The organism is Pseudomonas sp. HMSC08G10, from assembly GCF_001808425.1.
GTDB lineage: Bacteria > Pseudomonadota > Gammaproteobacteria > Pseudomonadales > Pseudomonadaceae > Aquipseudomonas > Aquipseudomonas guariconensis.
The window spans coordinates 155,635-213,305 of record NZ_KV793307.1; the positions used below are offsets into that span (position 1 = coordinate 155,635).

45 protein-coding genes (2 of these 45 only partly in view) are annotated in these 57,671 nt (G+C 64.6%); 8 read left to right on the forward strand and 37 right to left on the reverse strand.

From position 1 onward, the window contains the following. The 8 genes from HMPREF3173_RS13140 to HMPREF3173_RS25010 form a co-directional block, all read right to left on the reverse strand. Nucleotides 1-1,324: the 5' portion of a fimbria/pilus outer membrane usher protein gene (locus HMPREF3173_RS13140; protein WP_083300033.1), read on the reverse strand. The gene continues 1,208 nt to the left of window position 1, outside the view; the window shows 1,324 of its 2,532 coding nt (coding positions 1-1,324); it begins with the start codon at nucleotides 1,322-1,324; the stop codon falls past the left edge of the window. Between the two features lie 86 nt (nucleotides 1,325-1,410). Next, the gene (locus HMPREF3173_RS13145; protein ID WP_070573683.1) at nucleotides 1,411-2,163 is read right to left on the reverse strand and encodes a fimbrial biogenesis chaperone; all 753 of its coding nucleotides are present in this window, start codon (nucleotides 2,161-2,163) and stop codon (nucleotides 1,411-1,413) included. 73 nt (nucleotides 2,164-2,236) lie between these two features. Continuing rightward, nucleotides 2,237-2,839 (reverse strand): fimbrial protein, encoded by a 603-nt coding sequence (locus HMPREF3173_RS13150; RefSeq protein ID WP_070573686.1) that lies wholly within the window; start codon nucleotides 2,837-2,839, stop codon nucleotides 2,237-2,239. A 102-nt stretch (nucleotides 2,840-2,941) separates the two neighbouring features. Next, a complete protein-coding gene (locus tag HMPREF3173_RS13155) occupies nucleotides 2,942-3,589 on the reverse strand; it encodes a response regulator (protein WP_070573688.1) in 648 nt (215 codons plus the stop codon). 38 nt (nucleotides 3,590-3,627) lie between these two features. Then, nucleotides 3,628-6,837: a hybrid sensor histidine kinase/response regulator gene (locus HMPREF3173_RS13160; RefSeq protein ID WP_070573690.1), complete on the reverse strand. Its 3,210-nt coding sequence runs from the start codon at nucleotides 6,835-6,837 to the stop codon at nucleotides 3,628-3,630. An 81-nt stretch (nucleotides 6,838-6,918) separates the two neighbouring features. Continuing rightward, a complete protein-coding gene (locus HMPREF3173_RS13165; protein WP_070573692.1) occupies nucleotides 6,919-8,112 on the reverse strand; it encodes a response regulator cyclic di-GMP phosphodiesterase PvrR in 1,194 nt (397 codons plus the stop codon). Next, a complete protein-coding gene (locus HMPREF3173_RS13170; protein WP_070573694.1) occupies nucleotides 8,099-10,924 on the reverse strand; it encodes an ATP-binding protein in 2,826 nt (941 codons plus the stop codon). Before HMPREF3173_RS13170 ends, HMPREF3173_RS13165 begins: the two co-directional genes overlap by 14 nt. A gap of 64 nt (nucleotides 10,925-10,988) precedes the next feature. Beyond that, on the reverse strand, nucleotides 10,989-11,954 hold the full coding sequence (locus HMPREF3173_RS25010; protein ID WP_083300035.1) for a fimbrial protein: 966 nt from the start codon (nucleotides 11,952-11,954) through the stop codon (nucleotides 10,989-10,991). Between the two features lie 248 nt (nucleotides 11,955-12,202). On the opposite strand from HMPREF3173_RS25010, the gene HMPREF3173_RS13180 reads away from it, so the two are divergent. After that, nucleotides 12,203-13,318, forward strand: a complete 1,116-nt coding sequence (locus tag HMPREF3173_RS13180) for a polyamine ABC transporter substrate-binding protein (RefSeq protein WP_070573697.1) — start codon at nucleotides 12,203-12,205, stop codon at nucleotides 13,316-13,318. 84 nt (nucleotides 13,319-13,402) lie between these two features. On the opposite strand, the gene hemB is transcribed toward HMPREF3173_RS13180, so the two are convergent. From hemB to HMPREF3173_RS13210, 6 genes are all read right to left on the reverse strand, one after another. Further along, a complete protein-coding gene (gene hemB / locus HMPREF3173_RS13185; RefSeq protein ID WP_043213955.1) occupies nucleotides 13,403-14,374 on the reverse strand; it encodes a porphobilinogen synthase in 972 nt (323 codons plus the stop codon). A 158-nt stretch (nucleotides 14,375-14,532) separates the two neighbouring features. After that, complete coding sequence (locus HMPREF3173_RS13190; protein ID WP_043213957.1) at nucleotides 14,533-15,237, reverse strand: NAD(P)H-dependent oxidoreductase; 705 nt, start codon at nucleotides 15,235-15,237, stop codon at nucleotides 14,533-14,535. After that, on the reverse strand, nucleotides 15,234-16,880 hold the full coding sequence (locus tag HMPREF3173_RS13195; protein ID WP_070573699.1) for an ABC transporter ATP-binding protein: 1,647 nt from the start codon (nucleotides 16,878-16,880) through the stop codon (nucleotides 15,234-15,236). Before HMPREF3173_RS13195 ends, HMPREF3173_RS13190 begins: the two co-directional genes overlap by 4 nt. A 2-nt stretch (nucleotides 16,881-16,882) precedes the next feature. Then, nucleotides 16,883-17,710: an ABC transporter permease gene (locus HMPREF3173_RS24600; RefSeq protein WP_070573701.1), complete on the reverse strand. Its 828-nt coding sequence runs from the start codon at nucleotides 17,708-17,710 to the stop codon at nucleotides 16,883-16,885. 3 nt (nucleotides 17,711-17,713) lie between these two features. Next, nucleotides 17,714-18,676 (reverse strand): ABC transporter permease, encoded by a 963-nt coding sequence (locus HMPREF3173_RS24605; RefSeq protein WP_230387634.1) that lies wholly within the window; start codon nucleotides 18,674-18,676, stop codon nucleotides 17,714-17,716. Between the two features lie 27 nt (nucleotides 18,677-18,703). Then, complete coding sequence (locus tag HMPREF3173_RS13210) at nucleotides 18,704-20,305, reverse strand: ABC transporter substrate-binding protein (RefSeq protein WP_070573704.1); 1,602 nt, start codon at nucleotides 20,303-20,305, stop codon at nucleotides 18,704-18,706. A 162-nt stretch (nucleotides 20,306-20,467) separates the two neighbouring features. Between HMPREF3173_RS13210 and HMPREF3173_RS13215 the strand changes: the two genes are divergently transcribed. Beyond that, nucleotides 20,468-20,908 carry an RrF2 family transcriptional regulator gene (locus HMPREF3173_RS13215; protein ID WP_070573707.1) on the forward strand — a complete coding sequence of 147 codons (441 nt, stop codon included), beginning with the start codon at nucleotides 20,468-20,470 and terminating at the stop codon, nucleotides 20,906-20,908. A gap of 127 nt (nucleotides 20,909-21,035) precedes the next feature. Here the strand turns inward: HMPREF3173_RS13215 and HMPREF3173_RS13220 are convergent, their stop codons facing one another. The 12 genes from HMPREF3173_RS13220 to HMPREF3173_RS13275 form a co-directional block, all read right to left on the reverse strand. After that, entirely contained in the window at nucleotides 21,036-22,451 is a 1,416-nt protein-coding gene (locus tag HMPREF3173_RS13220) for an aldehyde dehydrogenase family protein (protein WP_070573709.1), read from the reverse strand. Further along, nucleotides 22,444-23,634, reverse strand: coding sequence for a pyridoxal phosphate-dependent aminotransferase (locus HMPREF3173_RS13225; protein WP_070573711.1), 1,191 nt, complete (start codon nucleotides 23,632-23,634; stop codon nucleotides 22,444-22,446). The genes HMPREF3173_RS13220 and HMPREF3173_RS13225 overlap by 8 nt, the downstream gene beginning before the upstream one ends. 20 nt (nucleotides 23,635-23,654) lie before the next feature. Continuing rightward, entirely contained in the window at nucleotides 23,655-24,881 is a 1,227-nt protein-coding gene (gene alr / locus HMPREF3173_RS13230; protein ID WP_070573877.1) for an alanine racemase, read from the reverse strand. A gap of 36 nt (nucleotides 24,882-24,917) precedes the next feature. Continuing rightward, on the reverse strand, nucleotides 24,918-26,525 hold the full coding sequence (locus tag HMPREF3173_RS13235; protein WP_070573713.1) for a 5-guanidino-2-oxopentanoate decarboxylase: 1,608 nt from the start codon (nucleotides 26,523-26,525) through the stop codon (nucleotides 24,918-24,920). Further along, on the reverse strand, nucleotides 26,518-28,635 hold the full coding sequence (locus HMPREF3173_RS13240; RefSeq protein WP_070573716.1) for an acetate--CoA ligase family protein: 2,118 nt from the start codon (nucleotides 28,633-28,635) through the stop codon (nucleotides 26,518-26,520). The genes HMPREF3173_RS13235 and HMPREF3173_RS13240 overlap by 8 nt, the downstream gene beginning before the upstream one ends. 18 nt (nucleotides 28,636-28,653) lie before the next feature. After that, nucleotides 28,654-29,814 (reverse strand): acyl-CoA dehydrogenase family protein, encoded by a 1,161-nt coding sequence (locus HMPREF3173_RS13245; protein WP_043210842.1) that lies wholly within the window; start codon nucleotides 29,812-29,814, stop codon nucleotides 28,654-28,656. A 33-nt stretch (nucleotides 29,815-29,847) separates the two neighbouring features. Then, nucleotides 29,848-30,639, reverse strand: coding sequence for an enoyl-CoA hydratase/isomerase family protein (locus tag HMPREF3173_RS13250; protein WP_070573719.1), 792 nt, complete (start codon nucleotides 30,637-30,639; stop codon nucleotides 29,848-29,850). Between the two features lie 309 nt (nucleotides 30,640-30,948). Next, a complete protein-coding gene (locus tag HMPREF3173_RS13255) occupies nucleotides 30,949-32,361 on the reverse strand; it encodes an amino acid permease (RefSeq protein ID WP_070573721.1) in 1,413 nt (470 codons plus the stop codon). A 199-nt stretch (nucleotides 32,362-32,560) separates the two neighbouring features. Further along, nucleotides 32,561-34,822, reverse strand: coding sequence for an ATP-binding protein (locus HMPREF3173_RS13260; RefSeq protein WP_070573723.1), 2,262 nt, complete (start codon nucleotides 34,820-34,822; stop codon nucleotides 32,561-32,563). Further along, nucleotides 34,819-35,592 (reverse strand): substrate-binding periplasmic protein, encoded by a 774-nt coding sequence (locus tag HMPREF3173_RS13265; protein ID WP_070573726.1) that lies wholly within the window; start codon nucleotides 35,590-35,592, stop codon nucleotides 34,819-34,821. The genes HMPREF3173_RS13260 and HMPREF3173_RS13265 overlap by 4 nt, the downstream gene beginning before the upstream one ends. A gap of 5 nt (nucleotides 35,593-35,597) precedes the next feature. Beyond that, complete coding sequence (locus tag HMPREF3173_RS13270) at nucleotides 35,598-36,314, reverse strand: response regulator (RefSeq protein WP_043210832.1); 717 nt, start codon at nucleotides 36,312-36,314, stop codon at nucleotides 35,598-35,600. A 74-nt stretch (nucleotides 36,315-36,388) separates the two neighbouring features. Further along, a complete protein-coding gene (locus HMPREF3173_RS13275) occupies nucleotides 36,389-37,033 on the reverse strand; it encodes a TetR family transcriptional regulator C-terminal domain-containing protein (protein ID WP_070573729.1) in 645 nt (214 codons plus the stop codon). 203 nt (nucleotides 37,034-37,236) lie between these two features. Here HMPREF3173_RS13275 and HMPREF3173_RS13280 point away from each other — a divergent pair, with 203 nt between their 5' ends. Further along, nucleotides 37,237-37,983 carry an enoyl-CoA hydratase gene (locus HMPREF3173_RS13280; RefSeq protein WP_070573731.1) on the forward strand — a complete coding sequence of 249 codons (747 nt, stop codon included), beginning with the start codon at nucleotides 37,237-37,239 and terminating at the stop codon, nucleotides 37,981-37,983. Between the two features lie 4 nt (nucleotides 37,984-37,987). Here the strand turns inward: HMPREF3173_RS13280 and HMPREF3173_RS13285 are convergent, their stop codons facing one another. Continuing rightward, entirely contained in the window at nucleotides 37,988-38,854 is an 867-nt protein-coding gene (locus HMPREF3173_RS13285) for a LysR family transcriptional regulator (RefSeq protein WP_070573733.1), read from the reverse strand. A 152-nt stretch (nucleotides 38,855-39,006) separates the two neighbouring features. Between HMPREF3173_RS13285 and HMPREF3173_RS13290 the strand changes: the two genes are divergently transcribed. Next, entirely contained in the window at nucleotides 39,007-39,993 is a 987-nt protein-coding gene (locus HMPREF3173_RS13290; RefSeq protein ID WP_070573879.1) for an NAD(P)H-quinone oxidoreductase, read from the forward strand. Between the two features lie 12 nt (nucleotides 39,994-40,005). Here HMPREF3173_RS13290 and hchA read toward each other — a convergent pair whose 3' ends face one another. Next, nucleotides 40,006-40,881 carry a glyoxalase III HchA gene (gene hchA / locus HMPREF3173_RS13295; protein WP_070573737.1) on the reverse strand — a complete coding sequence of 292 codons (876 nt, stop codon included), beginning with the start codon at nucleotides 40,879-40,881 and terminating at the stop codon, nucleotides 40,006-40,008. Nucleotides 40,882-41,057: 176 nt separating this feature from the next. Between hchA and HMPREF3173_RS13300 the strand changes: the two genes are divergently transcribed. Beyond that, nucleotides 41,058-43,388: a bifunctional diguanylate cyclase/phosphodiesterase gene (locus HMPREF3173_RS13300; RefSeq protein ID WP_070573739.1), complete on the forward strand. Its 2,331-nt coding sequence runs from the start codon at nucleotides 41,058-41,060 to the stop codon at nucleotides 43,386-43,388. A 43-nt stretch (nucleotides 43,389-43,431) separates the two neighbouring features. Here the strand turns inward: HMPREF3173_RS13300 and HMPREF3173_RS13305 are convergent, their stop codons facing one another. Both HMPREF3173_RS13305 and HMPREF3173_RS13310 read right to left on the reverse strand, forming a co-directional pair. Continuing rightward, nucleotides 43,432-44,568 carry a glycerate kinase gene (locus tag HMPREF3173_RS13305; protein ID WP_070573741.1) on the reverse strand — a complete coding sequence of 379 codons (1,137 nt, stop codon included), beginning with the start codon at nucleotides 44,566-44,568 and terminating at the stop codon, nucleotides 43,432-43,434. Nucleotides 44,569-44,686: 118 nt separating this feature from the next. Then, a complete protein-coding gene (locus HMPREF3173_RS13310; protein WP_070573744.1) occupies nucleotides 44,687-45,784 on the reverse strand; it encodes a sugar diacid recognition domain-containing protein in 1,098 nt (365 codons plus the stop codon). 162 nt (nucleotides 45,785-45,946) lie between these two features. Here HMPREF3173_RS13310 and HMPREF3173_RS13315 point away from each other — a divergent pair, with 162 nt between their 5' ends. From HMPREF3173_RS13315 to HMPREF3173_RS13325, 3 genes are all read left to right on the forward strand, one after another. Next, nucleotides 45,947-47,275: an MFS transporter gene (locus HMPREF3173_RS13315; RefSeq protein WP_070573746.1), complete on the forward strand. Its 1,329-nt coding sequence runs from the start codon at nucleotides 45,947-45,949 to the stop codon at nucleotides 47,273-47,275. Nucleotides 47,276-47,376: 101 nt separating this feature from the next. Then, entirely contained in the window at nucleotides 47,377-48,909 is a 1,533-nt protein-coding gene (locus HMPREF3173_RS13320; RefSeq protein WP_070573748.1) for an FAD-dependent oxidoreductase, read from the forward strand. Between the two features lie 91 nt (nucleotides 48,910-49,000). Continuing rightward, a complete protein-coding gene (locus HMPREF3173_RS13325; RefSeq protein WP_070573751.1) occupies nucleotides 49,001-50,011 on the forward strand; it encodes an aldo/keto reductase in 1,011 nt (336 codons plus the stop codon). Nucleotides 50,012-50,066: 55 nt separating this feature from the next. Here the strand turns inward: HMPREF3173_RS13325 and HMPREF3173_RS13330 are convergent, their stop codons facing one another. The 7 genes from HMPREF3173_RS13330 to HMPREF3173_RS13360 all read right to left on the reverse strand — a co-directional run. Next, the gene (locus tag HMPREF3173_RS13330) at nucleotides 50,067-51,149 is read right to left on the reverse strand and encodes a metal-dependent hydrolase (protein ID WP_070573753.1); all 1,083 of its coding nucleotides are present in this window, start codon (nucleotides 51,147-51,149) and stop codon (nucleotides 50,067-50,069) included. Nucleotides 51,150-51,272: 123 nt separating this feature from the next. Next, complete coding sequence (locus HMPREF3173_RS13335; RefSeq protein WP_070573755.1) at nucleotides 51,273-52,523, reverse strand: OprD family porin; 1,251 nt, start codon at nucleotides 52,521-52,523, stop codon at nucleotides 51,273-51,275. A 76-nt stretch (nucleotides 52,524-52,599) separates the two neighbouring features. Next, nucleotides 52,600-53,799, reverse strand: a complete 1,200-nt coding sequence (locus HMPREF3173_RS13340) for a benzoate/H(+) symporter BenE family transporter (RefSeq protein ID WP_070573757.1) — start codon at nucleotides 53,797-53,799, stop codon at nucleotides 52,600-52,602. Nucleotides 53,800-53,955: 156 nt separating this feature from the next. Further along, nucleotides 53,956-54,882, reverse strand: coding sequence for a catechol 1,2-dioxygenase (gene catA, locus HMPREF3173_RS13345; protein WP_070573759.1), 927 nt, complete (start codon nucleotides 54,880-54,882; stop codon nucleotides 53,956-53,958). A gap of 38 nt (nucleotides 54,883-54,920) precedes the next feature. Beyond that, nucleotides 54,921-55,211 carry a muconolactone Delta-isomerase gene (gene catC / locus HMPREF3173_RS13350; protein WP_070573761.1) on the reverse strand — a complete coding sequence of 97 codons (291 nt, stop codon included), beginning with the start codon at nucleotides 55,209-55,211 and terminating at the stop codon, nucleotides 54,921-54,923. Between the two features lie 128 nt (nucleotides 55,212-55,339). Continuing rightward, complete coding sequence (locus HMPREF3173_RS13355; RefSeq protein WP_070573763.1) at nucleotides 55,340-56,461, reverse strand: muconate cycloisomerase family protein; 1,122 nt, start codon at nucleotides 56,459-56,461, stop codon at nucleotides 55,340-55,342. A 29-nt stretch (nucleotides 56,462-56,490) separates the two neighbouring features. Beyond that, nucleotides 56,491-57,671, reverse strand: the 3' portion of a protein-coding gene (locus HMPREF3173_RS13360) for an MFS transporter (protein WP_070573764.1). 148 nt of this gene lie beyond the right edge of the window; only the last 1,181 of its 1,329 coding nucleotides appear in the window; its start codon lies off the right edge, out of view; its stop codon occupies nucleotides 56,491-56,493.

Here is a 57,671-nt window from a genome sequence, read left to right on the forward strand (position 1 = left end):
CCTGGCTGCTGGAATGAGTGACATCCAGCGACACCGCACCCAGCGAGGTATTGCGACCCACGCCGACGGCCAGCGCCTTGTACTGATCGGTGGCCTGCACCCCGACGATGCCGGTCAGGTTGCTGTCTATGCCATAGGCCAGGTTGGCGCTGAGCATCTGCGGTGTGGCCAGCCCTTCGCTGTTGCTGTTGTAGCGACCGGCCGAGACGCTGTATCGCACCTGCCCTTCACGGACCATGATCGGCAAGCTGGAAAACGCCTGCTGGGTCACCCGGCGGCTGCCGTCGGCCTCGATGACGGTGATCTGCAGGTCGCCGTTGGAGCCGCTGGGGTAGATGTCGCTGATCTCGAACGGGCCAGGCGGTACGTTCGTGGTGTACAGCAGGTAATTGTCCTGGCGGATTTCCACGGTCGCGTTGGTCTGCGCCACGCCTCGGATGATCGGCGCGTAGCCGCGCTCGCTGTCAGCGCGCATGCCGTCGTCGGACTCAAGTTTCAGGCCCCTGTAGCGCACGCTGTCGAACAACTGTGCATCGGAGAAGATGTCCCCGGCGCTGAATTGCCCCTTCAGGGCCGTGACATCGTGCTGCAGGTAGCTGCGGTTGCTCTTGAAGGTATCCGGGCGACCGGTGCCGCTGCTGAAGTTGGACTCGTTGCGCAGCCGCCAGCCACCCAGGTTGATGCCATTGCGCAGGCCCAGGTTGGTGTTGTAGCGGGTGTCGGCGTCGCCTGCGTTGCGGCTGGTGCTCATCTGGTAGTTGATGAAAGCCGCTGGCACGCCGTTGTCCCACAACTGCGGATCGACGTAGCCGCGCAGGCCGCGCTGCATGGCGACCTGCGGGACGCTGGTATCCAGGCGCAAGCGGCTGGCATCGAAGCTCACGGAGGCCTGGTCGATCAGCGCAGGCAGGTCCTGGCAGGTCTGGTTGTTGTCCAGGCTCAGCTTGCCCTGGGCCTGCAGCTTGTCCAGGTCGATCCCCAGTTGCCTGAGCAACGCGAGGGTCAGGCACGGCTCCACACGGCCACTGGCCGGGTGACGTTGAAAGTCGATATCCCGTCGCCCGACCAGGACCTGGTTGCTGTACAGATCGACCCGGTAGTTGCCAGGCAGCACACGGGTGCCGGCGAGCAGCAGTTGCAGGTCTACCGACGAAGCCGCGCCCTGCAGGAAAGTGGTATTGAAGGCGAGCAACTGCGGGTCGGCAACTTGCTCGGAAGCGGCATCGGCGTGCACGCAGGCGCTGTGGATGGCCAGAGACAAGGCGGCGAGCTTGAGCGGCGCGGGCGCACGGAAGCGTCCCCGGTTGTCGAACAGCAGAAACATGCGTGGAAACCTTTTTCATCCATGGCAAACACCGGGCACGGCGAAACCGCGCGTGCGTCGGCATGCGCCCAAGGTGCTTGAGGGTGTTACGAAGAAGCGGCGGGCTCGACGGCCTTGGCCTTGCTGGCTCCGCTCGGCATCAACGCCGCGCGATATTCGCTTTGCGCGCCGTAGTCATTGATGCTGCGAAAGGACAGACTCGCCGGTGCGCCGGCCGCAACCTTGGCCAAGGCAAAGGTTCGGGTCTGCCCAGGCGCGATCATCGCCGAATCAGCCGCTAGCGTTCGCTGACCGTTGACCGTGACCGTGATGTCGGCCATCGACACGTGGTACAGGCTTGGATTGCTCACCGACAGGGCCGTGGAGGCGCCCTCATGTGTCAATCGCCAGTCCAGTTCGGTCGGCGCCTGCAACGCATCGCCCGGCAGCCCGGCCGGTCGGAAGAACACCTTGATGCGCTGACGCACGGCCAGTTGCAGCGTGTTGGCCTGTTCGCTGGCTTGCGGAATTTCCTGGACATTGAGCCACACGACCGACTCGCGGTCCTGGGGCAGGCCTGTCCCTTCATACAGGATGCGCAGCAATTGCTGCTGCTTGGCCACGACCCTGGCCAAGGGTGGTGTCACCGCGAACGGGACCGTGCGGTTCAGGCCGTCGTCGCTATCGATCCACGACTGGATCAACACATCCTGGCCACCATTGCGCACGGTCACGTTGGCTTCCTTGTGGGCACCATCGAACACCACGCGCGTGGCGCTCAACGAGATACCGGCCACCGCCGGCGCCGCCAGGAACATGCCCAGCAGGCCCAGGCAGGCAGAGAGTCTGGGAGTCAACATCGCTATCACCCCTTTTGTCTAAGCGGACGGCGAGACCTCGAGGTCTCGCACGTACAGAACCCTGGGTGACGACTTATTCGTACTGCAGGATGAATGGCAGGGTGGCATCACCCCGGCCGGCGGTCGCAGTGCCGGCAGCACCCGTGGTCACGTAGGCGGCGGAGAAGCTCAGGGTGGCGTCGCCGCCAGCGGCGCCGGCGCCGTGCATGCCGCTCTGGATGGTGGCGGTGGTCTTGCTGCTGAGGTCGATCTTCGCCCCGGTGCTGTCGAGCAAGGCGATACCGACGTTCTTGGCTGCGCCACTGCCTGGGGTCAGTGCCAGCACGCCCTTGCCGGTGACGATGCCGGAACCGCCGAGGATGGTCGGGTCGAAGACCATGGACACCTTGGTGCCTTGGTTGCAGTTGACGTTGAGGTTGAACTCCTTGCCGGTAACGCGACCCGAGGCCGGGGCCTCAGCGGTGCCCATGTCCTTGATCGAAATGTTGCCCATGTCCACGGAAATCACGCGATCGGCATTGGCGCCGTCGACCGAGCAGGCGTCGTTGTTGATGACGCCGCTGAAACTGATCTTACCGCTGCCACCTTTTACAGGTGCCGGCGGCTCTTCTGCGAAGGCGCCCATGGAGGTGACGAGCGCCGAGAGTGCGAAGGCGGCGAGGGAATACTTTTTCATATCGATGTCCTAGTTGAAATGTGCTGCAGAAGACTGCCAGACCACATTAATAAACCCGGACACCTATCCCTATAAGACGATCCTGATAAGCCCCGCCGAGGGTCAATTGAACAGACGCCGCTCCAGGCAATAAGCCAATAGTGCCTGGTCATTATCGACTTCAAGTTTGCGCATGGCCGAGACTTTTTGCGCACTGATCGTCTTAGGACTGCGGCTGAGGCTAAGGGCTATATCACCCACGGTTTTACCGGCCACGAACAAGCGCAGCACTTCGCGCTCTTTGAGCGACAGTTTTTCCAGGCGCTGGTCGGTATCCAGGCCAGAGTCGACCACCGACGCTTTGGGCGCCTGAGGGCTCAAGTACGGGCGTTTGCCGCGAATTGCCTTGAGCGCGCGCTCGATTTCAGTGTGCAGGTGATTTTTCTGGATCACGCCCACCACCCCCAATTCGTGCAGGCGTTCGAGAATCATCGAATTGGAAATCATCGTCAGTATCAACACTTGGACAGTGGGATAGTGCCGTTTGAGGTAGTCGATCAACTTCAAGCCGTCGCCATAAGGCGAGTCATCCGGCATGTTGTAATCGGTGATGACCAGATCGACCGGCTGCTGTTGCAATAACGCGATCAATGCGCTGGAACTTATCGCTTCTCCGACCACGCAAAAATGCGGGTCGCGCTCGACCAACTCCCGTACGCCAAACAGCACGATGGGATGATCGTCGGCAATGATGACCTTGAGTTTTTCCATATGACCTCAGGCGGGGTGAATGAACAGTTTGGGTAATGTTACTTGAGCGCGTCGATCATTGCCGCCAGTCGCTGTATTACCCGTCGCACTTGTTCGCGCATGGACTCATCGAATACCTGGTCGACCAGCTGGACTTCAAGCACAGTGCAGTACTGCGCCAGGCTGGCCGACTGCACCGCGCCCAGCGCGCCGGCGATGCTGTGCAATTGCCGACCCAGGGCTTGTGCATCGTCCTGCTCCAGAGCCGCCTGCAGTGTCTGGATGTCCTGGGTCATGGTCTGGATGAACAGGGTACGCATGGCCGGTGAAAGCTTCGGTGGCGCGTCTTCGTCTTGTGCCAGCGTGGTGGCGGCTGGCTGCGGCGACGGCTCCTGCGTATCACCCTGCCAGTTCGGCCGGCACAACTTGAGCAGTTGGTTGCGCAAGGTCTGCAAGCTCAGCGGCTTGACGATCCAGGCACTCATCCCCACCTCCAGGCAACGCGCTCCTTCCTCACGCATCGCGTTGGCGGTGACGCCGATGATTGGCAGCACAAGGTCCTGCTCACGCAATGCGGTGGCCAGCTCATAGCCATTGATGATCGGCATGTTCACATCGGTCAGCACCAGGTCGAACACGTCGGGCTGCCAAAGCTGCAGGGCTTGTTCGCCATTGCGCGCCACCACCACGCTGCAGCCCAGCGCCTCGAGCTGCTCTTTGAGGATCGCTTGGTTGATGGGATTGTCCTCGGCCACCAGGATGTGCAGGCGCAGATCGTTGGCGGTGCCCGCCAGACGATGTTCGGCAGGCTCCTCATGGCCCTGGCTGATCCGAACTACCGCCCGGGCGATGGCCTGCACATCGTGCATGCTCAAGTCCCAATCGCCGCGCCCTTCTTGCGCCGAGTCCGTACCATGGCAACAAATGCGCGGCCCCGGCCAGGCGGGCGCCGTGTCATCGGGCAACACATCGACCAGCACCGCTCGGGACTGGGCTGCGGCGGGCGTCGAGGACGCCAGATGCGCCGGCAGCCCAAGGCGGTTGAGCCAGTCGCAGTAGTGTTGGGCCAGCTCAGGGATAGGCGCCCGAACGAGCACCGGCAGTGCAGACGGCTCTCCCTCAGCAGGCACAGGCAAGGCATCCGCCACCACCGGCAAGGTAAGGCGCAGCATGAAACTGCTGCCCAGGCCAGGCTCGCTGACCACCTTCATCTGCCCGCCCATCATCTCGCTCAGCCACCCACAAATCGGCAGGCCCAGCCCTGCGCCGCCCTCGTTGGAGGCTTCGTGCACTTGGTAGAACAGCTCGAACAGCCTGGCCTGCTGCGACTCGGACAAGCCGATGCCGGTATCGGCGACCTGCCATTCGAGGTGCACCTGGCCATCGGCGCAACTGAGCACTCGCGTGCGCAGCACCACCCGGCCACTGTCAGTGAACTTGATGGCATTGCTCAGCAGATTGTTGAGGATCTGCCGGATCCGGATCGGGTCGCCGACCAGCCGCAGTGGCAGCCTGGCATCGGTGCAGCCATAGAGCAGCAACCCCTTGCGCTCGGCGAAGGCTGCGTAGGTGCGCAGGGTATCCTCGATCATATCCAGCGGGCAGAACGCCAAGGGCTCCAGGGCCATCTGCCCGGATTCGATCTTCGAGACATCCAGTACATCGCTGATCAGCTGGAACAGCGTGGCCGAGGAGCGCTGGATGGTCTGCAGGTAGGCCTGCTGACGAGGCGCCAGCGGTGTCAAGCCGAGCAGCTCCAGGGTGCCCAGCACACCATACAGCGGCGTGCGGATCTCATGGCTCATGGTTGCCAGGAACAGCGTCTTCGCCTCGTTGGCTGCAGCGGCCATGCGCCGGGCATCTTCCAGCGCCCGCGCATCCTCGACATGACGGGTCACATCATTGAAGGCATAAAGCCGCACATCCTGCCCCTGGTAGCGGGTGGCCACGAAACCGACCTGCAGGTGGCGCCCCTCGATCTCGAGTTCATGCTCTCCCGCCCCACCACTGTCCTGGCAATGATCCAGGGTCGCCACCAGCGCAGCAGTACCCTGCCACTGCTTGGCACGCTGGTTTTCCAGCAGCACCTGGTGGTCGGCCCGGCGTACCACGCACAGCCCGGTGGGGGCCGTGTCGATGACCACGCGGCTGAACGCCTCGCTTTCAGCGATGGCCGCATGGGCCCGGTTCGCCGGCAGAATCACCTGGCGCCGGTACCAGCGGCTCGCAGCCCAACCCAGGCCGATCAGGCAGGCCAGCCCCAACCCAAGGCTCAGCAAAGACCCCAGCGCGTAGCGGAAAAAGCTCTTGAAGCCGATGGTGTAGATCGCCATCCACGCAGGCCCGTCGTGGTTGACCAGCTTGAACACCAGGCCATCGGGCTTGAGGTTGAAACCCTCATGCAAGGTCACCTCCGGACGCAGGATGCCTGAGAGCACTTGTCCCGACGGAGTGACCAAGGTGAAGCGGTCATACACCGACCAGTCCATGGTCCGCTGAAAATCATTGGCATGGGTTAGATCGAGCATTACCGCAGCCGTGGCTTGGGGGCCGGAACCCTTGACGCGCAACTGCTCGGGGAGCAAACCAAGATTGGCATAGGCCAGTATGCGTGCGTCCAGATGCCTGTTACCGGAGTTGCCATAGGGGCGCCACTTGATCTCGGAGCCCTCGCTCTGTGGTGCCTGGGCGCGCACGATGTCAAGCATCTGGCCGATTGGGCCCTGTGCGCCTGCAGCGGTACTGTGCTCTCCGCTCGCAGGCACCGCCACGTCGAAGTTGTTCTGCCGGTTGAACATGAAAGCCTGGGGCGACTGGAAGTGCGAGTTGGCCCAGAAGGCGCTGTAGTACGCGCTCAGGTGTGCAGCGAGGATGGCGATCTGGGCGGCTTTGTCGGGGGCCTCGGCATCGCTGGCGAGCCTGACACTGAACGGCATCGAGAACGAATTCTCCTGACCACGAAACATGCCATTGCCATACCCTTGACGTGGCTCGATCTCTGGCGCCAGGGCAACATCGCGGGGCATCAACTCGCCGCGCAGGATACGCTGGCGCAGCGAGGTCAGGAACAGCTCCTGCTCCTGAATGTTCTGCATCAGCCGGGTGAAGTGAAAACGCACCGTATCGTGGTGCTCCTCGATCAGCCGCTGGAACGACCAGTAGGTGGTGCTGACCAGCAGCACCGCCACGCCGAGCAGCACCATCATGCCTTTGCTCAGGCGCGACGAGCTGCGAGCGAGGTTTTCCAGAAGCGCGTTGGAGTGTTTCATCAAAGGGTCCGTGGTCCTGCGGGTGCGAATACGGTGGGAGTCTACCTCCGTAGCAAAGCACAAGCCTTGCGCCAAGTCTGATTAATGGCACATAGCCGGGCCATCGGCCTTCAGCAAGTGCAGAAACTGGTCCAACGACACCGCGTGGGAAATCAAAAAGCCCTGCACATGGCTGCACTCCAGGCGGCGCAGCAAGGCCAACTCCTCTGGTTTTTCCACCCCCTCGGCCACCACGTTCAGGCCCAGTCGGCGGCCCAAGGCGACAATGCTGGCCAGTGCCGAGGCCAGATTGTCGTTCTCGTGACAGCCCTGCACCAACGCGCGATCGATCTTGAGTTCGGTGAACGGCGTGGAGACCAGATTCATGTACGAGCTGTAGCCCTTGCCGAAATCGTCCTGTGAAAGGCCGAAGCCTTTGATGCGCAAACGGCAGGCGCCTGCGTAGTAGTTGCTGACTTCGTCGGGGACGGAGCATTCCATGAGCTCGAAGCAGATCTTGGCGGGGATGCCGCCGTGGTGCAGCACGAACTCCAGTAGGCGATCTGCCAGGTCGTGGCTGTTGAGCAGGTGAGTCGGCAGGTTGATCGACACCGGAATGTCATAACCCCGCGTGCGCCATCGGGCCTGGGCATCCATGCTCTGCTTGAGCATCGACCACAACAGGCGCTCCTCCAGGTCGAAGGCCCGCAGCGCCGGCAGGAATGCCCCCGGCAACAGCACGCCGTGCTCGGGATGGATCCAGCGCACCAGGGCCTCGGCGGCGACGATACGGCCATTTTGCAAGGACTTCTTGGGCTGGAACCAGGCCTGGAACGCCCGGTTATTGAGGGCTTCGAGCAGGGTCTGGCGGTCATAGTCGACTGCCTGCGGCGCGACATGGACAGGCGTGCGACGCTGCTCGCGCAAGTGCTCGACCACCCCGCGCAACGCCTCGGGGGTCACGGGCTTGGACAGCAACCCCACCACGTCCACCCCCAGGTGCTTGGCCGCAAGACTCGCCGCCATCAGCATCCGCCGTGACGCCGCGCTCATGATTGCAAGCCCCGTCCTGCCTGGCAGCGCGGCCAGGTGCTGGATGAACTGCACACCGTCCATGCCTGGCATCAGCAGATCGGTGAGGATCAGGTCGTAGTCTCGCTGCTGCAAGCGCAGCAAGGCTTCGGCGCCATCCCGCGCGGTGTCCACGCGCAGCTCGCCCAGTTCGTTGAACAGGTGCTGCAGGTACATGCACTGGAACGGGTGGTCCTCGACGATGAGGATTTCAAAGGCTCTCATGGGCGTTTCCTTGGTAGGCGGCCAGACAGTGGTGCAGCGTTTGCAACGTGAAGGGCTTGACCAGGCAGTGATTCATCCCGGCGGCCAGGCACAGCTCTTCTTCGCCGCGCAGGGCATTGGCCGTGGCGCCGATGATCGGCACGGTGCAGCCTTGCCGCCGCAAGGTCCTGGCCAGTTCGTAACCATTGACCCGAGGCATGTTGACGTCGCTCAGCACCACATCGAATGCCCCCTGGTCCCAGCAGCGCAGGGCCTGCTCGCCATCGCCGGCCAGTACCACCGTGCAACCGAGCTCTTCGAGCTGATCGCGCAGGATCAACTGATTGATGATGTTGTCTTCGGCCACCAGGACGCTCAGCCCAAGGACCCGGATGCGCGGCCCTGCGCTATGCGTTTGGTCGTCCACCCTCCACACCCCCTGGGCCTGGCAGATGGCCTGGTGTAGCGCGGCCAGGTGGCTGAGGTTGACGTGCCAGCAGTCGCCATCCTGGCGTGGCTCGCTGCAGCCATCGGCACTGGCCAGCACCCGCCGCCCGGGCCATTGCGGCAACAACGGGGCGTCCAGCTTGCCGGGATGCGCTTCGAGCAACACCCCGCCAGCGCTCATCGACGCCGGCTGCCCCACCTGGGCCCGCGCACCCCAGCGGCGCAACCACCCTGCCAGGCTCTCGGCCAGCTCGCGCAGCGGCGACACCACATGGATGCGCTCGGCCAGCAGGTTGCAGGGCAAGGCCGCCTCGGCGCTGCGCAGCGATTCCTCCAGCGGCAACAGCAAGGTGAAACTGGTGCCCAGGCCCAGTTCGCTGACCATGCGCATCTGGCCGTTCATCAATTGCGTCAGACGCTGGCAGATCGGCAAGCCCAGGCCAGTACCAGCCACCACATGGACATTGCCTGCAGTCTGGTAGAACGGGTCGAAGATCAACGGGTGATCTTCCTCGGCAATACCACGCCCGGTATCGGCGACCTGCCACAGCAGGCAGGAGCGCTCCGCCTCCCGGTGCGACAACCGCACACGCAGCACGACACGGCCATAATCGGTGAACTTCACGGCATTGCTCAGCAGGTTGTTGAGGATCTGCCGGATACGCGCCCTGTCCCCCAGCAACCGCAGCGGCAACTGCGGGTCCAGGCAGGCGTAGAGTTCCAGGCCCTTGCCCAGGGCTGCGGCGCTGTAGCCTTGAATGACCTCTTGCACCAGTTCCAGCGGGGAGAACTCGCTGACCTCCAGGGCCAACTGACCGGCTTCGATCTTCGATACATCCAGCACATCGCAAATCAGCTGCAACAAGGTGGCCGACGAGCCTTCGAGCGCTTGCAGGTAGTCCCGCTGCTGGGCATCCAGGCGTGTGCGCGACAAGAGCTCCAGCGTACCCAGTACGCCATACAACGGCGTGCGGATCTCATGGCTCATGGTGGCCAGAAACAGCGTCTTGGCTTCGTTGGCCGCATCCGCCGACTGCCGCGCGGCCTCCAACGCTGCCTCCACTTGCTTGCTGGCGGTGACATCATTGAACACGCAGAGCAACACGTCCTCCCCTTTGTAGCGGGTGGGCACGCTGCTCAAGTGCAGGTGGCGGCCACCGGAGGTCTCGAACGTCTCGTCATGGGGCGCCTCGGGGGCGTCGAACGCCTGACGGATCCAGTCCGGGCAGAGGGTCTCACGGTCCAGCCCCTTGCCCAGCCACTGCTGGGCCAACGGGTTTTCCAGCACCCTTTGGCCGTCGCTGCGGCGTAGCACGCACAAGGCTACCGGCGCGGCCTGGATCACGTCGCGGCTGAACGCCTCGCTTTCGATCAGCGCCTGGATTCGGTGGATGGCCGGGGTGATCAGACGCTGATCGAAGCGGCGCATCAACAGCAGGATCAGCACGATGCTCAGCAGGCAGAACAGCAACGTGCCGAGCAATTGCTTCCACAGGCCCTGCAACACGTCGACCAGATCGATCGAGTACACCAGTTGCCAGTCCGAGGACATCAGGTTCTTGCGGATGACCAGGTGATCCGGCAGCAGGCCGTCGCCGACGAAACCGAAGAAGTTGTCGCCCCGGCGCTCCAGCAACGAACGACTCAAGCGCGCGCCAGGCATGTTGCTGAACACCAGCATTTCATCGGCGTTGAGCATCATGAATTCGCCGGCACTTTGGTCGCTCAGCGCCGCGGAAACGGCCCGGCTGTCCATCTCCAGGCCCAGCCAGCCGGAATCGACGTCCTCCTCGTCCAGGCGCTTGAAGATGTACAGGTGCGCCGCCTGCTGATCGTGATCGGTAAGCCAGAGTTCCTGAAGCGGCGGCCCATCGAGGTCACGCAGCGTGCGCAACTGTTCGAGGATGCGACGGGGCAACGCCGACAGCCCGGTGGACGGGCCGAACAAACGCACACCCGAATCGTCAAGGCCGCTGCCCACATACAGAAGGCTCACCTGCTGGGCCTTGAGGTAGTCGCACATGCGCCGGGTCAGCCAGATGCTCCACTGCTTCGCCGCCCCATCGCCCACCTGCAGGTGGATTTCCTCGAACGACGGCAGGTAGACCAGCGGCTCGGCCTGCCAGCCCTTGCGTACGGCCGACAGGCTAAGGCTTTCCAGCAAGGCCTCGCGGGTGGTGAAGAAGGTGTGCGCCTCGGCGATCGCGCTACTCATGTAGCCACGGCGCTGGGAAATGTCGTTGTTGAAGGTGAACAGCAGGAAGTTGTAGGCACCGCTGAGGATGCCAACCGACAGCACCATCGCGAACACCCGAAGCAGTCGGCGGACGGCTTCGGGGCTCGAAAGCAAAGGGCTGATCTGCAACAGGTAGCTTTTTAATCTCATCCGCCGAATCTAAGATCCGAGCTGGCGAATGGACATCAGACGATCCTTAGATCCTCCCGTGACGTTACAGGTAGCTCATGATGAACGTGACCTCGGTGTTGGCGGTGCCCGGTCTGAGGGATTCGGTGGCCAGCCGGTAGTAGCTGGCTTTCAGGGGGATGAGGAAGTTGCCGCCATTGGTGTCGTAGCCACTGAAGGTACGGGGTGTATTCAAAGGCACAGGCACGCCGTTTGCGTCCTTGATCTGCAGGCCGATGCCCACGGCGGTCGAGTTCGGGTTCAGCCCGACGATACCTTTGGCGGCGTCGATCACCGGCGTGATCGCCTGCAGTTGGTAATTGACCTTGGCGATCCCCTTGGGACAGTTGTTCAGTTTTAGATTGAAGGGCACTTCGCGTGTGGTGGAACCAGCGCCGCCGAAGTCGTCCAGCTTGTAGTCATCGCCCATGGCCACACTCACATCCGGGGTCTCGCAGGAGGCGGCTACGACATTGATAGCTCGGGTAAGCGAAAGTCCTGCGATTTGTTGGGAGCCGTATTGGATGGTGCCCAGGTCGCCCGTAGCGACGACCGCGCTCGGCGCCAAGGGGCCGCTTTTGACAATCTCCATGATCAGGTTGCCATCTAGCTTGTAGCTGCCTGCCTTGAGTACATACAGCGAAGCGAGATAGTCCGGACCATCGCCCAGCTCCGCATTGATCCGAAAGGAAAGCCCTGACACGCCAGTCGGAAACACCGCCACCTTCGACCCGGGTGGCGCACCTCGCCCGGAGGCCAAGTTGAACCCCCAAAGCTCATCGGTAGTGCACTTGAAATTGCTATAGGGCAGGACCTTGGTTTCGCTGTAGAGCACCGTCCCATCCGGCGCGTCCCGCGGAACCGTGATATTCGTGGGGCCTGAATAGGCAATAGAACGCTTTGGGTCTCCGGAACAGGCAGCATGGGCCGTCTCCACCACGCCGAACAGGATCGCCACGATACCGAGGACACCAACGGCGAGTTTGCCGAGGGGTAAATTGCCATGATTCATGCTGACTGTACGCTCCCGTGGGCCTGTCGCTCCTCTTTGACAGCCCGTTGGCTTGAGGACGCTACGATCAAAGCCTCAAGGCTAAAGGCCAGCCAGTGGTAGCCCCATCAGACGAATCCTAATGCGCTTAGCTTGCGCAATTCGACAGAACGACTACCCCAGGGTTAACCCTTCGACGGGATAGGAAAGCATTCGGTACGCGCCTACATTCGCCCTACCCCTTTGCAGCGCGATAACAAGGATTACAAATGCAGCTCGTACGTCCCCCAGCCCTCGGCCGTCGCCTGGCCACGCTCGGCCTGGCCGGGCTCCTCAGCCTCGATGCCGTCGCCGCCGGTGCACCCACCGTGCATTTCTACAACTGGTCCGACTTCCTGGCACCGGAAACGCCCAAGGCCTTCGAGCAGGCCACCGGCACGACCTTGGTGCAGGATGCCTTCGACAACGCCGAAGTCATGGAAAGCAAGCTGATGGCCGGCCATAGCGGGTATGACGTGGTGATGGTGCCCGACGACCTGCTGCCCAACTTCATCAAGGCCGGCGTGCTCGCGCCGCTGGACCCCGCCCAGTTGGGCAACCGCTCGCACCTGGACGAGCAGTTGATGCGCAAGCTCGCCACCAACGACCCGGGCAATCGCTACGCGGTGCCTTACATGTGGGGCACCACCGGTATCGGCTACGACAAGGCCAAGGTGACCCAACTGCTGGGCAAGGATGCGCCAGTGGATTCCTGGGACTTGGTGCTGCGCAAGGAGAACATCGAAAAGCTAAGCGCCTGTGGCGTGGCCATGCTCGATGCGCCGGTGGAGATCCTGCCGATCGCCCTGCACTACCTGGGCCTGCCCGCCAACAGCCGCAACCCGGACGACTACCGCAAGGCCGAGGAACTGCTGCAGGGCATCCGCCCCTATGTGCGCTATTTCGATTCGTCGAAGTTCACCACGGATCTGGCCAATGGCGACATCTGCGTGGTGGTAGGCTGGGGCGGCTCGGTGTACAGCGCCAAGCAGGCGGCCGAGCGGGCCAACAATGGCGTGCAGGTGACCTACAGCATCCCCCGCGAGGGCGCGCCCATGTGGATCAACAACATGGTGGTGCTCAAGGACGCTCCGCACCCCGAGCAGGGGCATGCCTTCATCAACTACATGATGCGTCCGGAGGTGGTGGCCAAGTCATCCGACTACGTGGGCTACCCCAACGGCAACAAGGACGCACTGCCCCTGGTCGATCCACGGCTGTTGAAAGACCCGGCGGTCTATCCACCGGCTGAGGTAATGGGCACGTTGTTCACCCTGGAGACGTTGCCGCTCAAATACGAGCGGATGCGCACACGGACCTGGAGCAAGATCAAGAACGGGACCTGATGCGAATCCGCAGGGCAACGCCGTCCCTGTAAGAGCGGCTTGAGCCGCGCCCCGGTGAAAGGGCCGCAGCGCGGCCCCGAGGGCTCAGATACCGTCGCGCGCCAGATCCATCGCGAAGTAGGTCAGGATCAGGTCCGCACCAGCACGCTTGATCGAGCCGATGCTCTCACGCACCACGCGGGCTTCGTCGATGGCACCGGCCAAGGCACCGAACTTGATCATCGCGTACTCGCCGCTGACCTGATACGCCGCCAACGGCAAGCGCGAGGCGGCGCGGATGTCGGCAATGACATCCAGGTAGGCACCGGCCGGCTTGACCATCAGCACATCCGCCCCTTCCTGCTCGTCGAGCAGCGACTCGCGTACGGCCTCGCGGCGATTCATCGGGTTCATCTGGTAGCTCTTGCGGTCACCCTTGAGTGCGGTGCCGCCGGCCTCGCGGAACGGGCCGTAGAGCGAGGAAGCGAACTTGGTCGAGTAGGCCATGATCGCGGTGTCATGGAAGCCTGCGCCGTCCAGGGCGCTGCGGATCGCCTGGACCTGGCCGTCCATCGCCGCCGACGGGGCGATGAAGTCGGCACCGGCCGCCGCGGCCACCACCGCCTGCTTGCCCAAGTTGGCCAGGGTGGCATCGTTGTCCACGCCGTGATCGTGCAGCACGCCGCAATGGCCGTGGCTGGTGTATTCGCAGAAGCAGGTGTCGGACATCACCACCATTTCCGGCACCGTGTCCTTGCAGATGCGCGCCATGCGCGCCACCAGGCCGTTTTCGTTCCAGGTGTCGCTGCCTGTGGCATCCAGGTGATGCGAAACGCCGAAGGTCATCACCGACTTGATGCCGGCACGGGCATAACGCTCGATTTCACGGGCGAGCATCTTCTCAGGAATGCGGTTGACCCCCGGCATGCTGGTGATCGGGACGAAATCATCGATACCCTCTTCGACGAAGATCGGCAGGATCAAATCGTCAAGGCGAAATTCGGTCTCCTGGAACAGCGTACGCAGGGATTCGTTCTGCCGCAGGCGACGAGGGCGGACAGTGGGGAAGTTCGACATTGGAGCTCCAGACAGTTTTGCTTGCTGCCACCTTAAGTCGTAGGGCCGCCACTGAAAAGTCTTGACGCAAAGAATATCTGTTGCGCGCCAGGCAACAAACCGGGGCAGACGGCCTGCGCCGCCCTCCCCGGCGTCCGCTCAGCGACAATCGGTCGCAATCATTTGGCCAGCGGGTACAGCGCCTCGTCGAATTGCGAAAGCTTGGGGAACTCAAGCGGCAGGTCGTCCGACAGGTGCTCCAGGCGCTGCTGGTAGTCGCGCAAAAAGCCCTTGCGTGCTTCATCGCTGATGTAAGGCACGTGCCAGGCCACGAACGGCGGCAGCACCTCCAGCCCCACGTACGCCAAGGTGCCGCGCAGGATCGGCCGGAGCATGTCTTCCAGCGGCCCATGAATCGCCCCTTCGCCGAACATGTGCTCGCGCCCGCCGAGGGTCACGGTGACCAGCGCTTTCTTGCCCACCAGCCCGCCTTGGTCATAGAAACGCTTGCCGCCGTAGCACACGCCGGACACCAGCACCCGGTCGATCCAGCCCTTGAGCATGGCCGGCGCGGAGAACCAGAAGATCGGGAAGTTGAGCACCAGCAGGTCCGCCCACAGCAACTTGTCCAGCTCGGCCTGGATATCCGGGGCGATGGAACCGCTCTTGACGCCCAGGCGCTGCTCCAAGGCATAGACCAGGTAGTCGGGGTTTTCGCGTTTGCCGAAGTCCTCGGCGCTGGCCACCGGGTTCCAGCCCATCGCGTACAGGTCGCTGACCTGCACCTGATGCCCCTGGGCCTTGAAGGTTTCCACCGCCTGGTCACGCAGGGCGGCGGTGAAGGATTGCGGCTCGGGATGAGCGTGGACGATCAGTACATTCATGAAGGTTGTCCTTGCACAGGTTGCAGGTTGGAGTCTCCGGCGCGGCGGGCCAGCAGGCGGTCGAGCCAGTCAGGGTCCATTTCCGGTTCGGAGGAGAACAGCAGCCCGGTGTAGTCGCGGTACGGCGGCGAGAAGATGGCCTCGCGGCTGCCGTGATCGACCACTCGGCCGCGTTGCATCACCATCACTTCGTCGGCAATGGCGCGTACCGTGGCCACGTCGTGGGTGATGAACAAGTAGGAAACGCCCAGTTGCCGCTGGATGCGATCAAGCAGCTTGAGCACGCCCTCGGCCACCAGTTGATCGAGGGCCGAGGTGACTTCGTCGCAGATGATCAGCTCAGGCTCGGCCGCGAGGGCCCGGGCGATACAGATGCGCTGCTTCTGCCCGCCGGATAACTCGCGGGGCTGGCGGTCCATGTACTTGGCCGGGTCCAGCTCGATCATCTCCAGCAGTTCGGCCACGCGCTGGCGCAAGGCCTTGCCCTTGAGGCCCAGGTAAAAGGTCAGCGGACGGCCGATGATGTCGACGATGCGCTGGCGGGGGTTCAAGGCGGTGTCGGGGATCTGGTAGATCATCTGGATCCGCCTCAACTGCTCCTTGCTGCGCTGGCGATAGTCCGCTGGCAGCGCCTGGCCGTCGTACAGCACTTGCCCGCTGCTGGCCGGCAACAGGCCGGTGATCAGCCGCGCGGTGGTGCTCTTGCCGCTACCGGACTCGCCGATCACCGCCAGGGTCTGGCCCCGATGCAGCGTGAGCGACACCTCATGCAGCACCGGCTGGGCGCCATAGCTGGCGTTGGCCTTGCGCACCTCCAGCAAGGGCTGGGCCTGGGGCGGACGCGCTTTGGGCTGGGTGTGGAAACTGCGCACCGCCCACAGCGAGCGGGTGTAGTCCTGGGTGGGGGTTTGCAGCATGGTGCGGGTCTGGGCCTCTTCCACCAGGCTGCCGTGACGCAACACCATGATGCGATCGGCGATCTGGGCCACCAGCGCCAGGTCATGACTGATGTACAGCGCGGCGCTGCCATAGGTGCGCACGGCATCGCGAATGGCCGTCAGCACTTCGATCTGGGTGGTGACATCAAGGGCCGTGGTGGGCTCGTCGAACACGATCAGGTCCGGATGACAGGCCATGGCCATGGCGGTCATCACTCGCTGCAGTTGACCACCGGAGACCTGGTGCGGGTAGCGTTGACCGATGCGCTCAGGGTCCGGCAGGCGCAGCACCCGGTACAGCTCCACCGCTTCGGCCTCAGCCTTGGCCCGGTCGATGCCGCCGTTCTTCACCGCCGTCTCGATGTGTTGGTCGATCAAACGATGGGCCGGGTTGAACGATGCTGCCGCGCTCTGCGCCACATAGGCGATGCGCAAGCCGCGCAGACGACGCAAGGTCTCGGGCGCTGCGCCCACCAGCTCTTGGCCATCGAAACGCACCGAGCCGCCGCTGATGCGACAGCCGTCGCGCACGTAGCCCATGGCCGCCAGGCCTAAGGTCGATTTGCCCGCCCCCGATTCGCCGATCAGCCCCAGCACCTCGCCTCGCGCCAGGGTCAGGTCGATGCCCTTGATCAGCGGGTGCCAGGCATCGTCGTGGTGGCCGTCGATGCGCAGATTACGGATTTCCAACAATGATTGGCTCATGTTCAGCACTCCTTGAGGCCACTGGCCGTGTGCAGCACCCAGTCCACGACGAAGTTCACGCTGACGGTGATCAGCGCCACGGCCAGCGCCGGCAGCAGCGGGCTGACGTCCCCGAAGGTGATCAACACGGCGTTGTCGCGCACCATGCTGCCCCAGTCGGCGGTCGGTGGCTGGATACCCAGGCCCAGGAACGACAAGGCACTGATGAACAGAAAGACAAAACAGAAGCGCAGGCCGAACTCGGCGATCAACGGCGCTGCGGCATTGGGCAGCACCTCGCGGCTGACCAGCCACCACAGTCCCTCCCCGCGCAGGCGCGCGGCCTCGACGAAGTCCTGTACCACCACTGTCATTGCCACCGCCCGTGCCAGGCGGAACACCCGGGTGGCATCGAGCAGTGCGATCACCAGCACCAACGAGGTGGCCGTGGTGCCGACCACGCTCAGGATCAGCAAGGCGAAGATCAGCTGCGGGATGGCCATCAGGATATCCACCAGGCGCGACAGCCCCTGGTCGATCCAGCCGCCCTTGATCGCCGCCACCAGGCCGCAGAAGCCGCCCACGGCAAAGGCCAGGGCGGTGGTCAGAAAAGCGATCCCCAAGGTATTGCGGGCGCCGTAGACCAGACGGCTGAACATGTCGCGACCCAGGTTGTCGGTGCCCAGCAGGAACTGCCCGCCCCAGGGCGCGAAGCCCTCGCCCACCACCTCGGTCTCGCCGAATGGCGCCAGTACCGGTGCAAACAGCGCCACCAGCACATACAGGACGATCACCAGCAAACCGAACTTGGCGCTCAGCGGCGCACGCTGCAATTGCTTGAACAGGCTCATCGGCTACCCCTTCGGATGCATCAGGCGCGGATTGCTGGCGATCGACAGCACATCGGCACTGGTGTTGAGCAGAATGTAGGTGGCGGCGAAGATCAGGCTGCAGGCCTGCACCACCGGGATGTCGCGCTTGGCGACCGAATCCACCAGCAGTTGGCCCAGGCCTGGGTAGACGAACACCACCTCGACCACCACCACCCCCACCACCAGATACGCCAGGTTCAACGCCACCACGTTGATGATTGGCGCCAAGGCGTTGGGCAAGGCATGGCGGAAGATGATTCGCGCCGGCGAGATGCCCTTGAGCCGGGCCATCTCGATGTAGGGGCTGGCCAGTAGGTTGATCAGCGACGCGCGGGTCATGCGCATCATCTGCGCGACCACCACCAGGGCCAGGGTCAGCACCGGCAGCAACGAGCGCTCCAGCACTTCGCCCAAGGAGGCATCAGGCGACAGGTTGGAGATGCTCGGCAGCCAGGCCAGCTTCACCGCGAACACCAGGATCAGGATGTAGGCGACGAAGAACTCCGGAAACGACACCGCCGTCAGCGCACTGGTGTTGAGCAGCCGGTCGAACCAGCTGTTGCGGTACAGCGCCGCCAGCATGCCCAGCAGCAAGGCCAGCGGCACCGAGACCAGCGCCGCCAGCAGCGCCAGGCTGAAGGTGTTGCCCAGTCGCGCGCCGATCAGCTCGGCGATCGGCCGCTGGTTGGCCAGCGACACACCCAGATCACCATGCAGCAGTTGCCAGGCCCAGTGGCCGAAGCGGCTCCAGGCCGGCATGTCCAGCCCCAGTTGCGCCCGCAGCGCGGCGACGGTTTCTGGGGTGGCCGACTGGCCGAGCATGGCCTGGGCGACATCGCCAGGTAGCATGCCCACGGCCAGGAAGATGATCACCGAGACGGCCAGCAGCGACAGCAGGCCCAGGGCCAGGCGTCGCGCAAGTAATGAACCAAGACTATTCACCATGGGCTCCTCGTGCAGTGACGAAAGGGATCAGGCCTGCCACCAGCGCTCGATCAGCCGCAGGCCATCGAGTTCGCCATAGGGCGCGGTGACTCCGCCGTGGGTGACCCGACGCGAACGCGCCGCCACCGAGCTTGCGAACAGCGGCACGATGGCGCCGCCGTCGTCACGGCACAGGGCCTGCATTTCGTTGTACATCTCCTGACGCAGCGGCGCGTTCATCTCGCCACGGGCGGCATTGAGCAGCTGGTTGAAGCGGGCATTGTCCCAGTGCGTCTCGTTCCAGGCTGCGCCCTTGGCATAGCCGATGCTGAACATGCGGTCGGCGGTCAGGCTGCTGTACCAGAACGAAGTGGTGAACGGCTGCTTCATCCATACGTTGGTGAAGAAACCATCGGCCGGTTCGCGCACCACATCGATGTCGATACCCGCCTTGCGCGCCTGCTCCTTGAACAGCACCGAAGCGTCCACCGCGCCGGTATAGGCGGCGTCCGAAGCCTGCAGACGCACCTTGAGCGCGTCCAGCCCAGCCTGGCGCAGATGGAAGCGGGCTTTGTCCGGGTCGTAGGCGCGTTGCTCGAGTGCCGGGTTGATGAAGCGGCTGCCCGGCTGGATCGGATGGTCGTTGCCGATCTGGCCGTAGCCATGCAGCACTGAAGTCAACAAGGCCTGGCGGTCGATGGCGTACTTGAGCGCCAAACGCACGTCGTTGTTCTGGAACTGGGTGCTGTCGCAGAGCATGGGGAAGGTGTAGTGCTGGGCGCCCTTGGTCTCTTCGATCACCAACTGCGGGTTGCGCTTGAGCAACGCCACGGTCTTGAGATCGACCTTGTTGATCACATCCACCTGGCCGGTGACCAGGGCATTGACCCGCGCAGCGCCATCGGCGATGGCCAGCAGTTCGGCGCTGGCAAAATGCGCACGACCGGGCTTCCAGTAGTTCGGGTTGCGCTCAAGGTCCATGCGCACGCCCGGCTCGAAGCGCTTGAGACGGTAGCCGCCGGTGCCGTTGCCAGAGCGCCAGTCGGCCACACCGTCCTTGGCCGGCATGATCACCAGATGGTAATCGGCGACCACATAGGCGAAATCGGCATTGCCCGAATGTAGCTCGAACACCACGGTGTCGTTGCCCTGGGCGCGGACCTGGGCGACATCGCCGAGCACGGTCTTGGCCGCCGAGGTGGATTTTTCGCCCAGGTGGTGCTGGATCGAGGCGACCACGTCGTTGGCGTCCAGGGTCTTGCCATCGTGGAAGGTGACGCCCTGGCGCAGGGTGAAGGTCCAGACCTTCGCGTCGGGGCTGGACTCCCAGCGCTCGGCCAACTCTGGAATCGCCGTGCCATCGACGCTGATTTCGCTCAGGGTGTTGTATACGGCAGAGAACCCGACAAACGTGAACGTATCGCTCCACGAGCCTGGGTCGCCGGAATCAGTGGTGCTGCCGCCCGCCAGGCCCATGCGCAGGACGCCACCCGCCTTTGGGGTGCCCTCCTCGGCCCAGCCCGACATCGGCAGGCCCAGAGAGAAGGCGCCGGCGAAAGTGGCCGCCGCCGCGCTGTACTTGAGGAAATCCCGACGCTGCAGGCCGCTGTCGGGCATCGCTTGAGTGATCTTGTTCTTGTTATCGCTCATGGCATCGCCTCTGTTGAACCGCCAGGAAAGGTCTTGTTCGCCCGACGACCAAATATTTGTAATTGTCATCGTGACAAATACATTAGACTCAATGCCACGCCCCTGCCAAGTGAGATTTTCACAGGGGTGTAGACTTCGGTTTTTACCCAGGGACCTTTGCCGATGAGCCAGTCGACTCGCCTGATCACCGCCTCGTACATCCTCTCGTTCGTGGCCGCCAACGCACCGCAGAAACTGCGTACGGAGACCATCGCCAAGTGGGTCAAGGTCCATCCGGCACGCGTGCGCAGCCTGGCCTCGCAACTGGTCAAGGCCGACATTCTCAAGTCCTGGCGTGGCGCTCATGGCGGCCTGACCCTGGCCCGCCCGGCCAGCGAAATCACCCTGCGCGAGGTGTACGACGCGGTGCAGGAAAGTTCATTGATCGCCGAGAAGATCGACAACCCTTTTTCCGGGATGGAGGATCACTGCAAGGTGTACGAGGTGTTCACCCGTCTGTTCGCCATGCTCGAGGCGAACATGCGCCTGGACCTGGGGGCGATCACGGCCGATCAATTGTTCGTGGCGTTCGACAGGCCCGTGGAGGATATGGCGGCGGGGTGATCCTTCCCTTCGCGCCGTCCTCTTCACGGGTAAACCCGCTCCCACAGGTTCACCGTTGCCCTAAAGCAGCGAAGTTGCTGTGGGAGCGGGTTTACCTGCGAAGAGGCTGCACAGCAGCCCTCCGGTCTCAGAGCTGAACCGCCTTCACTTCGACGAATTCACCCAACCCCTCCTCGCCCCACTCGCGCCCGTTCCCGGACTGTTTGTAGCCGCCAAACGGTGCCCGGTAATTGAACCCGCCACCGTTGACGAAGCACTGTCCGGCACGCATCTGTCGGGCCAAGGCCAGCCCACGCTCGCGATTGCCTGCCCACACTGCGCTGGACAAGCCAAACGGCGAGTCGTTGGCCATCGAAATAGCCTGCTGCTCATCGGCATACGGGATCAGGCATAGTACCGGCCCGAAGATCTCCTCCTGGGCAATGCGCATGCGGTTGTCGACATCGGCGAACAGCGTCGGCGCAACGTAGAATCCGCGCTCGAACCCAGGCGCCGAATCACCACCGCACAACAATCGCGCGCCCTCTTCCTGGCCCAGGCGGATGTAGTCGAGCACCGTGCGCCGCTGCCCTGCCGAACACATCGGCCCCAGAAAACTCTGCGGATCACGCGGATCGCCCATGACCAGCGCACGCGTCTCGGCCTCGGCGATCTCCAAGGCCTCGGCGTAGCGCTCGACCGGCAGCAGCATGCGGGTCAACGCCGTGCACGTCTGCCCGGAGTTGATCATCACGTCCTGCACGCCATGGCGTACCGCCGTTTCCAGGTCGGCATCGGCGGTGATCAGCAGCGGCGACTTGCCGCCCAGTTCGAGGCATACCCGCTTGACCGTCGGCGCCGCCGCCTGGGACACCCGTACCCCAGCGCCGGTAGAGCCGGTGAATGACACCATGTCCACCTGCGGATGCCGCGCCAGCGCTTCGCCCACCTTCGACCCCGGCCCGCTGACCAGGTTGAACACCCCGGCAGGCAAGCCGATGGCGTCGATCATCTCAGCCAGCAAGAAGGCGTGCAGCGGCGTCTCCTGGCTCGGCTTGACCACCACCGTGCAACCGGCAGCCAAGGCCGGTGCCAGCTTGCCGATCATCTGGTGCAGTGGGTAGTTCCACGGGTTGATGAAGGCACACACGCCCACCGCCTCGCGGTACACCAGCGAGTTGCCGACTTCACGCACCTCATCCATCAAGCCAGCCAGTTCGACATACTGCTCCAGCCCTTCGATAGGCCCGTCGACCTGCACCATCTGGCACCACTGCACCGGCATGCCCAGTTCGCTGGTGATCACATCGGCCATTTCTCCGGCCCGCGCACGCAATTGCTCGGCCAAGGCACGGATATAGCCAGCGCGCCGACTCGATGGTGTGCGCGACCAGTCAGCGAACGCCCTTCGCGCCGCACTCACCGCCCGCTCCACATCCTGCTCGTCGCCCAGCGGCACGCGGCCGATGGCAATTTCGCTGGCCGGGTCGATGACCTCGGCCATGCCCTGCCCGCTCGGCACCTGCCAGGCGCCGTCGATGTACAGTCGCGCGTACTCACGCATGGGTCTGCTCCTTCATCAGTTCGGCGGCGCACCGGGCAATGCGTCGGCACGCTTCTTCCAGCGCCTGTGCACCGACCACCAGGCCAAGGCGGATATGCCCGGCAGCGCTCGGGCCGAAGGCCTCGCCCGCCAGTACCGATACGCCCTGGCTGTCCAGCAGGCGGTCGGCGAAGGCCTGGGCACTGAGGCCGGTTTCGCGGATATCGACCATCACGAACATGCCCCCATCAGGCTTGAGCGCCTTGATGCCCGAGCAGCCAGCCAGGCGCTCGCAGACCAGGTCACGGCGCTGGCGGTACGCCAGGCGCATTGCCTCAAGCTCCGGCAGCTGTTGCTCCAGTGCCGCCACCGCAGCGTCCTGGATGAAGTCGGGCGAGCCATAGAGCATGCACAGGGCCAGATTTTCCAGATGGCCCGCCAGCGCGGTCGAACCCACCACCCAGCCCACCCGCCAGCCGGTCATGGCGTGGGACTTGGACAGGCTGTTGAGGGTCGCCGTGCGTTCGGCCATGCCCGGCAGGCTGCCGGGGCTGACATGCTCGCCGTCATACAAAAGCTCGCTGTACACCTCATCGGAGATCAGCCACAGGTCATGGGCGATGCACAGCTCGGCCAGCGCCTCCCAGGTGGCGCGCGGCAGGCTCGCGCCCGAAGGGTTGTGCGGGCTGTTCAGTGCCAAGGCACGGGTACGCGGGGTGATACGTGCCGCCACATCCTCGGGGCACACGCGGAACCCGTTCTCAGGCTTGACCGGCACCGGTACCACGGTCGCGCCACAGGCACCGAACACGGCCTCGTAGGTCACGTACATGGGTTCGGCGACGATCACCTCGTCGCCCGGATCGAGCACGCACTGGGCCACGCAGAACAACGCGCACTGCGCACCGGCCAGCACCGTGACCTGGTCGGCGCTCACCGCCTGGCCGCTGCGTTGCTGGTGGCGACGGGCAATGGCCTGGCGCAGGGCCAGCTTGCCGCGTACATCCGAATAATGGGTGTGGCCATCGCGCAGGCTGTCGATGGCCGCCTCGACGATGGGCGCCGGGGTGTCGAAATCCGGATCTCCCACCGACAGCAGCAGGACGTCCTTGCCCTCGGCCTGCATCGCCAGGGCGCGGTAGTGGATGTCCCAGGCAGCAGCGCCGTCGCCGGCGATGCGTTGGGTCAGCTTGGCAAAGCGCATGAGCGTCTCCTATGAGGGCGTCAGTCGACGAGGATCTTCGGGTTGGCGCTGCCCCAGACCGTGTAGAGGTCGGCCAGTAGCGCGTCGTTGATTTCTTCCATTTCGCTCTGGGTGATTTCACCGCCAGCCTGCTTGCCGAACAGCACCACCTCGTTGCCGTTCTTCACGTCAGGGAAGTCGGTGACATCCACCATCAGGGTGTTCATCGACACCTTGCCCACCACCGGCACGCGGTGACCGTTGATCAGCACATGGCCTTTATTGGTGAACACCCGGCGATAGCCATCGGAGTAGCCGACGGTGATGTTGGCCAGGCGCGAGTCACGGCTCAGGGTGAAGGTGCGGTCGTAGCCGACGGTATTGCCGGCCGGGTAGCTGTGCACGGCCGCAACGCGGGATTTGAACTGCATGGCCCGGCGGTACTCGGTGCGGCTCGGTACGGTGTCGCCGAACAACGCGCCGCCGGTACGTACCATGTCCAGGCGCGCCTCGGGTACCTCCAGGGTGGCGAAGGAGTTGGCCGCGTGCAGGGTCAGCTTGCGGCGGTCGAGCTTGGCATGCTTGATCAGCCAGTCGCTCTGCTCCTTGAAGGCGGCCAGGCCCTTGCGCACGTCGTCCTTGTCTTCGACGGCGAAGTGGGTCATCAGCGCGACCAGTTCCAGGTTCGGCTGCTCGGCGATCTCCAGTGCTTCACCACGGCCCGACCAACTGGCCATTTCCACGCCGTTGCGGCTCATGCCGCTGGAGTTCAGGGCCAGGTGGATGCGCAGGGTCTTGCCGTGGCGCTGGGCGATCGCCGCCACCTGGCGGGCGAACTCGGCGCTGCCGACCAACTCGTCCATGTTGTACTGCAAGGCATCTTCCACCTCGCTCACGCTGGCCAGGCGCACCCGCACCAGTTGCCCCTTGAAGCCGCTTGCACGGACCACACGGGCTTCCTCGTTGCTCGCCACCGCCACGCACGGCACATCCAGGGCGATGATCGAGGGCATTACCAGGCCGATGCCATGGCCATAGGCGTCAGCCTTGAGCACCGCGCACAGCTTGGATTTACCGTTCAGTTCTGCCTGCAGGGTCCGGATGTTGTGCTCGATGGCGCTCTTGCTGATCTCGACCCAGGCGTTACTGTTCTGGATGGTCAGGGCGTTGATGCCGTTGTCCATCGACAACGGCGGTGCGGCGTACAGCGGGGCCTGGGCGGCCAGCAGGGCCAGGGAGGCGGCAAGAAGGGTACGACGGAATGGCATCATGCTTGTTCTCTATTTGTTGTCCTGAAGGTGCGATCAACGGGCACAGGCGTGCTTGAGTTCGATGAAGGTCACGCCTGGCGTGGCAAATCCGTTGACCAGATCCGATTGCAGCTCGTCCAGACTGCGCGGCTGGCGCACGGCGCAACCAAAGGCGCGGGCCAGGCCGATGAAGTCCGGGTTGCGTGGCAATACGCCAATCGGTTCGATGTCCAGGCCCAGCATGTCGTCACGAATCTGCCCCAAGGCGTCGTTGTTCCACAGCAGCACCACCAGCGGGCGGTCGAGCTCTTCGACGGCGGTGGCCAGCTCCTGGGCGGTATAGAGGAACCCGCCATCGCCCACCAGCACCAGGCCGGGGCGGTCTTCGGTGGCGAACATACCGCCGATGCCGGCCGGCAGGCCGTAGCCCAGGGTGCCGTAGCCGGTCGGGTGCAGCCAGCTGCGCGGTGCCCGGCTGGTGAAGGCGTAGTTGCCGGTGTAGGCGAGTTGGGTCATGTCGGTGCTGATGAAGGCGTTTTCCGGCAGTGCGGCGGCGATGCGGTCGAGAATCGCCTGGTGAATCGCCTGCAGCGGCGCATGCCCTGCCCGGATCGCCTGGCGCAGGTTGTTGACGGCCTCGATGGCGGCACCGGCATCGCGGGTGGCCTGCGGCAGATGTTCCAGCAGGCTGGCCAGGGTCTGCCGGGCATCGCCGTGCAGGGCAATCGCGCAGGGGTAGAAGTCGTTGAACTTGCGTGGGTCGATGTCCACCCGCAGCAGTTCGCCGGCCAATGGCAGACGTTCACGCCAGAAATCGGTATCGGCCATCTCGGTGCCTACCGCCAGCACCACATCGGCCTCGCTGATCATTTGCCAGCCCGGTTCGACGCACAGGCTGGCACCGGCATTGAGCGGCGCCTGCGGGGCCAGCAGGCCCTTGCCGGCGACGCTGGTGAACACCGGCGCGGCCAGGCGCGTACTCAGTTGCGCGAGCTCAGCCGCCGCGTGCAAAGCGCCACCGCCCGCGATGATCATCGGCCGCTTGGCGTTGGCCATCTTGACGGCGGCCTGCTGCAAACTGTCACGATCCGGCAGGCCGCGCCCTGGGCGGCGCACCACGTCATTGCTCCAGTCGCGGGCGACCGGCGCGGCCAGCACATCCAACGGCACTGAGATGTGCACCGGACGCGGGCGCTCGCTGTCGAACACCGCCCAGGCACGGGCGATCAGCTCCGGCAGGTCCTCGGCGCTCAGCGCCACGGCGGAGAATGCGGTGATCGGCGCGGTCATGGCGCGCTGGTCCTGGGTCTCGTGTAGACAGCCCCAGCCTTTGCCCAGGCTTGCGGTGTGGTTGACGCTGGAAATCACCAACATCGGGATGGAATCGGCGTAAGCCTGGCCGATGGCGGTGGCGGCGTTGGTCACACCAGGGCCGGTGATGACGAAGCACACACCCGGCTTGCCACTGACCCGCGCATAGCCGTCAGCCATGAAGCCCGCGCCTTGTTCATGCCGAGTCAGCACATGGCGGATGCCGCTGCCCGGCAGCCCCCGGTACAGCTCCAGGGTGTGTACCCCGGGGATACCGAACACCGTGTCGACCCCATAGTTGCTCAACAGCCGTACCAGGGCTTGGCCGCCGGTCAAAGGACGTTCATGCATGTTGTTCTCCTTGCGCCTGGCCGAGGCGGATCAGCGCGTCGACCGCGGTGGTGCCTTGCGCACCGACCATCAATGGGTTTACGTCGAGTTCCAGCAACTGGCCGGCGTTTTCGCAGGCGTAGTCGGCTACCGCGCGGATCGCCGCCACCAAGGCGTCGAGGTCGGCGGCCGGGCGGCCACGGAAACCTTGCAGCAGGCCGGCGCTGCGCAGGCCCAGCACGGCGTTGCGGATAGCGCCGTCGGTGGTGGGCAGCAGCAGGTTGACGCTGTCCTTGAGCAACTCCACCAGCACCCCACCGGCACCGATCACCAGGGCCAGGGCAAAGTCATTCTCCCGCTTGATGCCGACGATCAGCTCGGCCAGAGGCGCCTGGGCCATGGGCTCTAGCAGTACCTGGTCGAACGGCACACCTGGGGCGTAGGCCGCGATGCGCCCGCGCATCTGCTCGAGCGCCGCTTGCAGGGCGTCGGCATCGCGCAGGTTGAGGGCCACCGCGCCGGCTTCGGTCTTGTGCGGCAATTGCGCGCTGACCGCCTTGAGCACCAGCGGGTAGCCGACGCGGGCGGCGTCCTTGAGTGCCTGCTCGGGCGTGCTCAGCACACCGCCAGGTACCGGCAGGCCAAAGGCACGCAACGCCTGCTTGGATTGCCATTCATCGAGCAGTTGCGCCTGGCCAGCCAGGGCCTGCGGGCACAGTGGCACCAGGGCTGACTCGCCCAGCTCCAGCAAGCGCTGGCGGTTGCGCTGGTAGGCAACGATCCGCCCCCAGGCCGCCAGGCCGTCCTCTACCCCTTGCAGTGCGGCGATACCACGCTCATGCAAGCGTTCGCGGGCGCTGGCCGGCAGCAGCTCAGGGAAGGCTGAGGTGACGAAGCCGATCTTGCCGTGGCGCTGCAAGGCATCGCAGTACAGCCCCAGCAGCAGGTCACACTCCTTGCGCTCGCCGGTGAACTCCGCCGGGTAGTCCAGCACCAGCATGGCGGCGTCGGCATCGGTTTGCAGGGCGCTGTCGAGCATGCGCTCAAGCGCCGCGCCATCACCCCAGATCGCCGTAGTGAAGTCCAGCGGGTTGACCAGGTTGGCGTAAGCCGGCAGCACCTGGGCAAGCTCATCGACCTGGCCTTGCTCAAGCTTGGGCAAGGCCAGGTGGTTGCGCTCGGCGTAGTCGGCGATCAGGCCCGCATCGCCTCCGGAGCACGCCAGGGCGATCAATCGGCCGTCCTTGGGCAGGTGGCCGCAGGCGGCCGCCTTGAGGGTTTCGGCAAAACTGACCGGTCCGCTCACGCGGATCACGCCCAGGCGCTGGAACAGGCTGTCGTACAGGGCATCGGAGCCCGACAGCGAGCTGGTGTGGCTCAGGGCAAGCTCGGCGCCGATCTGCGACACGCCGGTCTTCAAGGCTATGATCGGGATGCCCCGCTCCAACGCCTTGTGTGCGGCACGGGCAAAGCCCGGCACGTTCTTCAGGCCTTCCAGGTGCAGGCCAATGGCGGTGACGCGAGGGTCGTCGAGCAGCACGTCCATCAGCTCGGCCACGCCCAACTGCGCCTGGTTGCCCACCGAGGCCATGTAGGCCACCGGCAGCGAGCGGTCGCTCATGGACAGGTTGTAGGCGAAGTTGCCGCTCTGGGTGAGGATCGCCACACCCTTCTCCACCTGTTTGCCGCCATGGGCAACCGGCCACAGGGCTGCGCCATGCAGGTAATCGAGCAGTCCATAGCAATTGGGGCCGAGCAAGGCCATGGAACCGGCCGCCTCGAGCAGGCGCTGTTGCAGCACGCGCCCTTGCTCGCCGCTCTCGGCAAAGCCTGAGGCGTAGCAGATGGCGCCACCGGCGCCAATCGCGGCCAGGTCCTTGACGCATTGCAAGGTCAGGTCACGGTTGGTGGCGATGAACACCGCGTCCGGTCCACAGGGCAACTCGGCCACACTGGGCACGCACGGTACGCCATCGAGGCTTTCATGCTGTGGATTCACCAGCCACATCTGGCCGGCGAAGCCGCCTTCGGCGCAGCGCTTGAGCGCCCGCGCCATGCTGCGCCCGCCGACGAAGGCCAGGTGCCGGGGCGCCAGCAGGCGCTTGAGGTTGTCACGAATCGAGTGCGACATGGGCAATCTCCAGACCGATCAGCGCAGCAGCGGACGCAGCAGTTCGCGGGAAATGATGTGCCGCTGGATCTCCGAGGTCCCTTCCCAGATCCGCTCGATCCGCGCGTTGCGCCAGATGCGCTCGACCGGTCCCTCGTCCATCAGGCCCATGCCACCGAAGATTTGCACCGCCTCGTCAGCCACCTTGCCCAGCACTTCACTGGCGAACAGCTTGGCCATGCCGGCCTCGCCGTCGGTCATGCTGCCTTGGTCCATCTTCCAGGCGGTGTGCAGGGTCAGCAGTTCCGCGGCGCGGATCTGGGTGGCCATGTCGGCGAGCTTGAACGACACGCCTTGATAGCTGCCGATGGCCTGGCCGAACTGCTTGCGGTCGGCGGACCACTGCAGGGACAGGTCAAGCGCGCGCTGAGCTTGGCCCACGCAGTTGGCGGCCACCATCACCCGACCTGCGGTGAGCCAGGCGTTGGCCACCTCCCAGCCTTTGTCCACCTCGCCCAGCACTTTGCTGGCCGGCACGCGGCAGTCGTCGAAGAACAGCTCATAGGTGTGATAGCCACGGTTGCTCACGCACTTGGGGCCACGGCGGATGGTCATGCCAGGCGTACCGCGGTCGACCAAGAAGGCCGTCACGGCATTGCGCTTGCGGCCGTTGTGTTCGTAGGTGTCGGTGACCGCGAAGACGATGGCGAAGTCGGCGTGGCCGGCGTGACTGATGAAGTGCTTGCTGCCATTGATGACGAAGTCGTCACCGTCGCGTACGGCGCGGGTCTTGATGGCATTGGCGTCGGAGCCGGCACCCGGCTCGGTGAGGGCGAAGCAGTCGATCTTCTCGCCTTGCACGCACGGCAGCAGGTAGTCGTTGATCTGCTCGTCCTTGCAGGCCATGAGGATCTTCGAGGGGCGCGCCACGAACACGTGCAAGGCCCACGAAACCTTGGACAACTCACGCTCGATCAGCGCCTGGGACAGATAATCCAGGCCACCGCCGCCGACTTCCTCGGGCATGTTGAAGGCATAGAACCCAGCCGCGATCGCCTTGCCGCGGATCTGCGCCGCCAGCTCCGGCGACACCGCATCGGCGCGGTCCACCTCTTCCTCATAGGGCAGCAGCTCCTTGGTCACGAAGCTGCGTACCGCTTCCACCAACATTTCTTGTTCTTGGGTCAGTTGGAAATTCATCTGGAATCGTCCTGAAGAAGGTCGTGTAAGGGGTTATTTGCCAACGAATTCTGGTGCGCGACGCTCGACAGAAGCCCGTAGCGCCTCGGCGCCGTCCTGGCTGCGCCCGCACAGCAGGCCTGCGGCGAGCTCGGCTTCCAGCTGCTCGCTCAAGGTGCGCTGGGCTCCGTCACGGATCAGGCGCTTGGTCTGGGCGTAGGCGAAAGTCGGCCCCTTGGCCAGGCGAGCAGCCAGCTCGGCAGTGACGGTCGGCAACTGGTCATCGTCGCACACCTCACTCACCAGTCCGGCAGCCAGGGCGCGCTCGGCGCCCCACAGCTCGTCCAGGAACAACAAACGCTTGGCCTGCTCGGTACCGATCAGCCGCGGCAAGTGCCAGCTGGCGCCGGCGTCCGGGCTGTAGGCCATGCTGGTGTAACCGGCCTTGAAGCGCGCCGAGGCGGCGGCGATACGCAGGTCGCAGCACAGGCTCAGGTCCATCCCCGCGCCGACAGCAGTGCCGTTGATGGCGGCAATGGTGGGTTTGTCCAGGCTGTGCAGACGCTGCATCAAGGCGTGGGCGGTCTCGGTCCAGCCGTAGCTTTCCAGGGCACCGCGGGCTTCGGCCTCGGCCCACTCGGCCAGGTCCGCGCCTGCGCAGAAGCTGCGCCCAGTGCCGGTCAGCACCACCACCCGCACGGCCGGATCGGTGTTGAAGGCTTCCAGCAGTGCGTGCAGTTGCTTGAGGCTGGGGATGTCCAGCGCGTTGCGTTGCTCTGGGCGATTGAGGGTGATCCAGGCAACGCCGGCTTCGACCTTGCTCAGCAGTGAGGACGGGCTAGTCATGGGAGGCCTCGATATTGTTGTGGTGGTTATGAGGGGGACGACTTGAGGGAGATACTAAACAAGTGTTCAACAAGACGGCAATCCGGGCCTGAGTTACTGTAACAACTCACTAAATTGCTATATCTAATTGTTTTATAAGCGTATTTCGCCAAAGGAAAAGGTTTTTATGCGTTGACTGTTACAACTTCGCACAACTGCGGTTTTGCACTGACGGCGCCAAAGCATTCGCGGGTAAGCCCGCTCCCACAGGGCTTGTGCAACACCCTGCAGGAGCGGGCTTACCCGCGAATAGACACCGCCACTGTCACGTCATACGCCAGGCGCGCTCGGCTCGAAGGCCCCCTGCCGACGACGGTTGATCAGGAAGTACGCCGCGTAGCACACGGCAATGAAGCCAAAGCCCCAGTACAGCGACGGACGCTGGGTCTCGTCCAAGGCCAGGAACACGAACAGCGAACTGCACAAGGTGATGCACAGCAGCGGCACCAGGGGGTACAGCGGTGCGCGGTACTTGAGGTCCTCAAGCTTGCCGCCATCACGCAGGAAGGCCTTGCGGAAGCGGTACTGAGCCAGGGCAATGACGATCCAGGTCACGGTGCCGGACATTCCGCTCACCGCCATCAACACCATGAACAGGGTGTCGGCGGCGACGAAGCTGGTCATCAGCGAGATCAAGGCGAAGCACAGGGTGATGCTCAGCGCCCGCAGCGGCACGCCGCGCTTGCTCAGCGGCGACAGGCTCTTGGGCGCCATGCCGGTCTTGGACATGGCCCAGAGGATACGTGTGGAGGCATACAGGCCCGAGTTGCCCACCGACAGGATCGCGGTGAGGATCACAAAGTTCATCAGGTCCGCCGCGTAAGGGATGCCGACCATGTCGAACACCTGCACGAACGGGCTTTCCATCAGGCCGGCCTGCTCGTGCGGCACGATGGCCGACAGCACGGCGATGGCCAGCACATAGAAGATCAGGACGCGGAACACCACGTTGCGCACAGCGCGAGGGATGCTCTTTTCCGGATGCTCGGTCTCGCCCGCGGCCACGCCCATGATCTCGCAACCCTGGAAGGCGTACACCACGGTCATCATGACCGCGAACACCGCCGACAGCCCATGGGGGAACAGCGAATCGCCAATGAGGTTGTCGAGCATCGGGGCCGGCGCCCCATTGTTCAGCGGGATACCGCCGAAGATCACCAACAGGCCGATGACGATAAAGCCCAGGATGGTTGCGACCTTGATGCCCGAGAACCAGTACTCGGCCTCACCGAAGGCGCGGGTGGCCAGGGCATTGAGACCGAACAGCACGGCAACGAACAGCGCCGACCAATACCAGATCGGCACCTCGGGGAACCAACGGGTCATCAGCATGCCGGCGGCGGTGAACTCAAGGCCCACGGTGGTGGCCCAGCTCATCCAGTACACCCAGCCGATCATGAACCCCGTGGCCGGGCCGATGAACTTGGTGGCATGAGCCTGGAACGAACCGGACACGGGCATCTGCACCGACAGCTCGCCCAGGCAGACCATGACCAGGTACATCAGAAGGCCCGCGACCAAGTAGGCCAGGATCGCCCCCATCGGGCCGCCCTGGTTGATGGTGACCCCCGAGCCCATGAACAGGCCGGTGCCGATCACCCCGCCCAGCGACAGCATGAAGATGTGCCGGCTCTTGAGCGCACGGGTCAGTTGGATGCCTTTGCGGTCAGTGGATTCAGACATGGCGCACCTCGACCTGGCTGGCGCGCTGGGCGGGTAGACAATTCAGGAGGTCTTGAGCTTTACGGCATTTCATTATTCTTATCTCCAATAAGCCTCATGGACCGTGTGGAGCACGGTTGCCATCGATTATTGGAAACGGATGTAAGGTGCCGTTGTACGGACGGATCGAAGATGTAAAAAGTCGTAACTTTTTTGTACGTCAGCCCTGGATCAGCTGTTCCAAGGTGGCGCGGGCCAGGCGGATCTGCTCGGCCAGCGGTTCGCTCAAGGCTTCGAATGCCCCAGCATCTCCCTTCAACCCGACGTTCTCCAGGTGTCGTAACGTCGTCGCCAGGCCCGCAAAGCCCAACGAATCGCAGCTGCCCGCCAGACGATGGGCCAAGTGGACCACCTCTGTGCAGTCACCTGCCTTCAGCGCCTCCCCCAGCGCCGCCTCGTGCTGATCGATCGCCTGGCGCAGAACCACGAGCAGGCCTTGCAGTTTCTGCTCGCCCAGCAACGTGCGGTGGGTCTGCAGCAAGGCCCAGTCCATCGACGCCTCGGGCACTTGTGCGTGCACCACCGGCGTCAGGTCAACCAGGGCCTCGCGCAGGCTGTCCAGCTTCAAGGGCTTGGCCAGCACGCCCTGCATCCCGGCCTCCAGGTAACCGGGCACCTGCGCCGGTTGCACACCGGCGGTCAAGGCCAGGATGCGCGTCTCACGGTTGAGCCCTGGCGTGGCGCGGATGAGGCGGCACAGTTCCACCCCGCTCATCCCAGGCAGGTGCACGTCCAGCAGGATCAGGTCGAACCGGCACTCGGCGCACGCTTGAAGGGCTTGCTGGGCATGCTCCGCGAAACTGACTTGGTGGCCATCTCGGGTGAGCAGCCCCCCGGCGACTTCTCGGTTAAGCGCCACGTCCTCGACCACCAGAATTTTCAGTGGTGACAGGGCCTGGCGTACCGGCGCCTGAGTTTGAGGCTGGCGGCCACAGGCCAGGTCCAGCTCAAACCAGAAGCAGCTGCCCTGCCCCTCGACGCTGTCCAGCCCGATGCGCCCGCCGAGTTTCTCCACCAGGTGCTTGCAGATCGCCAGGCCCAGCCCGGTACCGCCGTAGCGCCTGGCCACGGCTTCGCTGGCCTGGGTGAAACGGTCGAAGATCTTCGCCTGCATGGCAGGGGCGATGCCGATGCCATCGTCACTCACGTTGACCCGCACCCGTTGCAGGTCCATCCGCGGCTCCAGCACCTGCACCTGCACCTGCAGCGTGACCTGCCCGTGTTCGGTGAACTTGATGGCGTTGGCCAACAGATTGCTCAGTACCTGGCGCAGGTACTGTTCGGCGCCGTGCTGGAACTCGGCCAGCTGTTCGTCGATGTGGCAGTGCAGGCGGTTGCCATTGTCGACGGCCCTGGGCTCGAGCAGGGTCATGACTTCCTGGCACAACTGGCGCAGGGAGAAGTCGACCATTTCCGGACGGCTCTCGCCTTCTTCCAGGCGAGCGAAATAGAGCACTTCGTTGAGAATCGCCAGCAATCCCTCGCCGGCCTTGTACAACGCTTCCAGGCGCTCGCGGTCGCGCAGCGCCAGGCTGCCGCCGCGCAGCAGCTCGGCCATGCCCAGGATGCCATTGAGCGGCGTGCGCAGTTCGTGGCTCATTGTCGCCAGGAACCTGGACTTGGCCAGGTTGGCCGCCTCCGCCTCGTCCTTGGCCCTGGCCAGGCTCGCGGTGCGCCGCTCGACCATCGCCTGCAGCTCGTCGCGCTTGTCCTGCAAGGCCAGGCGATCCAATTCGCGGCGCTCGATGTCCCGCAGGATGGCCCGGCGCATGTCATCCAGGGCATGGGCCACGGTGTCGATCTCGTCCGGACGGGCCGAGCGGCGCCGGGCCAGGTGCAGCGGTTCCTGCCACTGCCCCGCACCGATACGCCGGGCGAATTCGGCCATCACTTGCAGGTGGCGCGTCACCAGGCGGTAGAACAACCCCGACAGCGCCACCGCAAGGCCGCAGAGAAACACGCCCATCCACAACAGGCTGGTCAGCCCCGTGGCAAATAGCCGCCGGTGCACGGCGCCCAGGTCGATACTGACCTCCAGCTCGCCCAGATGCCGCGCAGGCCCGGACGGCGGTTGGTAATCCAAGGCGAAACGTTCGATACGCAGTGGCCCTTTGGGCGTGGCATCGCCGCGCAGCAGCCTGAAGTCTTCGCTGATCAGCCGCACCCGCGCCACGTCGGAAAAGTCCACCAAACCCCGCAGTTGCACGTCCAGTTGCGCCTCGTCCAGATCCCACAGGCTGCGCTCCAGGCTCGCCAGGTAGCCGGCGCGGATCAACGCCATGCGCGCCTCGATGTCGCGCATTTCCCGGCGGTACTCGAAGTACAGCTGGACGGAGCTTGCCAGCACGGTGAAGCACAGGCTGAACAGAAAGATGAACAGTAGCAGGCGGCGCAGCAGGCCGTCGGTGTGCAGGCGGATCATCGGGCGTCCACCGGCAGGTTGATCATGTCACGGTAAGTCACTTCGCTCTGCTCCAGCCAGCGCTGGATCTCGCCAGCCTCGGTCATCTTGCGCAACTGCTGGTCGATGGCGTCCATACGCCGGCTCAAAGGGGAATGTCGCGACACCGCGACGCGCAGATAATCCACGCTCAGTGCGGTGGGCAAGGCGTGGATATCCTTGGCCCCAGGCAGGTGCTCGACGAACAGCTGGCCGGTACGCCGCTCCTGGATCACGAAGTCGATGCGACCACGGATCAGCTTGCCGAAGTTCTGCTGGCTGGAGGACACCCATTCGATGTTCTGGTGCCGCGCCACGAAACGGTCGAACTCAGGCCCATAGCTTTCGCCGTAGAGCAGACCGCCCCGGTAGCCAGCCAGGTCGTCCAGGTGCTCGAAGCGCACCGGCCGGCGCTGATTGACGAACACCGCCACCTCCTCGCGCAGCACCGGCACCGTGGAAAAGCGCATGCCCTGGTCGCGCTGGTCGCTGTTGTAGGCCAGCACCACATCGACCCGCCCTGCGGCGGCGTCCATCAGGCAGCGCTTCCAGTTGCCCAGCACAACGATCTCGACCTCGTAGCCCAAGCGCCCGAGCAACTCGCGCACCACAGTGGGTGCCAGGCCTCGGACCTGGCGGCCATCGCTCCAGGAAATCGGCGGGTACACCGGGTAGTCGCAGTAGCGGATGCGCTCGTCCGCCACGCCGTGCAAGCTCACCAGCATCAGGGCCAGGGCGCACAGACGGCCCATGGACGTCAGGCCGCCACGCTGGCGGTGAACAGGTAACCGGTGCCGTGGATGGTGATGATCAGGTGCGGCTCGGCCGGATCGTCATGCAACTTGCGCCGCAGACGGCCGACCAGCACGTCGATGGAGCGGTCGTTGGGCACCCACTCGCGATTGCGGATCTGGTCCATCAATTGGTCGCGGGTCAGGGTGTGGCCGCTGTTGCGCAGGAACACACTGAGCAGCTGGAACTCGCCGTGCGTGAGCAGGGTTTCGGCGCCGCGCGGGTCGATCAGGCGACGGCGATCGGTATCGAGCGCCCAATCGGCAAACTGCTTGAGCGACTGCACACAGGCCGGCGCAGGCTTGGCGACACGGGCGTGGCGCACGCGGCGGATGAGGTTCTTGGCGCGCGAGACCAGCTCGCGTGGGTTGAGGGGTTTGATCACATAGTCGTCGGCGCCACATTCCAGGCCGACGATGCGGTCGATGTCATCGTTGCGACCGGTGATCAGGATGATGCCGACTTCCGAGCGCACGCGCAGTTCGCGGGTCAGCGTCAGACCGTCCTTGCCCGGCAGGCGAATGTCGAGCAGCACCAGATCGACATCCTGGCTGGCGAGGAAGGCATCGGCCTGTTCGGCGGTGTCGGCACAGTGGACGTCGTAGCCTTCCTGGGACAGGTAGGCGTGCAGCAAGTCGCGAATAATCGGATCGTCATCGACGATCAGTACCCGAGGCGTCATTGCGTGTTGTCTCTTTTTTATAGGTGTTGTTCATCGAACCCGCGCCCGCAGCGTACTCGTTACTGAACAGGCGATCAACAGCCCTCACTTACACTGAAGCGACGTCGACCGCCTGCCTGGAGACCATCGACCCAGGCCTCGCAGATCAACACCCCCTGTTCTGGCGAGAACGTCCCCGGGTTGAGGCCGGATTCCAGCCACAAACCGTCGAGCAGTGCACTGAGGCTGATGGCCGCAAGGTCCGCATCGAAGCCTTCCCAGCCCTCCTCCGTGGCCAGTGACGCCAGCAGCTGGCTCAGTTCGTTGCGGTATTCACCGTAGGAATGGTCGTGCACCTGGTTGATCGCCTCGGCGGTCTTCACTGCGCCCCAGAATGCCAGCCACGCGTCGAGCAGCTTGGGGTCCAGTACGTCCGATCCGAACGATGCGCGAAAGAACGCCGACAGCCGCTCACGGGCATTGGGCGCGGCCTTGGCCATGGCCTCGCGCAACAGGCCCATGACCCGCCCGGTGACCGCCATGTAGGCATCGGCCACCAGTTCATCCTTGCCCGAGTAGTGGTGGCTGATCAGCCCCACCGACACCCCTGCCTCGGCTGAGATCTTGCGGATCGACGCGCCCTGGAAGCCATGGCGTTTCAGGCACACCAAGGTCGCCTCCACCAGATTGGCCTTGCGCAGTTCCGGCAGCATGCGGTTGTAGCGGGCTTCCTGACTCATCGGTGCTCCTGGAGAAAAACAGCGTTATCGAGTTGGCACGCGCCTTTGGCAGCGGCGACTTTTATTCTCTGTGCGCCAGGGCGACTGGGGCTTCCACAAGGGGACTAGTCTGGCTGAACGACTGTACAACAAGCCAAGCACCGTGATAAACCCTCACAGCGCCCTCGCGCCAAGACCCGATTCCAACAACAAAAGCGGCTGCCATGAACGACCTGATCACACGCGAGCTGGACCACGGCCTGTTGACCCTGACCTTCAACCGCCTGGACAAGCTCAACGCCCTGAACATCGCCATGTACGAGCAGCTCGCCGAGCGGCTGCTGGCGGCTGACGAAGACCCGCAGGTGGACGTCATCCTGCTCACCGGCGGCCCGCAATGCTTCAGCGCCGGTAACGACCTGCGCGACTTTCTCGATAACCCGCCACGTGACCGGGACAGCCCGGTGTTTCACCTGATGCGCGTGGTCATGGCTGTGAAAAAGCCGCTGATCGCCGCCGTCAACGGCGCAGCCATCGGCATCGGCAGCACCCTGCTGCTGCACTGCGACCAGGTGCTGGTCAGCCGCTCGGCCAAGCTGCGCATGCCTTTCGCGCCGCTGGGCGTGTGCCCGGAATTCGGCTCCAGCCTGCTGCTGCCTCGCCTGCTCGGCCATACCCGCGCCGCTCGCCTGCTGCTGGCCAACGAACTGCTGACCGGCGAGCAGGCCGTGGACTGGGGCTTGGCCAACGAACTGCACGAAGACGGCGAGCAATGCCTGGCGGCGGCGCAGAAGCTTGCCCGGCGCCTGCAAGCGATGCCTCGCGAGTCCTTGCTCATCAGCAAGCGCCTGATCAAAGAGGCCCATCGCGCCGAACTTGAAGCCACAGTCGAGCGTGAAAGCCAGCTGTTCGTCGAACGCCTGCAAACCCCCGAAGCCAAGGCCGCCTTGCGCGCCCTGCTCAAGGACTGACCACTCAGCCCTCGAAGGCCCGGACCAACTGGTCGATGACCAGGCGAACCCGGGCCGTGTGGCGCAAATCCTTGTGGGTGACCATCCACACCTCGTAAGGCGCGCTACGCTCGCGTGACGGCCAAACCCGCGCCAGGCCGTCGCGCTCGCCCAGGGCGATGGGAATCTCGCCGATTCCTAGGCCTTCGGCGATGGCGCGGCGCACCATCATGCTGGAATTCACCGCCGCCACCACCCGCCCCTGGTCGATCACCTCATCGACCAGCGTCGGCACAGGCCGATCACGCCAGTACGGCTCATACATCACCAAGTCGTGCCCTGCGAAACCACTGCCCGGCACCGGCTCGCCTTGGCGGGCCAGGTAATCGGTGCTGGCGTACAGGCCCATCGGCCAGCTCGCCAGCTTGCGCAGGATCAGGTCCGGGTTGTCCGGACGCTGGTTGCGGATGGCGATATCGGTCTCGCGTTGCGACAGGTTGACCAAGTCCGAGGAGCCATGCAGCACCACACGGATCTCAGGATGGGCCAGGTGCAACTGGCGCAGGGCTGGCATCACGAAATCGCAGGCCAGGGAATCGGTGGTAGAGATCCGCACCTCCCCGGCGCCTTCATTGTCCACGCCGCGTATGCGCCGGGTGAGCTCAAGCGCCGCGCTTTCGACCTTCTGCGCGAGCGCGAACGCCTCCTCGCCAATGGCGGTCAATTGATAGCCTGCGGGCGTTCGCAGGAACAGGGTCGACCCCAGGTCGGCCTCCAACGCAGCGATCCGTCGCCCTACAGTCGCCTGGTCGACCCGCAGCACGCGCGCGGCCCGGCGCAATGTCTGTTCGCGGCCCAGGGCCAGCAGGATCCTTGCGTCATCCCAATTCATCGATGGTCTTTCCTCACAGCACTTGTGCAACAGGGCGCCGCGAAATCGCCGCGCGCCCGGGGTCCGCGAGTTCCGTACCCTTGGGTGCAAGTCGCCAACGCGGCCAATCTTCACCTCACAAGGGCACAGTACCCATGAACAACGTTTCCAGCATGACCGCCATCGAGATCACCCAGCCAGGTGGCCCCGATGTCCTCCAACTCACTCACAGGGCGATTCCAGAGCCTGCTGCACGCGAGGTCCTGATCAAGGTCCACGCCGCAGGCGTCAATGGCCCGGACTTGCTCCAGCGCAAGGGCCTGTACGACCCACCCGCGGGTGCTTCGGACATCCCCGGCCTGGAGATCGCAGGCGAAGTCGTTGCCCTTGGCAGCGAAGTCCGAGGCTTTGCCGTGGGTGATCCGGTGATCGCACTGGTGACCGGTGGCGGCTACGCTGAATACGCCGTGGCCGACGAGCGTACCACCTTGCACCTGCCCGAGGGCCTGTCGATGATCGAAGCCGCGGCCCTGCCCGAGACGTTCATGACCGTCTGGGTCAACCTGTTCCAGCGAGGCGGGTTCAAAGCCGGCGAGTCGGTGCTGATCCACGGGGGCGTATCCGGTATCGGCACCACCGCGACGATGCTGGCCAAGGCCCTCGGCGCCTCGCGGATTTTCACCACCGTCGCCAATCCCGAACAGCAAGCGGCCAGCCAGGCACTGGGCGCCGATGTTGCGATCGACTACAACCGCCAGGACTTCGTCGAGGAGGTCTTGCGCCATACCGAGGGCCAGGGTGTGGACGTGATCGTCGACATCATCGCCGGCGAATACGTAGCACGTAACTTCCAGGCCGCGGCCATGAACGGGCGGATCGTGCAGATTGGCGTCATCAAGGGCCCGGCGCCGCAGGTTGACCTGTTCCCGATGCTGGTCAAGCGCCTGACCCACACAGGCTCCACCTTGCGTGCACGAAGCGCAGACGACAAGGCGCAGATCATCACCGACCTGCAACGACACGTCTGGCCCCATGTGCGCAGTGGCGCGGTCAAGCCTCTGATCTTCCGCACCTTCGCCCTGGGCGATGCGGCCCAGGCCCACGCCTTGATGGAAAGCGGCCAGCACATGGGCAAGGTGGTGCTGACCGTCGACGCCTGACACCAAAGAAACTCACCCGGCGCCGACTTCCTTGAGCAGCGCGGCGGCCGCCAGCTTGCCCAGTGCGTTGCCGGCCAACGGGCTGTCGCCGGTGAGCAGCTTGCGGTCCTGCAAGGTGGCGCCGGAAATGTCTTGGTTGATGATTTCCACGCCCAGGGCCTTGAGCTGCTCGCCGAACTTCCACGTCAGGTGCCCGGGCATGTAGCCAATGTCCGGGGTCTTGGCATCCAGATCGTCCGGGAAGGCGCAGATGCGGTAGCCGTTGTAGATGCAACTATCGCGCGTCTCGCCGAGACCCGCGGCGAGCAGCGCCGCTGGGCCATGGCATAGAGTGATGACGAACTTGTCGTGCTTGGCCGCCCAGAGCAGCAGCTGTTTCACCGCCTTGCTTTCGGGCAGGCCAATCAACGCGCCGTGGCCACCGGGGATGAACACACCGATGTAGTCCGAGTCAGGGCCCAATGCACGCTCGACGACATCCTCGAGTTTGAGCGGTTGTTTGAAGGCATCGCGGTAGCGGGCGTACAAGCCCTTGACCTCGGCATCCTCCGAAGGCATCGCCCAGAACTCGAATTTGACCGGGTTGCCAGACAACGTCGCCACATCGAAGGCAAAGCCGGCTTTGTCCAGGTGGTACATGGGCAGCAGGGTTTCCACCGGGTGGTTGCCGGTGGAGAACATCGTGCCGTTGTCCGTGAGCAAGTAGCGCTCGTCGGCACCGATCATCAGCACTTTCCAGCGGCCTCCCGTGTAGGGTCTTGGGTAATCGGCGCCACTGAGGTCGGATGTGGGCGAAGTGAACTGACTCAGCGAATAGGGCGAGGGGAAAAACGCATTGTCCTCGGCCGGGTCAGGCGTGGGGCGTTTGTCATCGTTCGGCTGTGCCATGGTGTTCTCCAACAGGCTGGTGGGGTCAATCGGGCAGTCTAGTCCAGGCCACCAAAGGCCATCGCAGGACGCGACTTGCGGTGCGCCGGCCAATAAAGGCCATGTGCCACCAGTCATCCAGCTGTCATCTTTCTGTCGTATTTTCCGATCACTACCCAGGGTCGGGACCATCAGCTGTGATTCGCCGCTTCTTATCGTCCGCAGGGTTGCTCCCCCTACTGATACTGACGCTCTGCGCCATCACCCTCGCCTTCCTGTGGGGGCTGCACGTTACCCAGAAAGCCGCCTCGCGCCAGGATGCGCTGTCGGCAAAGGCTGCCGAGCACATGAACCTGGCCAGTATCGTCGCGCAGAACCTGGGCCAATTGGTGGACCGCGCGCAAGCGGTGGGCAGGGTGACACAGTACGACATGAAATCCCCGCGCCAGGGCAATCTGAGCCTGGCGCGGATCTTGGTCGAAGACCCAGCGTTCAAGCGCATGAGCCTGTATGACCGCCAGGGCCGGCTGCTCGCCTCCAGCCACGCCGACGAGCCCCAGGCGCTGCCCCAGGATTGGCTCGACCAGCTCAAGGTGCGGGTTTCCCACGATGGCTTCAAACCCTTCATGCCCCACCTCGCTCCTTCAAACACCCCAACGTCCGGGCCCCACTGGCGCCTGCCGTTCATTCTGCCGCTGACCGACGTACGCGGGCGGGAGATCGACAGCCTCCTGGTGGTACAGCTGGATGTCGGCTATCTCGCTGTCCTGCTCCAGCACATCGACCTAGGCCGCACCGGGTTGATGCGTGTGCTCCAGGACGATGGCCAGGAGCGCCTGCGCATCGACTCCAGCGGCGTGGTGATGACCGGCGACCGACTGATGCCGAACCTGCCCGAAACCGGTGAGGAGGCCGGCCTGCTCACCCAGTACAGCGTCGAGGGCGCCTACCAGAGCCTGTACCGGCGCGTGGCCAACCGGGGGTTCAGCGTGGTGGTGAGCCAGCAACACGATGAGATCCTCGCCCCCTCGGCGCTGACTTACGCCCGCCAGTTCTGGCTGAACCTGAGCATGACCCTGATGATTCTCGCCAGCCTCGCCTGGAGCCTGCGCCTGCTGGGCAAGCGCCAGGAGGCCTTCAGCGCCCTGGAGCACGCCCAACGGGTCAACCAGCAACTGATCGGCCGCCTGGAGGATGAACATCGACGCAGCAGCCACGCCGCTGCTACCGACCACCTGAGCGGTTTGCACAATCGCCGCCAGCTCGTCGAAGTGGCGACCCAGGCCCTGGCTCGACAGCGGGGCAAGCGCCGGCTGATGGCGATCCTGTTCATCGACATGGACCGCTTCAAATCGATCAACGACTCCCTCGGCCACAAGATCGGCGACCTGCTGCTGCAGGCCGTGGCCGGGCGCATCCAACGCTTGCTGGAACCCGGCGACGAGGCCTCGCGCTTTGGCGGGGACGAGTTCGTGGTGCTGCTGGCCGGCGAGCGAGACGAGGAGCAGATCGACGCCTGGGTGCGCGAGCTGGTCGCCAAGCTCTCGGCCACCTATGCCCTGGACGGCCAGGAGGTCAACACCAGCCCCAGTGTCGGGGTGAGCATCTGCCCGCGCGATGGTCAGGACATCGACACACTGATCCGCTGCGCCGACGCTGCGATGTACTCGGCCAAGCAGGCCGGACGCGCCCAGTACCGCTTCTTCGACCCGTCCTTGAACCTCTCCGACATCCAGGCCTTCACCCTCGAGCAAGCCTTCGGCATTGCCCTGGCCGAACGCCAGTTCCTGCTCCATTACCAACCCCAGATTCGTCTCGATACCCTGAAGGTGCAGGGCTACGAAGCACTGGTGCGGTGGAACCACCCTGAGTTCGGCTTGCTTTACCCTGATCGCTTCATCGCCATGGCCGAGCGCAGTGGTTTCATCGTAGAGCTGGGCTGGGAGGTGCTGCGCCTTGCCTGCGAAGCACTCGCCCGCTGGCAAGCCCAAGGGCGTGATGAGCGCCTGGCGGTCAATGTCTCGGCCTTGCAACTACGCCAGATGGACTTCAGCGAGCGCTTGCTGGCTACACTGCGCGAGCATGCTATCGACGCACACCGGCTGGAGCTGGAAATCACCGAAACCACCGTGCTCGACCCCGAAGGCACCGCGCTGGACCACCTGCACCGCCTGCGCCAGGCAGGCCTGGGCGTCAGCCTGGATGATTTCGGTCGAGGTTATGCAGGCTTTGCCCACCTGCATGCGCTGCCACTGACCAAACTCAAGATCGACCGTGCCTTGATCGCCCCGTTGTGCAATAGCCACGACGACAGCCCGATCGTCTCCTCTACCATCATCCTGGCCAAACGCCTGGGCCTGGAGGTGATCGCCGAAGGCGTGGAGACCCGCGAGCAGGTGGTGTGCCTGAAACTCGCCGGATGCGACAGCGCCCAGGGCTACCACTTCAGCCGGCCTCTTTCACCGGCGCAACTGCTGGAATACCCGCCCTTCAGCGGCGCCCGGGAGAGCGCCTGTTGCACTCTCTGACGGCGGCACCTGCGTCCAGGCAACCCATCGCCGCGAATCGCGTTCAGCCCCGCGCCACCTGCCACAACCGGGCGACGTCGGTGGCCCGCGCTTGCAGCAACTGCGCTGCCTGGGCGCACGCCTGCTCCAGGCTCATCGGCCCGCTGGCCAAGGCGAAGGCCGCATCGATGCCATGGGCATACAACTGCTGGTAGCCCTCACCCAAAGTCCCGGCCAGCACCACCACAGGCACACCATGACGCTTGGCCACCCGGGCCACGCCCATCGGCGTCTTGCCGCGCAAGGTCTGGACATCGAGGCGCCCTTCCCCGGTGATCACCAGATCCGCCCCCTGCACCAGCGCATCGAGCCCTGCCAGTTCTGCCACCACTTCAACCCCTGGGCGGAACTGCGCGCCCATGAAGGCCTTGGCCGCAAAGCCCATGCCGCCCGCCGCGCCACATCCGGGAAACTCACGCACATCGTCACCCAGCAATTGCGCGCACAAGTCGGCAAAATGCCCCAGGGCCTGGTCCAGTGCCTGCACCTGCGCAGGGCTTGCGCCCTTCTGCGGGCCAAAGATCGCCGAGGCGCCATTGGGGCCGCACAAAGGATTGTCGACATCGGCCGCCACCTCTACCTGAACCTCCGCCAGGCGTGGGTCCAGATCGCTGGCATCGATACGGGCCAGTCGGCCCAAGGCCAACCCGCCCTCCTCCAGTGCCTGACCGTCGGCATCCAGCAGGCGCAGGCCCAGGGCTCGCAGCATGCCGCTGCCGCCATCGTTGGTGGCGCTGCCGCCAATGGCCAGGACGATGCGCGTGGCACCGGCGGCCAACGCGGCGGCGATCAGCTCGCCAGTACCCCAGGTGCTGCTGCGGCACGCATCACGCTGGTCCGTCGGCACCCGTTGCAAGCCACTGGCCTGGGCCATCTCGATGATCGCCGTACGGCTCTCGGCCAGCCAGCCCCAGCCGGCCTCGACGCTATGGCCCAGCGGCCCACGTACCACCTGGCGACGCAGCTCGCCATGGCTGGCGGCCAGGATCGCGTCCATGGTCCCCTCGCCTCCATCGGCCATGGGGCACTCGACCCGTTCGGCGTCCGGCCACACTTCGGCCAGGCCCGCACCGATAGCGCGGGCCACACCGGCAGCGTCGAGGCTGTCCTTAAACGAATCGGGGGCGATGACGACTTTCATGGGGATTCTCCTGTCCAGATACCCCGCATGCTGCCAGTTGTGGCGCAGCGGGGCCTCTGTCGAATGCACAAAAGCGTTGCGGTGTTGTTTGGGCGAATGCCTTTTTTGCCAGGGGCCATCACTGCGCCGGCAGCAGTTGCAAGCCCAGGTACAGGCTGAGCATCCCTTCAAGGCGCAACGGATCGACCTCGCTCACCTCGGCGATCCGCTCCAGGCGATACCTCAGGCTGTTGCGATGGATCCCCAGGGCATCGGCGCAGGCCTGGCTCTGCCCGTCGTGGGCACACCAGGCGCGCAAGGTCGCAAGCAACTGTCCGCTGGCATCCTTGGTGCGGATGCGCTGCAAGGGCTCGAGCAGTTCGTCCAGCGCGTCATCGTTGCGATGGCGCCAGAGCAAGGCAGGCAGGCGGTAGCGCGATAGACTCAGCAGCCGCTCCTGAGGCAGGACTTCGCGTCCGTAGGCGAGCAGGTCGCGCACCCGCCGATAACCCCGGCGCAATTGCTCAAGGCTCTGCGCCGTATTGCCCATGGCCAGGCGCTGGACCTGCCAGCCATGGCGATGAAGACGTTCGACCAGGCGCTGTTCATCCAGCGCGACGCCTGCAGGCCGACACCACAACAATGAATGCCGGGCCGGGCTGACGCACCAACTGTCGGGAAAACGACTCATCAACCAGCCGGACAATGTCTCCGCGCTCGGCCCAGGCTCGAGTTCGAACAGGCACGGCACCCGAGGCAACTGAGGCTTGAGACCCAACTGCTGGGCTTCATCGAGCAGGCGTGGGGAGTCACTGCTGCCACCGAGCAACAAGGCCAGCAGGTCGTCGCAGCGCTGACGCCGCCATTGTTGCTCCACCTGCAGATGACGCTGGGCCAGGAGCATTTCGGCGGTCATGCGCACTAACTCGCCATAGGTACGCAACTGCTGCGGATCGCCCGTAAGCCCCAACACGCCGATCAGGCGGTCATCGAGCATCAGCGGCAGGTTCACCCCGGGCTGCACGCCCTTGAGGCACTTGGCGGCCTCCACATCCAGTTCGACGATCCGACCGTTGGCCAACACCAATTGCGCGCCTTCATGGCGGGTGTTGATACGCTCCGGCTCGCCACTGCCCAGGATCAAACCCTGGCTGTCCATGACGTTGACGTTGCACGGCAAGATAGCCATCGCCCGGTCGACGATGTCCTGCGCCAGGTCGTGGTCCAGTTCGAACATTCAAGGGTCCTTGCGGTGGTAGGCTTTGGTCGCCGGCACAGCGGGCCGTGCCAGAAGCTGTGCAAAAGCACAAAGACAGCCGCGCCGCGCTCACCGAGACTCGTCGTGGCGAGCGCCGGAACCCGCGACGCCGCGACAACCATAAAAAAAGAGAATCCGATCATGGCACACAGCCCCGCCCCTGACCAAGGCAAAGACATCACCCGCGATGCGCTGTACCGGCGTATCACCGTGCGGCTGATTCCCTTCATCTTCATCTGCTACCTGTTCAACTACCTGGACCGCGTCAACGTCGGCTTCGCCAAGCTGCAAATGCTCGACGCCCTGAAGTTCAGCGAGACCGTCTACGGCCTGGGTGCCGGGATCTTCTTCATCGGCTACGTGCTGTGCGGCCTGCCCAGCAACCTGGCGCTCAACCGCTTCGGCCCGCGGCGCTGGATCGCGCTGATGATGATCGCCTGGGGTACGCTCTCGACCTGCCTGCTGTTCGTCACCACGCCCACGGAGTTCTACGCCCTGCGCCTGCTCACCGGCGCCGCTGAGGCCGGCTTCTTCCCCGGCGTGGTGCTGTACCTTTCGCGCTGGTTCCCGGCGGACCGCCGTGGCCGCATCATGGCGCTGTTCATGTCGGCGATTCCGGTTTCGGGGCTGCTGGGCGGGCCGTTCTCCGGCTGGATCCTCGATCACTTCGCCGCAGGCCAGCACGGCCTGGCCGGCTGGCAGTGGATGTTCCTGATCCAGGGCGTGCCTACCGTGGTGCTGGGCATCCTCGCCGTGCTGCTGCTCAGCGACGGTTACCAGAAAGCCGCCTGGCTGAGCCAGGCCGAGCGTCAGGTGATCGAGGCCGACCTCAAGGCCGATGCCGCTGGCAAGCCCACCACCCAGGGTGACGGTGTACTGGCCGTGCTGACCAATCCGCTGGTCTGGACCTTCGGCTTCGTCTACTTCTGCATCCAGAGCGGCGTGTACGCCATCAACTTCTGGCTGCCCTCGATCATCAAGAACCTGGGCTTCGATAACCCGCTGCTGATCGGCTGGCTGAGCGCCATCCCCTACCTGCTGGCCGGTGTGTTCATGATCGTCGTCGGCCGTTCGGCGGACCTGCGCAACGAGCGGCGCTGGCACCTTGTGGTGCCGATGCTGATGGGTGCGCTCGGCCTGCTGATCGCGGTGAACTTCGCCCAGAACCCCACCATCGCCATCCTGGGCCTATCGATCGCCACCATGGGCGCGCTGACCGGGCTGCCGATGTTCTGGCCGATGCCGACCGCCCTGCTCAGTGCCAGCGCTGCCGTAGCGGGCCTTGCAATCATCAACTCGGTGGGCCAGATGGCCGGTTTCCTGAGCCCCTACCTGGTCGGCTTCATCAAGGACCAGACAGGCTCCACCGACGCTGCGCTCTATTCGCTGGCCGCGCTGATCGTGTTCGGCAGCCTCGTGGCCCTGCGTGCGACCCGTGCCGGCGCGCTGAGCGCTGCCCGCGCCAACTGAAGCTGTTCGGGGGCGCTTCGGCGCCTCCGATCGTCGGTCTGTTGCATCCCCTGCTCGGCGAAGGCGTCAAATGAACCTGAACGGTTCTACGGAGACGCCCCATGACCCAGCACAGCGTGGCCCGCCTCGAACAGCTCGACGACCACACGCCTTTGCGCGTCCAGGCTGGCAGCGAAGAAGTCATCCTGATCCGTCAGGGCGACTTGGTGCATGCCTACCAGGCCCATTGTCCCCATGAAGGCGCGCCGCTGGACGAAGGTGCCCTGTGTGGCGGGTTGCTGGTGTGCCCTTGGCACAAGGCGGCGTTCGCCGTGGACGAAGGCGCGGTCTGCGAGCCTCCGGCCCTGGCCGACCTGCGGCGTTATCCGGTGCAGGTGAAAAACGGCGAGGTCCTGGTCGACGACCAGCCGCTGCCCAGGGCCAACCCACCCCGGCACAGCGACGCCCGCTGCTTTGCCGTGATCGGCGCGGGTGCGGCCGGCAGCGCGGCGGTGGCAACCCTGCTCAGTCATGGTTTCGGCGGCCGTTTGGTGTGGATCGACCAGGAACAGCACCCCGCCTACGACCGCACGTCCTTGAGCAAATTCGTCATCGCCGGGCAGATGGCCCCCGACGAAGTCCCCGCCCTGCTCGAGCCTGACGCCCTGCGCCAGGGCCATCTGGAGCGCTGGCACGCCAAGGTGCGAGCGCTGGATGTCGCCAAGCGCCAGATCTTGCTGGCCGACGGCAAGCGCCTGGAGTACGACGCGGCCCTGGTGGCCACCGGGGGCAAACCCAAACGCCCAGACCTTCCCGGCGCCCAGTTGCCTGGCATCTGCCTGCTGCGCTCCCGGGACGACGCCGCACGCCTGCTCGATGCCGCCGAACCGGGCCAGCCGGTGGTCATCGTCGGCGACGGCTTTATCGGCCTGGAGGCGGCTTCGGCCCTGCGCAAGTACGGCGCGCAGGTGCATGTGGTCAGCCGCCATGAAATCCCCCTGGCCAGGCAGCTCGGCGAACGTATCGGCCGCACCCTGCGCGAGCTGCACGAGCGCAAGGGCGTGGTGTTCCATGGGCCGACGGAGGTCCAACGCTTCGAAGGCACCGACCACGTCCAGACCGTGGTGCTGGCCAATGGCGAGCGCCTGGATACCGCGCTGGTGCTGCTGGGAGTGGGCGTCAGACCAGCCACTGGTTTCGTGCAGGGCCTGGAGCTGGCAGACGATCAGTCCTTGCCGGTGGACGCCGAACTGCACGCCGCCGAAGGGCTCTGGGCCGCCGGCGACATCGCCACCTTCCCCCTGGTCGGCCGCCCTGTGCGCATCGAGCACTGGCGACTGGCCGAGCAGCACGGCGTGATCGCCGCCGCCAACATGCTCGGCGAGCAGCGCCGTTACGACGACGTGCCGTTCTTCTGGACCTACCAGCACGGGCGCACCTATGAAGTGCTCGGTCATGGGCAGCACTGGAACCGTATCGAGTATGTGGGTGAACCGGAGAAAGGCGATTTCATTGCCCTGCAATGCATCGACGACCAGGTCGAAGCCGTGATCGCCAAAGGCTACGCCCGCGCCATGGCGGTACTGTCGCAACGGATGAAACGCCCCTTGAGCAGTCGCGAGGCGCGGGAACTGATCGATGCCTGGCCGGGCTGAGCCTGCGCGTGCCCCTGGCCAGCCGGATCCTTTCAATGGCAGGTGGATGTGTGTAAAACAGCCCTACACTCCTCGACACAAGGCGCCGCGCATGATCTACCGCCCCCTCGGCCACAGTGGCCTTCAGGTTTCCGCCCTCACCCTCGGCAGCATGATGTTCGGCGAACAGACCAGCACCGAGGACTCGCTGCGCATCATCGACAAGGCCTGGGACCAAGGCATCAACTTCATCGACACCGCTGACGTTTACAACGCAGGGCGCTCCGAAGAGATCGTCGGCGAGGCCGTGTCCCGCCATCGCCAGGACTGGATCGTCGCCTCCAAGGCCGGTTTCGGCCCGGCAGAAGGCTTGCCCAACCGCAGTGGGCTTTCGCGCAAGCACCTGTTCAATGCCATCGAGGCCTCGCTCACGCGTATGGACCTGGACTACCTGGACATCTACTACCTGCACCGCGAAGACCACAAGGTGCCCCTGGAAGAGACGGTACGGGCCATGGGCGACCTGCTGCATCAAGGCAAGATCCGCTATTGGGGCGTGTCCAACTTCCGCGGCTGGCGCATCGCCGAGCTGTGCAACCTGGCCGAACGCCTAGGTGTGGCCAAGCCGGTGGTGAGCCAGCCTTTGTACAACATCGTCAACCGCCAGGCCGAGCCCGAGCAACTGACTGCAGCCGCCTACCATGGCCTGGGTGTAGTGCCGTTCAGCCCGCTGGCCCGAGGCGTGCTCAGCGGCAAGTACGCGCCGGGTGCCGAGCCTGCGGCTGGCAGCCGCGCTGCGCGCCAGGACAAACGCATCATGGAAGTAGAGTGGCGCCAGGAATCGCTGGCCATCGCCCAGAAAATCCAGGCCTACGCCCAGGCCAAAGGGGTGGGGATCGTCGAGTTCGCCATTGCCTGGGTGCTGAACAACCAACTGGTCAGTTCGGCGATCGTCGGACCGCGCACCGAGGCGCAGTGGGACACCTATGCCGGTGCGCTGGAGGTGAAGATCACCGCCGAGGACGAGGCCTTCATCGATTCGCTGGTCACCCCGGGGCATGCCTCGACGCCCGGGTTCAACGATGTGGCGCATTTCGTCACCGGGCGCCTGGCTCGCCCATAGGCGTTGGGGCGCAGCGCCCCCACTGCAACCACTCAGCCTCGGGCGATGGCAAGGCTCAACGCCCCGCCTCGCCTTGCCCCAGGTACTTCTCGGTCCAGGCCGCCAGCGGCAGCGGAGGCTGCTGCTGGACAATGCGCCGCCAGATCAGCGCGAGGTCCTCGCCGTTGAACATCGAGCCCACGCCATCGCCCAGCCAAAGGGTCGGCGTCACCGCGTTCCAACGCCCGGTACCGTCCCGGCTGGCCATCTGGAAGCGAAAGGTGTAGTTGCCTGGGATGCCCATGCGCAGGTCGGTCACCACCAAGGCATTGCCCACCCTGTCGTAGCGCAGCCAATCATCGGTGAACCAACGCAGGCGCTCGTGCAGCGGCATGCCACGCAGCACCTGGGCGGCCTCCAGGTTCAGCGACTGGCGCTGCATTTCCGGCGGTTCCTGGTCAAAGGCGCTGCTGATGCCTTCGTAGTACTGGCCATCCGGGGTTTTGGCCAATACCCGCCAGACCAGGCTGTTGAAGGCGATGGGCACGGCGCGCACGTGGGTCACGGCAATGCCCTGCTGATCGAGGGCGAGCGCAAAACGCTGTTCGGCCGCCATGCGCCCGGCCAGCCCATAGCCCAGGTAAGCGGTGCTGAACGCCAAGGCCACGCCCAGCACGGTGACGGCCTTGCCAGTCATGCCTTTGAACGCCGCGTACAGCACAGCGCCTAGCAAGGGCAAGGTGTACACCGGGTCGATGATGAACACCGCCGCCCAACTCTGCGGGGTCAGGTTCAGGGGCCAGAACAGCTGGGTGCCGTAAACAGTGAAGGCATCGAGTATCGGATGGGTCACCAACACCAGCCAGAACGCCAGGAACACGCGCGGTAGGCGGTAGCCTTTGTCGGGCCAGCGCCTTCGGGCGACGGCGCTGACCAGCCAGGCCAGTATCGCCGCCAGGGCGGTGAGGACGAAGAGGGAGTGGGAAAAACCCCGGTGGTAGGTCATCTGCGACACCGGGTCGGCATAGCGAATAAGCACGTCGAGGTCCGGCAAAGTGCCCAGGGCCGCGCCGTACAACAACGAACGACGCCCCTGGATACGCCCCAGCACCGCGCCTTGGAGGGCGGCGCCGAGGACAGCTTGGGTCAGTGAGTCCAAGGTGAAAGTCCCTGATCGGTGTTTTTCAGGAACCTACCCTCATTCACCGTACTCGCCAAGGGGCGGCTGCGCAGCCTATCGCAGGCTGCACCTGGGCCTTGCGTCGTAGAGGCTCAAGAAGGCTTACAGCAGTTGCCAGGTATACACCAGGATCAAGCGGTTCTCATCGATGTCACTGCGGTAGTTGGAGCGTGCCATGGCATTGCGCACGCGAATCCCCAAACCTTTGAACAGCCCGCCCTGCACCGCGTAACCAAGATCCAGGTCGCGCTCGCGGTCCTTGCCCTCGTAGCCTTGGCCGGTGTCCACATTATTGCCGGTGATGTAGCGCACCGTGGCCGTCAGCCCAGGGACGCCCATCGCAGCGAAGTTGTAGTCGTAACGCACCTGGTAGGAACGCTCGTCGGTGTAGGCGAACTCGTACGTCGGCACTTCATTGCCCAGCGGCGAGATGTTGGCGAATACCCGAGGGAACGGGCTGTCGCCATAGATCCCCTGATAGCCGACATGGAAGCTGTGCCCACCCTGCCGGGCGGTGAACATCGAAAAGAACGCCTGGTTGTCGATGTTGCCCAGCAGCGCATCACCGTCCTCGCGGGCGGTGAAGTAGCCCAGGTTGGCGCTGAGCACCCAGTCGCCGAGCGGCTTGCTGTGCTTGAGGCCGATGAAGCCCTGTTCGTAGATGTCCTGCAGTTGGCCGTACCAGAGGCTGGCGCTGCTTTGGTTGTCGTTGAAGGCATAGTCGCCACCGACATAGTTGAAGGCGTCGCTTTGTGCCTGGCGCATGGGCACATGCCCGAGCATGGCGATCATCTTGTCGTCACCGGCCTCGTTGCGCAGGTGGCTGGAGGTCAGGTGCCCGGCCTGCAGGGTCAGGCCGGCCAGCTCGGCGGAGCTGAGGTTCACACCTTGGTAAGTCGGCGGTAGCAGGCGAATGTCGCTGAACGTCAGCACTGGCAGGTTGGGCTGAAGTTCGCCGAACCTCAGTTCGGTCTTGGACAGACGCGCCTTGAAGGTCGGCGCCAAGCGGCTGTATTCCTCCGCAGCGCGGCCATCGCTGTGAACCGGCAACAACCCGGTATTGACCCGGTCAGGGCTGCTGTCGAGCTTGATGCCCAGCAAGCCCAGGGCGTCCAGGCCGAACCCCACCGTGCCGGGGGTGTAGCCCGACTTGAAGTCGAGGATGAAACCCTGGGCCCACTCCTGGGCCTTCGATTGCTGATTGGCCCCGACGATATCCGAATAGTCGCGGCTGAAGTAATAGTTGCGAGCGCTCAGGCTGGCCTTGGCATCCTCGAAAAAGCCGTTTTCCGCGGCCAGCAGGGGTTGGCTGAGCAAGGTGATGCCCAGGGCGACACAAGAGGTGTGGTTCATTCCGAAGCTCTCTTTGATCTTGTTTTTATGGGTAAAGCGCTGGGAACGCGTGGGTCTTGAGTGATGCCTCTCCTCTTCAGCGGGCTCGGCGCAGGGCCGCTTGAACACGGGGGCGACGCAGGCGTGGCAAGGCGTGGGCGGCTAGACCGAACAACAAACCCCAGAACGGCGCCGACAACCCCAGGAAGGACACACCGGAGGCGGTTACCAGGAAGGTGAACAACCCCGCGTCGCGTTCAGCCGGTTCGGACAGGCTCCTGGCCAGGGCCTCACTGATCGCACCGTACAAGGCCAGGCCTGCCAGCGCGGCAATGAGCGCGGCGGGAAACGCCGCGAACAGCGACATCAAGGTAGCGCCGGCGATACCCAGCAGCAGGTACAGCACGCTGCCGGATACTGCCGCCACATAGCGCCTGCGTGGGTCCTCATGGGCTTCGCGCCCGGTGCACAGGCTCGCGGTGACCGCCGCAAGGTTCAGTCCATGGCAGCCAAAGGGCGCGAGCAACGCCCCCCCTACGGCACTGGCGCTGATCAGCGGGCTGGCCGGCACGCTGTAACCGGCGTTGCGCAGCACCGCCATGCCCGGCATGAACTGCCCGGTCAGGGCGACCAGCACCATGGGCAGCGCCAGGCTGAACAGGGCTGCAACACTGAACTGCGGTGCGATCAAGCCTGGCGAGGCCAGCTCCAGCACCAACGCATCACTGCGAAACTGCCCGCTCAATAGCGTGACAAGCGCACCGACCAGCAGCACCATCGCCACCGCATAGCGCGGCTGGCGCGCGCGCATCAGCACGTAGGTGGCGAACATCGCCAGCACCAACGTTGGCTGTACCGGCAACGCGCGGAACACCTCGGCACCGAAACTGAACAGAATCCCGGCCTGCATGCCAGCGGCAATGGAGCCCGGCAGGCGAGCGATGATGCGGTCGAAGGCGCCGCTGATGCCGATCACCAGCAACATCAGGTTCGCCACCAGATAGGCGCCAATGGCCTGTTCCAGGCCCAACTGCGGCAAGGCGGTGACCAGCAGCGCCGAGCCCGGGATCGACCAGGCGATCACCACCGGCACCCGATAGCGCAGGCTCAGCAACGCCCCCAGCACCGCGCTGCCCATGGACACCGCCCAGACCCACGAAGACAGCACAGCGTGGGGCAAGCCGGCTGCCTCGGCGGCATGAAAGATGATCACCAGTGGCCCGGCATAGGAAATCATCGTCGCGATCATGCCGGCGACGATGGCCGACACGGAGCAATCTTTGAACAGGTCTTTCATGGGACCTCTCGCAAGCACTGGCCGGCCTTGGTGGCTGGCACTTGTTTTGTGTTGCCTTCATCGCAGGCTGGTGCTTTCTTCGCGGCTAAACCCGCTCCCACCGCAACACCGTGCCTGTGGGAGCGGGTTTACCCGCGAAGAGGACACCTCGGTGTATCAGCCCTGCTGCAACGCCCGCGGCCGTGCGCTGCGCTGCTCGGCCTCGCTGTCCACGGCCTTCTGCAGTTGGAAGTCGAACGTGAGCTCGGCATACCGCCCCTGTACACCCCGCGCGCCGCCCTCGCGGAACTTGATCTCGCCAACCAGCCCATCACGGGTGGCGTAGGCGAAGTCGTCCCACAGGTACTGGTCGCCGGCCAGGTTGATCTGGGTGGTCAGGTGGCGATGACCCGGCGCAGAAATGAAGAAGTGGATGTGCGCCGGGCGCTGGCCGTGGCGGCCGAGCAAGTCCAGGCATTCCTGGGTCGGCCCCTGCGGGTCGCAGCCGTAGCCCGAGGGCACGATGCTGCGTGCGCGGTAGCGGCCCTGGGCGTCGGTGACGATGCGCCGGCGCAGGTTGTACTGCGACTGGCTCTGGTCGAAGAACGAGTAGGTGCCGCGCGTGTTGGCATGCCACAGATCGACCGTGGCGCCGGCCACCGGCTGGCCGTTCGGGTCGAGCACCTGGCCTTCGAGGAACATCACCGTGGCCACGCCCTCCTCGCTACCGTCGTCCATGCGCACTTCGCCTTCAGCAATAGGCGCACCGGCCACATACAGCGGGCCTTCGATGGTGCGTGGGGTGCCACCGGTCAATCCGGCCTGGGCGTCCTTGGCGTCCTGCAGCAGGTCGAGGAAATGCTCAAGGCCCAGGCCTGCCACCAGCAGCCCGGCCTCGCCTCGCCCGCCCAGGCGGTTGAGGTAGTCGACGGCGAGCCAGAACTCGTCCTCGGTGATCTCCAGGTCCTCGATCAGGCGCGCGGTATCCTGCAGCACGCGCTGGATGATGCGCTTGATGCGCGGGCTGCCATCATCGTTACCGAAGCCGGCCGCTTCTTCGAAGAACTTCTGGATATCGGCAGTGTGGGAAATCTTCACGGTCATGGTGCGTACCTCATCTTGTTCTTGTGCAAGGGTTCGAATCAGCGGTCGTCGCTGTGGATCGACGAGGGGTGGCGGCACAAGCCGTCGACCTCGATCTCCATGTAGGGGAACAGCGGCAGTTGCATCAGGGTGTCGTGCAGGGCCTCGACGCTGGCCACGTCGAATACGCTGTAGTTGGCGTAGTGGCCGGCGATACGCCACAGATGGCGCCAGGTGCCCTCGCGTTGCAGACGCTGGGCCAGTTCCCGTTCATCGGCCTTGAGTTGCGCGGCCTTGGCCGGGTCCATGTCGACCGGCAACTTCACGGTCATCTTCACGTGGAACAGCATGGGATTCTCCTTGAGTCTGGTTAAGTCGTTGTGGGCGCGGCTTTAGCCGCGAACACCGGCACAGCCGGTGCCATCGACCGCGTTGTCTGCTACGCGGCTGAAGCCGCTCCCACAGGTTGTGTGTTCCTTCAGCGGCGGGCGAAGCGCGCCAGGCGGGCTTCGTCCAGGGTCAGGCCCAGGCCCGGGGTGCGCGGCACGTGTAACTGGAAGTCGCGGTACTCCGGCGCCTGGGTGACGATCTCCTCGGTCAGCAGCAACGGCCCGAACAGCTCGGTGCCCCAGGTCAACTGGCGCAGGGTGAGGAACGCGTGGGCCGAGGCCAGGGTGCCGATCGAGCCTTCGAGCATGGTTCCGCCGTACAGGGCGATGCCGGCGGCTTCGGCGATCTGCGCGGTACGCAGCACGGCACGTGGGCCACCGTTCTTGGCGATCTTCAGGGCGAAAATGCTGGCGGCCCCGTCGGCGGCCAGGCTGAACGCATCCTCGACGCTTTCGATCGATTCATCGGCCATGATCGGCGCCGGGCTGCGCTGGTTCAGGCGGACCTGACCGGCGCGGTTGATGCGCGAGATCGGCTGCTCGATCAGATCGATGCCGTTGTCGCCCAGCACCTGGCAGGCGCGGATGGCCTGGGACTCGTCCCAGTACTGGTTGACATCGACCCGCACGCTGGCCCGCTCGCCCAGCGCACGCTTGATCGCCACCACGTGCTTGAGGTCCTGCTCCACCGGGTTGGCGCCAATCTTGAGCTTGAACACCCGGTGGCGACGGGCCTCGAGCATGTGCTCGGCCTCGGCGATGTCGCGTGCGGTGTCGCCGCTGGCCAGGGTCCAGGCCACTTCCAGGCTGTCGCGCACCCGCCCGCCGAGCAATTCACTGACCGGCAGCCCCAGGCGTTTGCCCTGGGCGTCGAGCAGCGCGCTCTCGATACCGGATTTGGCAAAGGTGTTGCCCTTGGCCAGCTTGTCGAGTTTGAGCATGGCGGCGTTGATGTTGTCTGCCGGCAGGCCGATCAACGCCGGTGCCAGGTGCGCGTCGATGTTGGCCTTGATACCTTCGGGGCTTTCGTAGCCATAGGCCAGCCCGCCGATGGTGGTGGCCTCGCCGATGCCCTCCACGCCGTCGCTGCAGCGCAGGCGCAGGATCACCAGGGTCTGCTGCTGCATCGTATGCATCGCCAGCTTGTGCGGGCGGATGGTCGGCAGGTCGACGATGATCGCCTCCAGCCGGTCGATAGTCGGGCTTGTCATGCAAGGCCTCCAGTTGCGTCAGTGAACGGTCAGGCCTGGGCAGGCGCGGCCAGGCCGTGGCGCCGGCTGCTGGCCAGGTGCACGGCCATGGCCAGCGCGGCAATGGCACCAGGGATGGCAAAAGCGATGAAGTTCAGTTGCAGCGGCAGATTGATGCTCATCAGCGCACCGCCCAGCAGCGGGCCGACAATGGCGCCATTACGGCCGATGCCCGACGCCCAGCCCAGCCCCGTGGAGCGCACCGACAGGCCATACAACTGGGCGGCGCCGGCATACAGCAGGATCTGCGTGCCGATGGTGGTGGCACCGGCGATGAAGATCAGCCCGTAGAGCACCGGCATCGGGCTGTTCACGCCCAGCAGGCTGATGGACAAGGCCGCAACCAGGAAGAACGCCACCTTCACCTTGACCAGGTTGTAACGGTCCCCCAGCCAACCACCGAAGATCGCCCCGGCCATGCCACCAAAGTTCAGCGCCAGCAGGAACGACAGGCTCGAGCCCAGGCTGTAGCCGGCATTGGCCATCAGCTTCGGCAGCCAGGAGCTCAGCGCATACACCATCAGCAGACAGCAAAAGAACGCCAGCCACAGCGCCAGGGTGCGCACCGCCAGGCCCTCACGGAACAATGCCACCACCGAAGCGCCCTTGGCCTTGCGCTCCACGACCTGCAGCACGTCGTCCGCCTGCACATTGCAGTCAGGATCCAGACGCTTGAGCAGCGCACGTGCGTCCTTCACGCGGCCCTGGCGCACCAGAAAACCGATGGACTCCGGCAGGTAGTAGAGGATCACCGGTAACAGCAACAGCGGCAGCGCCGCAGCAAAGAACATTGACTCCCAGCCAAAGCGCGGCAGCAGGTAGATGCCAACACCCGCCGAGAGCATGCCGCCCAGGGAGTACCCGCTGAACATGATCGCTACCAGGGTGCTGCGCAGGCGCTTGGGTGCGTATTCGTTCATCAGCGCCACGGCGTTGGGCATCAGCCCGCCGCAGCCGAGCCCGGCGATGAAGCGGTAGATACCGAATTCGCCAGGGGTGCTGGCAAAGCCATTGAGGATGGTCGCCCCGGAAAACAGCGCAAAGCACAGGGCAATGCCTTTCTTGCGGCCGATGCGGTCGGCCAGGCTGCCGAACGCCAGGGCGCCGAACATCATGCCGAACAGCGCATAGCTGCCCAGGGCACCGGCCTGCAACGGGGTCAGGCCCCACT

Bases quoted from the DNA above. Each gene is read 5' to 3' on its own strand.
- HMPREF3173_RS13145 (WP_070573683.1), bottom strand. From the start codon at position 2,163: ATGTTGACTCCCAGACTCTCTGCCTGCCTGGGCCTGCTGGGCATGTTC.
- HMPREF3173_RS13150 (WP_070573686.1), bottom strand. From the start codon at position 2,839: ATGAAAAAGTATTCCCTCGCCGCCTTCGCACTCTCGGCGCTCGTCACC.
- HMPREF3173_RS13155 (WP_070573688.1), bottom strand. From the start codon at position 3,589: ATGGAAAAACTCAAGGTCATCATTGCCGACGATCATCCCATCGTGCTG.
- HMPREF3173_RS13160 (WP_070573690.1), bottom strand. From the start codon at position 6,837: ATGAAACACTCCAACGCGCTTCTGGAAAACCTCGCTCGCAGCTCGTCG.
- HMPREF3173_RS13165 (WP_070573692.1), bottom strand. From the start codon at position 8,112: ATGAGAGCCTTTGAAATCCTCATCGTCGAGGACCACCCGTTCCAGTGC.
- HMPREF3173_RS13170 (WP_070573694.1), bottom strand. From the start codon at position 10,924: ATGAGATTAAAAAGCTACCTGTTGCAGATCAGCCCTTTGCTTTCGAGC.
- HMPREF3173_RS25010 (WP_083300035.1), bottom strand. From the start codon at position 11,954: ATGAATCATGGCAATTTACCCCTCGGCAAACTCGCCGTTGGTGTCCTC.
- HMPREF3173_RS13180 (WP_070573697.1), top strand. From the start codon at position 12,203: ATGCAGCTCGTACGTCCCCCAGCCCTCGGCCGTCGCCTGGCCACGCTC.
- hemB (WP_043213955.1), bottom strand. From the start codon at position 14,374: ATGTCGAACTTCCCCACTGTCCGCCCTCGTCGCCTGCGGCAGAACGAA.
- HMPREF3173_RS13190 (WP_043213957.1), bottom strand. From the start codon at position 15,237: ATGAATGTACTGATCGTCCACGCTCATCCCGAGCCGCAATCCTTCACC.
- HMPREF3173_RS13195 (WP_070573699.1), bottom strand. From the start codon at position 16,880: ATGAGCCAATCATTGTTGGAAATCCGTAATCTGCGCATCGACGGCCAC.
- HMPREF3173_RS24600 (WP_070573701.1), bottom strand. From the start codon at position 17,710: ATGAGCCTGTTCAAGCAATTGCAGCGTGCGCCGCTGAGCGCCAAGTTC.
- HMPREF3173_RS24605 (WP_230387634.1), bottom strand. From the start codon at position 18,676: ATGGTGAATAGTCTTGGTTCATTACTTGCGCGACGCCTGGCCCTGGGC.
- HMPREF3173_RS13210 (WP_070573704.1), bottom strand. From the start codon at position 20,305: ATGAGCGATAACAAGAACAAGATCACTCAAGCGATGCCCGACAGCGGC.
- HMPREF3173_RS13215 (WP_070573707.1), top strand. From the start codon at position 20,468: ATGAGCCAGTCGACTCGCCTGATCACCGCCTCGTACATCCTCTCGTTC.
- HMPREF3173_RS13220 (WP_070573709.1), bottom strand. From the start codon at position 22,451: ATGCGTGAGTACGCGCGACTGTACATCGACGGCGCCTGGCAGGTGCCG.
- HMPREF3173_RS13225 (WP_070573711.1), bottom strand. From the start codon at position 23,634: ATGCGCTTTGCCAAGCTGACCCAACGCATCGCCGGCGACGGCGCTGCT.
- alr (WP_070573877.1), bottom strand. From the start codon at position 24,881: ATGCCATTCCGTCGTACCCTTCTTGCCGCCTCCCTGGCCCTGCTGGCC.
- HMPREF3173_RS13235 (WP_070573713.1), bottom strand. From the start codon at position 26,525: ATGCATGAACGTCCTTTGACCGGCGGCCAAGCCCTGGTACGGCTGTTG.
- HMPREF3173_RS13240 (WP_070573716.1), bottom strand. From the start codon at position 28,635: ATGTCGCACTCGATTCGTGACAACCTCAAGCGCCTGCTGGCGCCCCGG.
- HMPREF3173_RS13245 (WP_043210842.1), bottom strand. From the start codon at position 29,814: ATGAATTTCCAACTGACCCAAGAACAAGAAATGTTGGTGGAAGCGGTA.
- HMPREF3173_RS13250 (WP_070573719.1), bottom strand. From the start codon at position 30,639: ATGACTAGCCCGTCCTCACTGCTGAGCAAGGTCGAAGCCGGCGTTGCC.
- HMPREF3173_RS13255 (WP_070573721.1), bottom strand. From the start codon at position 32,361: ATGTCTGAATCCACTGACCGCAAAGGCATCCAACTGACCCGTGCGCTC.
- HMPREF3173_RS13260 (WP_070573723.1), bottom strand. From the start codon at position 34,822: ATGATCCGCCTGCACACCGACGGCCTGCTGCGCCGCCTGCTACTGTTC.
- HMPREF3173_RS13265 (WP_070573726.1), bottom strand. From the start codon at position 35,592: ATGGGCCGTCTGTGCGCCCTGGCCCTGATGCTGGTGAGCTTGCACGGC.
- HMPREF3173_RS13270 (WP_043210832.1), bottom strand. From the start codon at position 36,314: ATGACGCCTCGGGTACTGATCGTCGATGACGATCCGATTATTCGCGAC.
- HMPREF3173_RS13275 (WP_070573729.1), bottom strand. From the start codon at position 37,033: ATGAGTCAGGAAGCCCGCTACAACCGCATGCTGCCGGAACTGCGCAAG.
- HMPREF3173_RS13280 (WP_070573731.1), top strand. From the start codon at position 37,237: ATGAACGACCTGATCACACGCGAGCTGGACCACGGCCTGTTGACCCTG.
- HMPREF3173_RS13285 (WP_070573733.1), bottom strand. From the start codon at position 38,854: ATGAATTGGGATGACGCAAGGATCCTGCTGGCCCTGGGCCGCGAACAG.
- HMPREF3173_RS13290 (WP_070573879.1), top strand. From the start codon at position 39,007: ATGACCGCCATCGAGATCACCCAGCCAGGTGGCCCCGATGTCCTCCAA.
- hchA (WP_070573737.1), bottom strand. From the start codon at position 40,881: ATGGCACAGCCGAACGATGACAAACGCCCCACGCCTGACCCGGCCGAG.
- HMPREF3173_RS13305 (WP_070573741.1), bottom strand. From the start codon at position 44,568: ATGAAAGTCGTCATCGCCCCCGATTCGTTTAAGGACAGCCTCGACGCT.
- HMPREF3173_RS13310 (WP_070573744.1), bottom strand. From the start codon at position 45,784: ATGTTCGAACTGGACCACGACCTGGCGCAGGACATCGTCGACCGGGCG.
- HMPREF3173_RS13315 (WP_070573746.1), top strand. From the start codon at position 45,947: ATGGCACACAGCCCCGCCCCTGACCAAGGCAAAGACATCACCCGCGAT.
- HMPREF3173_RS13320 (WP_070573748.1), top strand. From the start codon at position 47,377: ATGACCCAGCACAGCGTGGCCCGCCTCGAACAGCTCGACGACCACACG.
- HMPREF3173_RS13325 (WP_070573751.1), top strand. From the start codon at position 49,001: ATGATCTACCGCCCCCTCGGCCACAGTGGCCTTCAGGTTTCCGCCCTC.
- HMPREF3173_RS13335 (WP_070573755.1), bottom strand. From the start codon at position 52,523: ATGAACCACACCTCTTGTGTCGCCCTGGGCATCACCTTGCTCAGCCAA.
- HMPREF3173_RS13340 (WP_070573757.1), bottom strand. From the start codon at position 53,799: ATGAAAGACCTGTTCAAAGATTGCTCCGTGTCGGCCATCGTCGCCGGC.
- catA (WP_070573759.1), bottom strand. From the start codon at position 54,882: ATGACCGTGAAGATTTCCCACACTGCCGATATCCAGAAGTTCTTCGAA.
- catC (WP_070573761.1), bottom strand. From the start codon at position 55,211: ATGCTGTTCCACGTGAAGATGACCGTGAAGTTGCCGGTCGACATGGAC.
- HMPREF3173_RS13355 (WP_070573763.1), bottom strand. From the start codon at position 56,461: ATGACAAGCCCGACTATCGACCGGCTGGAGGCGATCATCGTCGACCTG.